The 57,671-nt window shown below is 45.3% G+C and carries 53 protein-coding genes and 1 other RNA gene (1 of these 54 running past the window's edge); 50 read left to right on the top strand and 4 right to left on the bottom strand.

All coding sequences use genetic code 11. The annotated features are described in order from the left end of the window. From yqfD to BN1234_RS21865, 18 genes are all read left to right on the top strand, one after another. On the top strand, positions 1 to 1,148 hold the 3' portion of the coding sequence (gene yqfD, locus BN1234_RS10730; protein WP_054956662.1) for a sporulation protein YqfD. Its footprint begins 46 nt before the window's first position; the window shows 1,148 of its 1,194 coding nt (coding positions 47-1,194); its start codon lies beyond the left edge, outside the window; it ends in the stop codon at positions 1,146 to 1,148. Positions 1,149 to 1,154: 6 nt separating this feature from the next. Further along, positions 1,155 to 2,126 (top strand): PhoH family protein, encoded by a 972-nt coding sequence (locus BN1234_RS10725; protein WP_054956661.1) that lies wholly within the window; start codon positions 1,155 to 1,157, stop codon positions 2,124 to 2,126. Positions 2,127 to 2,140: 14 nt separating this feature from the next. Next, positions 2,141 to 4,441, top strand: coding sequence for an HD family phosphohydrolase (locus tag BN1234_RS10720; RefSeq protein WP_054956660.1), 2,301 nt, complete (start codon positions 2,141 to 2,143; stop codon positions 4,439 to 4,441). Positions 4,442 to 4,444: 3 nt separating this feature from the next. Further along, positions 4,445 to 4,942, top strand: a complete 498-nt coding sequence (gene ybeY, locus BN1234_RS10715) for an rRNA maturation RNase YbeY (RefSeq protein ID WP_054956659.1) — start codon at positions 4,445 to 4,447, stop codon at positions 4,940 to 4,942. Next, positions 4,942 to 5,322 carry a diacylglycerol kinase family protein gene (locus BN1234_RS10710; RefSeq protein WP_054956658.1) on the top strand — a complete coding sequence of 127 codons (381 nt, stop codon included), beginning with the start codon at positions 4,942 to 4,944 and terminating at the stop codon, positions 5,320 to 5,322. Before ybeY ends, BN1234_RS10710 begins: the two co-directional genes overlap by 1 nt. 59 nt (positions 5,323 to 5,381) lie before the next feature. After that, positions 5,382 to 5,789: a cytidine deaminase gene (gene cdd, locus BN1234_RS10705; protein WP_054956657.1), complete on the top strand. Its 408-nt coding sequence runs from the start codon at positions 5,382 to 5,384 to the stop codon at positions 5,787 to 5,789. 20 nt (positions 5,790 to 5,809) lie between these two features. Next, positions 5,810 to 6,712 carry a GTPase Era gene (era, locus tag BN1234_RS10700; protein ID WP_054956656.1) on the top strand — a complete coding sequence of 301 codons (903 nt, stop codon included), beginning with the start codon at positions 5,810 to 5,812 and terminating at the stop codon, positions 6,710 to 6,712. 141 nt (positions 6,713 to 6,853) lie between these two features. After that, the gene (locus BN1234_RS21870) at positions 6,854 to 6,997 is read left to right on the top strand and encodes a YqzL family protein (protein ID WP_082423160.1); all 144 of its coding nucleotides are present in this window, start codon (positions 6,854 to 6,856) and stop codon (positions 6,995 to 6,997) included. Positions 6,998 to 7,036: 39 nt separating this feature from the next. Further along, positions 7,037 to 7,792 (top strand): DNA repair protein RecO, encoded by a 756-nt coding sequence (gene recO, locus BN1234_RS10695; RefSeq protein ID WP_054956655.1) that lies wholly within the window; start codon positions 7,037 to 7,039, stop codon positions 7,790 to 7,792. Positions 7,793 to 8,164: 372 nt separating this feature from the next. Further along, positions 8,165 to 9,052 (top strand): glycine--tRNA ligase subunit alpha, encoded by an 888-nt coding sequence (gene glyQ / locus BN1234_RS10690; RefSeq protein WP_054956654.1) that lies wholly within the window; start codon positions 8,165 to 8,167, stop codon positions 9,050 to 9,052. After that, positions 9,045 to 11,120 carry a glycine--tRNA ligase subunit beta gene (gene glyS, locus BN1234_RS10685; protein ID WP_054956653.1) on the top strand — a complete coding sequence of 692 codons (2,076 nt, stop codon included), beginning with the start codon at positions 9,045 to 9,047 and terminating at the stop codon, positions 11,118 to 11,120. The genes glyQ and glyS overlap by 8 nt, the downstream gene beginning before the upstream one ends. 202 nt (positions 11,121 to 11,322) lie before the next feature. Next, positions 11,323 to 11,793: a YaiI/YqxD family protein gene (locus BN1234_RS10680; RefSeq protein WP_245640146.1), complete on the top strand. Its 471-nt coding sequence runs from the start codon at positions 11,323 to 11,325 to the stop codon at positions 11,791 to 11,793. 40 nt (positions 11,794 to 11,833) lie between these two features. Further along, positions 11,834 to 13,648, top strand: a complete 1,815-nt coding sequence (gene dnaG / locus BN1234_RS10675) for a DNA primase (RefSeq protein WP_054956651.1) — start codon at positions 11,834 to 11,836, stop codon at positions 13,646 to 13,648. 43 nt (positions 13,649 to 13,691) lie between these two features. After that, complete coding sequence (gene rpoD / locus BN1234_RS10670; protein WP_054956650.1) at positions 13,692 to 14,828, top strand: RNA polymerase sigma factor RpoD; 1,137 nt, start codon at positions 13,692 to 13,694, stop codon at positions 14,826 to 14,828. A gap of 366 nt (positions 14,829 to 15,194) precedes the next feature. Next, positions 15,195 to 15,956 carry a tRNA (adenine(22)-N(1))-methyltransferase gene (locus BN1234_RS10665; RefSeq protein ID WP_054956649.1) on the top strand — a complete coding sequence of 254 codons (762 nt, stop codon included), beginning with the start codon at positions 15,195 to 15,197 and terminating at the stop codon, positions 15,954 to 15,956. Continuing rightward, the gene (locus BN1234_RS10660) at positions 15,932 to 17,047 is read left to right on the top strand and encodes a Nif3-like dinuclear metal center hexameric protein (protein WP_054956648.1); all 1,116 of its coding nucleotides are present in this window, start codon (positions 15,932 to 15,934) and stop codon (positions 17,045 to 17,047) included. Before BN1234_RS10665 ends, BN1234_RS10660 begins: the two co-directional genes overlap by 25 nt. A gap of 100 nt (positions 17,048 to 17,147) precedes the next feature. After that, positions 17,148 to 17,549, top strand: an RNA gene (gene rnpB / locus BN1234_RS10915) — RNase P RNA component class A. Positions 17,550 to 17,785: 236 nt separating this feature from the next. Further along, entirely contained in the window at positions 17,786 to 18,049 is a 264-nt protein-coding gene (locus BN1234_RS21865; RefSeq protein WP_082423159.1) for a hypothetical protein, read from the top strand. Positions 18,050 to 18,118: 69 nt separating this feature from the next. Here BN1234_RS21865 and BN1234_RS10655 read toward each other — a convergent pair whose 3' ends face one another. Continuing rightward, positions 18,119 to 20,029: a S8 family peptidase gene (locus BN1234_RS10655; protein ID WP_054956647.1), complete on the bottom strand. Its 1,911-nt coding sequence runs from the start codon at positions 20,027 to 20,029 to the stop codon at positions 18,119 to 18,121. Between the two features lie 244 nt (positions 20,030 to 20,273). Here BN1234_RS10655 and BN1234_RS10650 point away from each other — a divergent pair, with 244 nt between their 5' ends. From BN1234_RS10650 to thiI, 6 genes are all read left to right on the top strand, one after another. Continuing rightward, the gene (locus BN1234_RS10650; protein WP_054956646.1) at positions 20,274 to 20,789 is read left to right on the top strand and encodes a YpuI family protein; all 516 of its coding nucleotides are present in this window, start codon (positions 20,274 to 20,276) and stop codon (positions 20,787 to 20,789) included. A 143-nt stretch (positions 20,790 to 20,932) separates the two neighbouring features. Then, on the top strand, positions 20,933 to 21,157 hold the full coding sequence (locus BN1234_RS10645; protein ID WP_054956645.1) for a DUF1540 domain-containing protein: 225 nt from the start codon (positions 20,933 to 20,935) through the stop codon (positions 21,155 to 21,157). 35 nt (positions 21,158 to 21,192) lie between these two features. Further along, positions 21,193 to 21,579, top strand: coding sequence for a hypothetical protein (locus BN1234_RS10640; protein WP_054956644.1), 387 nt, complete (start codon positions 21,193 to 21,195; stop codon positions 21,577 to 21,579). 130 nt (positions 21,580 to 21,709) lie between these two features. Then, positions 21,710 to 22,441 (top strand): lytic transglycosylase domain-containing protein, encoded by a 732-nt coding sequence (locus tag BN1234_RS10635; RefSeq protein ID WP_054956643.1) that lies wholly within the window; start codon positions 21,710 to 21,712, stop codon positions 22,439 to 22,441. A gap of 119 nt (positions 22,442 to 22,560) precedes the next feature. After that, positions 22,561 to 23,712: a cysteine desulfurase family protein gene (locus BN1234_RS10630; protein ID WP_054956642.1), complete on the top strand. Its 1,152-nt coding sequence runs from the start codon at positions 22,561 to 22,563 to the stop codon at positions 23,710 to 23,712. A gap of 12 nt (positions 23,713 to 23,724) precedes the next feature. After that, positions 23,725 to 24,963, top strand: a complete 1,239-nt coding sequence (gene thiI, locus BN1234_RS10625) for a tRNA uracil 4-sulfurtransferase ThiI (protein ID WP_054956694.1) — start codon at positions 23,725 to 23,727, stop codon at positions 24,961 to 24,963. A gap of 87 nt (positions 24,964 to 25,050) precedes the next feature. On the opposite strand, the gene BN1234_RS10620 is transcribed toward thiI, so the two are convergent. Further along, positions 25,051 to 25,737, bottom strand: a complete 687-nt coding sequence (locus BN1234_RS10620) for a TerC family protein (protein ID WP_054956641.1) — start codon at positions 25,735 to 25,737, stop codon at positions 25,051 to 25,053. A gap of 128 nt (positions 25,738 to 25,865) precedes the next feature. Here BN1234_RS10620 and BN1234_RS10615 point away from each other — a divergent pair, with 128 nt between their 5' ends. The 8 genes from BN1234_RS10615 (at position 25,866) to BN1234_RS10580 (ending at position 34,384) form a co-directional block, all read left to right on the top strand. Next, positions 25,866 to 26,528: a TerC family protein gene (locus BN1234_RS10615; protein WP_054956640.1), complete on the top strand. Its 663-nt coding sequence runs from the start codon at positions 25,866 to 25,868 to the stop codon at positions 26,526 to 26,528. 222 nt (positions 26,529 to 26,750) lie between these two features. Then, positions 26,751 to 27,254: a LiaF transmembrane domain-containing protein gene (locus BN1234_RS10610; RefSeq protein WP_054956639.1), complete on the top strand. Its 504-nt coding sequence runs from the start codon at positions 26,751 to 26,753 to the stop codon at positions 27,252 to 27,254. Between the two features lie 143 nt (positions 27,255 to 27,397). Continuing rightward, positions 27,398 to 29,239 (top strand): translational GTPase TypA, encoded by a 1,842-nt coding sequence (gene typA, locus BN1234_RS10605; RefSeq protein WP_054956638.1) that lies wholly within the window; start codon positions 27,398 to 27,400, stop codon positions 29,237 to 29,239. Between the two features lie 70 nt (positions 29,240 to 29,309). After that, on the top strand, positions 29,310 to 29,606 hold the full coding sequence (locus BN1234_RS10600; protein ID WP_054956637.1) for a YlaH-like family protein: 297 nt from the start codon (positions 29,310 to 29,312) through the stop codon (positions 29,604 to 29,606). A gap of 145 nt (positions 29,607 to 29,751) precedes the next feature. Next, on the top strand, positions 29,752 to 30,831 hold the full coding sequence (locus BN1234_RS10595; protein WP_054956636.1) for an LCP family protein: 1,080 nt from the start codon (positions 29,752 to 29,754) through the stop codon (positions 30,829 to 30,831). 76 nt (positions 30,832 to 30,907) lie between these two features. Further along, positions 30,908 to 31,360, top strand: a complete 453-nt coding sequence (locus BN1234_RS10590; RefSeq protein ID WP_054956635.1) for a pyridoxamine 5'-phosphate oxidase family protein — start codon at positions 30,908 to 30,910, stop codon at positions 31,358 to 31,360. Positions 31,361 to 31,498: 138 nt separating this feature from the next. Beyond that, positions 31,499 to 32,830, top strand: a complete 1,332-nt coding sequence (locus BN1234_RS10585; protein ID WP_054956634.1) for a PhoH family protein — start codon at positions 31,499 to 31,501, stop codon at positions 32,828 to 32,830. A 246-nt stretch (positions 32,831 to 33,076) separates the two neighbouring features. Beyond that, positions 33,077 to 34,384, top strand: a complete 1,308-nt coding sequence (locus BN1234_RS10580) for an extracellular solute-binding protein (protein WP_054956633.1) — start codon at positions 33,077 to 33,079, stop codon at positions 34,382 to 34,384. 33 nt (positions 34,385 to 34,417) lie between these two features. Here BN1234_RS10580 and BN1234_RS10575 read toward each other — a convergent pair whose 3' ends face one another. Beyond that, positions 34,418 to 35,524 carry a hypothetical protein gene (locus tag BN1234_RS10575; RefSeq protein WP_054956632.1) on the bottom strand — a complete coding sequence of 369 codons (1,107 nt, stop codon included), beginning with the start codon at positions 35,522 to 35,524 and terminating at the stop codon, positions 34,418 to 34,420. A gap of 197 nt (positions 35,525 to 35,721) precedes the next feature. Beyond that, on the bottom strand, positions 35,722 to 35,958 hold the full coding sequence (locus BN1234_RS10570) for a DUF2626 domain-containing protein (RefSeq protein WP_054956631.1): 237 nt from the start codon (positions 35,956 to 35,958) through the stop codon (positions 35,722 to 35,724). Between the two features lie 346 nt (positions 35,959 to 36,304). Between BN1234_RS10570 and BN1234_RS10565 the strand changes: the two genes are divergently transcribed. From BN1234_RS10565 to mraY, 18 genes are all read left to right on the top strand, one after another. Beyond that, positions 36,305 to 36,952, top strand: a complete 648-nt coding sequence (locus BN1234_RS10565) for an RsfA family transcriptional regulator (protein WP_054956630.1) — start codon at positions 36,305 to 36,307, stop codon at positions 36,950 to 36,952. 129 nt (positions 36,953 to 37,081) lie between these two features. Beyond that, on the top strand, positions 37,082 to 38,047 hold the full coding sequence (locus BN1234_RS10560) for a ketopantoate reductase family protein (RefSeq protein ID WP_054956629.1): 966 nt from the start codon (positions 37,082 to 37,084) through the stop codon (positions 38,045 to 38,047). 11 nt (positions 38,048 to 38,058) lie between these two features. Further along, positions 38,059 to 38,433 carry a DUF3397 domain-containing protein gene (locus BN1234_RS10555; RefSeq protein ID WP_054956628.1) on the top strand — a complete coding sequence of 125 codons (375 nt, stop codon included), beginning with the start codon at positions 38,059 to 38,061 and terminating at the stop codon, positions 38,431 to 38,433. Between the two features lie 151 nt (positions 38,434 to 38,584). Beyond that, entirely contained in the window at positions 38,585 to 40,249 is a 1,665-nt protein-coding gene (locus BN1234_RS10550) for a peptide ABC transporter substrate-binding protein (RefSeq protein WP_054956627.1), read from the top strand. 151 nt (positions 40,250 to 40,400) lie between these two features. Further along, positions 40,401 to 41,333 (top strand): ABC transporter permease, encoded by a 933-nt coding sequence (locus BN1234_RS10545; RefSeq protein ID WP_054956626.1) that lies wholly within the window; start codon positions 40,401 to 40,403, stop codon positions 41,331 to 41,333. Positions 41,334 to 41,337: 4 nt separating this feature from the next. After that, positions 41,338 to 42,288: an ABC transporter permease gene (locus BN1234_RS10540; RefSeq protein ID WP_054956625.1), complete on the top strand. Its 951-nt coding sequence runs from the start codon at positions 41,338 to 41,340 to the stop codon at positions 42,286 to 42,288. A gap of 13 nt (positions 42,289 to 42,301) precedes the next feature. Beyond that, on the top strand, positions 42,302 to 43,297 hold the full coding sequence (locus BN1234_RS10535; protein ID WP_054956624.1) for an ABC transporter ATP-binding protein: 996 nt from the start codon (positions 42,302 to 42,304) through the stop codon (positions 43,295 to 43,297). Further along, complete coding sequence (locus tag BN1234_RS10530) at positions 43,294 to 44,232, top strand: ABC transporter ATP-binding protein (RefSeq protein ID WP_054956623.1); 939 nt, start codon at positions 43,294 to 43,296, stop codon at positions 44,230 to 44,232. The genes BN1234_RS10535 and BN1234_RS10530 overlap by 4 nt, the downstream gene beginning before the upstream one ends. A 155-nt stretch (positions 44,233 to 44,387) precedes the next feature. Then, positions 44,388 to 46,019 carry a bacillithiol biosynthesis cysteine-adding enzyme BshC gene (bshC, locus tag BN1234_RS10525; protein WP_054956622.1) on the top strand — a complete coding sequence of 544 codons (1,632 nt, stop codon included), beginning with the start codon at positions 44,388 to 44,390 and terminating at the stop codon, positions 46,017 to 46,019. A gap of 85 nt (positions 46,020 to 46,104) precedes the next feature. Further along, positions 46,105 to 47,373 carry an adenosylhomocysteinase gene (locus BN1234_RS10520; protein WP_054956621.1) on the top strand — a complete coding sequence of 423 codons (1,269 nt, stop codon included), beginning with the start codon at positions 46,105 to 46,107 and terminating at the stop codon, positions 47,371 to 47,373. A 219-nt stretch (positions 47,374 to 47,592) separates the two neighbouring features. Continuing rightward, the gene (mraZ, locus tag BN1234_RS10515; RefSeq protein WP_054956620.1) at positions 47,593 to 48,030 is read left to right on the top strand and encodes a division/cell wall cluster transcriptional repressor MraZ; all 438 of its coding nucleotides are present in this window, start codon (positions 47,593 to 47,595) and stop codon (positions 48,028 to 48,030) included. 56 nt (positions 48,031 to 48,086) lie between these two features. Continuing rightward, a complete protein-coding gene (rsmH, locus tag BN1234_RS10510) occupies positions 48,087 to 49,040 on the top strand; it encodes a 16S rRNA (cytosine(1402)-N(4))-methyltransferase RsmH (protein WP_054956619.1) in 954 nt (317 codons plus the stop codon). A gap of 36 nt (positions 49,041 to 49,076) precedes the next feature. Next, a complete protein-coding gene (locus BN1234_RS10505) occupies positions 49,077 to 49,484 on the top strand; it encodes a hypothetical protein (RefSeq protein ID WP_054956618.1) in 408 nt (135 codons plus the stop codon). A 21-nt stretch (positions 49,485 to 49,505) separates the two neighbouring features. Beyond that, entirely contained in the window at positions 49,506 to 51,731 is a 2,226-nt protein-coding gene (locus BN1234_RS10500; RefSeq protein WP_054956617.1) for a penicillin-binding transpeptidase domain-containing protein, read from the top strand. A gap of 85 nt (positions 51,732 to 51,816) precedes the next feature. Beyond that, entirely contained in the window at positions 51,817 to 53,751 is a 1,935-nt protein-coding gene (locus BN1234_RS10495; RefSeq protein WP_054956616.1) for a stage V sporulation protein D, read from the top strand. A gap of 73 nt (positions 53,752 to 53,824) precedes the next feature. Beyond that, entirely contained in the window at positions 53,825 to 55,309 is a 1,485-nt protein-coding gene (locus tag BN1234_RS10490) for a UDP-N-acetylmuramoyl-L-alanyl-D-glutamate--2,6-diaminopimelate ligase (protein ID WP_054956615.1), read from the top strand. Beyond that, positions 55,309 to 56,718, top strand: a complete 1,410-nt coding sequence (locus BN1234_RS10485) for a UDP-N-acetylmuramoyl-tripeptide--D-alanyl-D-alanine ligase (RefSeq protein ID WP_054956614.1) — start codon at positions 55,309 to 55,311, stop codon at positions 56,716 to 56,718. Before BN1234_RS10490 ends, BN1234_RS10485 begins: the two co-directional genes overlap by 1 nt. A gap of 12 nt (positions 56,719 to 56,730) precedes the next feature. Then, the coding region (mraY, locus tag BN1234_RS10480) for a phospho-N-acetylmuramoyl-pentapeptide-transferase (protein ID WP_054956613.1) at positions 56,731 to 57,671 on the top strand (941 nt) is incomplete at its 3' end.

Genomic DNA, 57,671 nt, shown 5'->3' with positions numbered 1-57,671 from the left:
CGGTTCGGGGAGAGCATGTAGAAGCATTCATCAATGCATTGGTCGAAACAGGAATCCCGGTATGGGAGGTAAAACCAACGGGGGCGGACTCGGCAGAGTTCAAGCTGCTGCTAAAGGATTTCAAGGGGCTGCGCCCTTTGTTAAAGCGGACAGGCTGCAGAACCCGTATTCAGGAACGTTATGGATTCCCGTTCCGAGTTTTACGTCTGCTGAAACGGAAAGTGTTCGTGGGTGGGATTGTGATGTTTTTTGCAATATTGCTTGTCTTGTCCTCAATGGTTTGGAATGTAAGTGTAGAAGGGAATGAAAAGCTGGCATCCGAGGATGTGCTTGAAGCGGCGAAACAGGAAGGGATATATCCCTATCAATGGATATTCAGGCTTAAATCACTGGACAAGCTGTCAACGAATCTGTCAGTCCGGCTGCCTGGAACCTCTTGGGTTGGGGTGGAGAGAAACGGTACAAGGATTCGAATTCACATTGTAGAGGCTTCTGTGCCAAAGAAACCGGAACTGCTTAGTCCACGCCATCTGGTCAGCACGAGTGATGCGGTAATCACTCAAATCTATGCCGAGAAAGGCATACCGAAAGTTCAAATTAATAATCGGGTTAAAAAGGGCCAGGTTTTGATTTCAGGAATTTTGGGTGATGAAGAGAACACTAAATCGGTCGTTGCCAAAGGCAAAGTAAAAGGGCTTGTATGGCACGAATATCAGATCGAGGTGCCTTTGGTTAAGACCAGGAAAGTATATACAGGAGGAACTTATGAAAAATCCTATCTGGTCTTCGGGGACCGGGCTGTTCAATTATGGGGATATGGCAAGAGTCCTTTTGAGAAACATGAGATATTGACGCTATATGATCCGTTGACCTGGCGATCACGGGCGCTTCCAATGGGCTGGATGACGGAGAAGGTGATGGAGGTCAATGAAACGAAAGTAACGGTGACAGAGGAGGAAGCCAGGAAAGAGGGTTTAGACCGGGCTTTTCGGGATATATTGGCTAAATATGGCCCGGAAACAAGGCTGGTAAGCCAAAAAATTTTGCATGATAATAAAGAGAATGGTAAAGTTTATATGAAAGTACTTTTTGAGGTGGAAGAGACCATTTCGAAAGAGCTTCCCATAGTATACAATCAAGGAGAATGAGGCTATTTGTCACAACAACCGACCAGCATTAAGATTTATTTGCAAAGCGCGTCTGAAGGACTTTCCTTGTTCGGACCGCAGGATGCCTTTTTAAAAATTATCGAATCCGAAATTCCTGCAAGAATTGATTCAAGAGAAGCAGTGATTAACGTTTCCGGTGAAAAACGGAATGTGGAAAGTTTACAACAACTGTTTGATGTTCTGCTTCAGCTTATTCGTAATGGCTATATCCTGACCGAAAGAGATGTCCTTTATGCGGTAGAGCTGGCAAAAGACCTGCGAGCAGATCAGCTGCTCGATCTCTACAAGGGTGAGATCACAACAACATTTCGGGGGAAACCCATCCGGGTGAAAACCATAGGGCAGAAGCACTACGTTACAACGATTAAGAAAAGAGATATCGTATTCGGAATCGGCCCGGCAGGTACGGGTAAGACGTATCTTGCTGTCGTACTCGCTGTGGCCGCGCTGAAGGAAGGCACAGTCAAGCGGATCATTCTTACTCGTCCGGCAGTCGAAGCAGGGGAAAGTCTAGGCTTCCTTCCGGGTGATCTTCAAGAGAAGGTAGACCCTTATCTGAGACCGCTTTATGACGCGCTTTATGACGTTATGGGGCCGGATCAGGTAGCAAAGGCCCTTGAACGGGGATTGATTGAGATTGCGCCTCTAGCATATATGCGGGGACGTACGCTTGACGATTCATTTATTATTCTGGATGAGGCACAGAACACAACACCCGAACAAATGAAGATGTTTTTGACAAGACTCGGTTTTGGTTCGAAAATGGTCATTACGGGAGATGTAACCCAAATTGACCTGCCGCGAGGTAAGAAGTCAGGATTGGTAGAAGCCAAAACGATCCTACAAAAAATTGAGGATATCGGTTTCGTCTTCTTCGCGGAGCAGGATGTTGTACGGCACTCTTTAGTACAAAAAATTATCGTCGCTTATGATAAAGCTGCAGAAAACCAAGATTAAAGGGGATTGTCGCAATGGCCTTCAAAGAACCATCGACGGACAAGTCCATATCAGTTAAACACTATGGCTGGAAATATAGCGTGGCGACACGCTATATTCTATTTTTATTTCTTGCAATACTGTTTTACACCAGCTTTTCGGTGAAGCTGCTTCCGGAACGTTATGATATTAAGGTGGGTACTCACAGCGAAAAGAGCATCCTGGCTCCGCAGCAAATAGAGGATAGTAAGGCTACCCTAAAAGCTCAAGAAGAGGCTGCTGAACGGGTACAACCAATATATACATATGTTTCGCTACGTAATGACTTGCTCGTAAGCCAAATATTTGAACGCATCGATCGTTTAAACCAGGACGAGGTCTCAGTACAGGACAAGATTGCGATATACAGGGAGGAAATTCCTCAGCGTGCTGAAGATTTTGTGAATAACTTCATATCAACGTATAAAGGAACCGAGACCTATCCTCCCGAGCTGCTTCAAGAAATGAAGAAGGTTATTGAGCAGCAGGCATACCGTATACCTGAGGAGACCTTTATCAAAATTCCGAGACTTGCGCCTGAAGATATTTACCAAATGAAATCAGTGGCCCGGGACATCGTATCCCGGCTGATGAATGAAGTTGTGGATGCACAGACGGCAAGAGCCAAGGTGGCAGAGCTGGTTACTGCCAGTTCACTGAATGACCGGACCTCGAGGGAAGTCGTTCAAGAACTTGTGCGTTTCTCCATTACAGCGAATAAGTTCTATAACGAAGTAGCCACCAAGGAAGCTAAGGTGGAGGCAAGAGAGAATACGCAGCCTGTGTTTATTAAACAGGGAGATGTCCTGGTTGAAAAAGGACAGTTAATAACACCGGAATTGTATGAACTGCTCGGCAAGAATGGCCTTTTGAAGGATGACGTCACTTATTGGCCTCAGCTGGGTCTGTTCTTACTCTCCATACTTCTGTCACTCGGTGTATTAATGTTTATTCGTCAGTCTGATATGAAAATGTTCAAATACAACAATTCTCAGGTTTTTATGCTCGTGCTGATCTATGCCATCACGATGATGTCCATGCATCTGGCTGGTATTCTGCAGAGTGTGGATCGTGTCTATATCGGTTTCTTAGCGCCTGTTGCGATTGGAGTTATTCTGGTCACACTATTGCTTGACGTGCCGTTAGCCTATTTCAGTGCTATCATTTTCAGCATCATGGCTAGTGTCATACTGAACGTAGACAAAGGTGAAATGTTTGATTTTCACTTTGGATTTTTTGCTGCAATCACGTCTTGTGTAGCGATTTTCTCGATTCATCGGGCGAGCCAGCGTTCCACCTTGCTGAAGGGCGGAATTATGGTCTCCATGTTCGGAGCGATAACTGTCCTAATTATGCTGCTTATTAATGATTCTCCTTGGACAAGAGCAGAATCATTATATGCGCTTGCTTTTGCCTTTGCTGGTGGTATCTTGACAGCAGTGCTCGTTATTGGACTGATGCCGTTTTTCGAAGTGACATTCGGCATTCTTTCGGCGCTTAAGCTTGTAGAGTTGTCGAACCCCAACCATCCGCTGCTTCGGAAGCTGCTGACGGAAACTCCGGGAACATATCATCATAGTGTTATGGTTGGAAATCTGGCGGAAGCGGCGGCTGAAGCGATTGGTGCCGATGGCCTGTTATGTCGTGTCGGTTCTTATTATCATGATATTGGAAAGACAAAGCGTCCCATTTATTTTATTGAGAATCAGAACAATATGGAGAATCCACACGATTCGATTGATCCTAAATTAAGCAAATCCATTATTATAGCCCATGCCCGGGATGGGGTGGAAATGCAAAAAGAGTACAAGCTTCCTAAACCAATTCGTGATATTGCTGAACAGCATCATGGAACCACTTTCCTACATTTCTTTTATCATAAGGCACTTCGCCAGGCAGAGGAGCAGGGAATGGAACCGGACTTCACAGAAGATGATTTCCGTTATCCAGGACCGAAGGCCCAATCCAAGGAGGCTGCAGTTGTCGGCATCGCCGATAGCGTAGAGGCGGCAGTTCGATCCTTACGTAAGCCTACGGTTAATCAAGTGGAGTCGATGATTGAGAAGATTATTAAGAGTCGCCTGGACGATCACCAGTTTAACGAATGTGATCTCACGATGAAAGAACTTGATATTATAGCTAGAACTTTGAAGGAAACCGTTATGGGAATATTCCACTCGCGGATTGAGTATCCGGAGGAGGTTAAGAAGATTAAACCGGAGAGTACATTAGAACAACAATCACCGGCAAATCCAGCGGATTCCGAATCTACAGATGATCAAAAAAGGAGCGTTTAGAGGATGAGTCTGCAACTGGTATGGAACAACGAACAAGAGGAATTTGTCATTTCGGATACTCTGATATCGCTTCTCGAACAGATTCTGCAGCGAGCTGGAGAGGTAGAGGGTGTCACGGACGGAGAGGTTGACCTTACTTTTGTTGATGATACTCAAATTCATGAACTGAATAAGGAATACAGAGGGATCGATCGTCCAACTGATGTGCTGTCCTTTGCCATGCATGAGACCACAGATGAAGAGCTTACAATAATATATGAACTTGACTCTGAGGATGAAGAGGAGCATGTTCCTGATGTGCTTGGGGATATTATCATATCTGTTCCACGCGCCAAGCTGCAAAGTGAGGAATACGGCCATTCATTGGAACGTGAGCTTGGATTTCTGTTCGTGCATGGATTCCTTCATCTGCTTGGATATGACCATCAGGATGAGGCGAGCGAGGCTGAAATGATGGGCAAGCAGGAGGCTGTGCTTGCTGAAGTAGGGCTGAATCGGTAGTGAAGCCCGTTAAGCCTTCGTTTCGCTCCGCTTTTACATTTGCGGTTCAAGGCATTATTCACGCTTTTAAAGCCGAGAGGAACATGAAGATTCATACAGCTGCAGCGATTATGGTCATCATTGCGGGCATGCTGTTTGGACTGACCCCTATGCGCTGGATGTTTTTGGCGCTTGCCATAACTTTGGTCATTTCGGCAGAGTTGCTAAATACCGCGGTGGAAGCTGTTGTTGATTTAGTCTCTCCTGACGAACACCCCTTGGCCCGTATTGCCAAGGACACGGCTGCAGGAGCGGTATTGATTACCGCTCTTTTTGCAGTCATTGTCGGAGTTGTGGTGTTTTATGATCCGGTACTGTCTTGGATTTCATCCCGGTTTTAAACAAACTGAATATAAGGGTAATAAGTATGGAATATGACTTTATCTTTGGAGGGATATTCATGAAAGCTGAAAGCTTGATACAGGAAGCGATAAAGGCTCGCTCCCGCGCTTACATCCCCTACTCCCATTTCGGAGTGGGTGCAGCACTGCTGGATGAGTTTGGTGAAGTTCACTATGGCTGTAATGTTGAGAATGCCGCTTATGGACCAACGAACTGCGCCGAGCGAACAGCCCTGTTTCGGGCTATTGCAGACGGTCATAAACCCGGCAGTTTTCAGGCCATAGCGGTCGTTGCGGATACCGAAGAACCATGCGCCCCATGCGGTGTGTGCAGGCAAGTGCTGGTGGAGCTGTGTAAGCCTGATATGAAGGTGATTTTAGGTAACATGAAGGGAAATATTCGAGAAACGACGGTAAAAGATTTGCTTCCAGGAGCTTTTGGTCCGTGGGATTTGCAGAAACAATAGAGAAATAAGCGGAGGAATATATGCAAAAAAATACGTTCAAATCGGGCTTTGTAGCGATCATCGGGCGGCCTAATGTAGGCAAATCAACGCTCATGAATCAGGTGATCGGCCAGAAAATTGCTATTATGTCGGACAAGCCGCAGACAACCCGAAATAAAATACATGGTGTATACACGACAAACGAGTCACAGGTTGTTTTTCTAGATACACCCGGAATCCATAAACGTCAATCCAAGCTCGGAGATTACATGAATCAGACGGCACTAGGAACACTGGGTGAGGTAGAGGCGGTTCTATTCTTAGTAGATGCATCGGAAGGCTTTGGCGGCGGTGACCGTTTTATTGTGGAGCAACTGAAGCAAATCCGGACCCCTGTCATTCTTGTCATGAACAAGATTGATAAAATTGAGCCTCAGGACCTGCTGCCGCTTATTGAGGAATACCGAAAGCTGCATGATTTTGCGGAGATCGTTCCCATTTCCGCACGGAATGGAAACAATGTAAATACCCTTTTGGATCAAATTCAGAAGTATCTGCCTGCAGGTCCGCAGTATTATCCAGAGGATCAGGTGACAGATCACCCAGAACAATTCGTCTGTGCTGAATTGATCCGGGAGAAAATTCTTCATATGACCCGGGAAGAGGTACCTCATTCCATTGCTGTCACGATTGAAGATATGAAGGTGGAAGAGAATGGGACAGTCCATATTTCGGCTGTTATTTTTGTTGAACGTGATTCACAAAAAGGGATTATTATCGGAAAACAGGGCTCCATGCTGAAGGAGGTCGGGCGACAGGCTCGCCAGGACATCCAGCGGCTTCTCGGCTCCAAGATATTTCTTGAACTGTGGGTGAAAGTTAAAAAAGACTGGCGCAATCAAGAGCGCGTTCTCCGGGATCTTGGATTCCATCGTGGACAATAACGATAATCATACACGCTTGCTGCTGTTCATAACGAGGTGGAAGCGGGACCCTGCCAACAATTGCAAATCATAAATCCAGATGCAAAGCACATCCTATCCTTGTAGATGCAGACGTCATTTCCGAAGAAAGGATGAATACGAATGCGAGATTTTTCGTGGAAGTATTTTGCGATGACAGGAGATGTCGATGCGTATTTGCTGTATAAGGACTCCCAGGGCACTGCGGAACTTGTGAGCAATACCTCCGCAGAGGAAGAGGCGGCAGAGTATGAAGAGAACGAATGATGTTTGGTTGCTTCAGGAATGGTTAGGGGATAATAGAGCATGCTACACAGGGCGGAAGGGATCGTCATCCGCAGCATGGACTACGGTGAAGGGAACAAGATCATTACACTTTGCACCGAGAAATCAGGCAAGGTAGGGGTTCTGGTCCGCGGAGCCAAAAAAGTGAAAAGTCGCCATGCTGCCTTAACTCAGCTCTTTACTTACGGTGAATACGTGTTTTTTAGAAATGGAACAGGTCTTGGAACTTTGAATGCCGGCGAAATCATAGAATCCCATCATGGGCTCCGGGAAGATCTTATAAAGGCTGCCTACTCCTCATACGCTTGTGAGCTGCTTGACCGGGTGCTTCAGGATGAGGAGACAGGCGCTTTTTGGTTTCATCAGCTGAAGGCATGTCTCGAAGCTTTACAAGAAGATAAAGACCCGCAGATTATCATTAATCTTTATGAGATGAAGATTTTGCAGGCTGCGGGTTATGGCCCGGAGTTAGATGTCTGTGTCTCTTGCGGAAATGAAAAGACGGATGAGGAGATGCTGGTTAGTCCGAGACTTGGAGGGGTCCTGTGCAGACGCTGTAAGCATTTGGATCCTCCTGCTATGTCAGTTTCCTTAAGAACACTGAAGCTCCTGCGTCTGTTTTCAAGATTGGATCTGAGAAGACTTGGAAATATTGATGTTAAGGAAGCTACAAAAGCAGAGCTTAAAACCGTGATGAGAGCATTGATGGATACTCAATTAGGATTAAGGCTCAAGTCTCAGAGCTTTCTCGACCAAATGGACAAATACGGTATTTGACGATTTTAAAAATATTAGGTATCATATGTTAAGTCTATTTAAGAATATTGACATGCGTTGAACGGAAAAGTAATGGGTGGAGACCGATTATTAGCGAGCCGGTGATGGTGGGAGTCCGGCGGAAGAAACCCATGAACATGGCAACCGGGAGCATGCTGCACGTGATAAAGTGGGTCCATTTATGGACCAAGTAGGGTGGAACCGCGGGAAGCCAGAGCTCTCGTCCCTATGTCTGTACAACAACAGGCGTAGGGAGAGAGCTTTTTGTTGTGCAGAGCAATGGCTGAGGAGTCATTCGTCTAAAAGCATCTGGTTCACTATAAGTTGTACAGTATGCTGAAGTAATAAAAATGGTGTGAAGGAGCTAAAATCATGAATTTTCAACAAATGATTTTGACGCTGCAGCAATTTTGGGCGGAACAGAATTGTATTATTGTACAGCCGTATGACACGGAAAAAGGCGCAGGAACGATGAACCCGATGACATATCTGCGTTCGATTGGACCGGAACCGTGGAACGTAGCTTATGTCGAGCCTTCCCGTCGTCCCGCAGACGGCCGTTATGGCGAGAACCCGAACCGGTTGTATCAGCATCATCAATTCCAGGTTATTATCAAGCCTTCGCCTGATAACATTCAGGAGCTTTATTTAGAAAGCTTAAAGCGCCTTGGAATCGATCCGCTGGACCATGATATCCGTTTCGTAGAGGATAACTGGGAGGCTCCTACGCTTGGTGCCTGGGGACTCGGCTGGGAAGTTTGGCTTGATGGTATGGAAATCACGCAATTTACGTATTTCCAGCAGGTAGGTGGCATTGACGCTAATCCTGTAGCTGTTGAGATAACGTACGGTATGGAGCGCTTAGCTTCTTACATTCAAGATAAAGAGAATGTATTTGATCTGGAATGGGTCGACGGCATTACATACGGAGATGTGTTCCAGCAGCCAGAATATGAGCACTCCAAGTATACCTTTGAGGTATCTGATGTAAAAATGCTGTTCACCTTGTTTAACATGTACGAGGAAGAAGCTAATAAGGCGATGAGTCAGCATCTTGTGTTCCCGGCATACGACTATGTTCTGAAATGTTCTCACACATTCAATCTGCTTGATGCAAGGGGAGCGATTAGTGTTACCGAGAGAACGGGCTACATTATGCGTGTACGGAATCTGGCACGCCAAGTGGCAGCTACCTATTTGGAAGAACGTGAAAAGCTCGGATTCCCGCTGATCAAGAAAGGAGACGCTGACCGTGGCTAAAGATTTATTGTTTGAGATCGGGTTGGAGGAAGTGCCTGCACGCTTTTTGCGTGCAGCAATGGAGCAGCTGGAGGATAAGACCGTTAAATGGCTCGAAAGCTCCCGTATTGCATTTGGAGAAGTGAAGTCCTACGCAACCCCTCGTAGACTCGCTGTGCTCGTGAAGGATGTAGCGGATAAGCAAACCGATGTTAGCGAGGAGGTCAAGGGTCCTTCACGTAAAATTGCTTTGGATGAGAACGGAAACTGGAGTAAGGCTGCACTTGGTTTTGCACGCAGTCAGGGTGTTGAACCGGAGAACTTCACATTTAAAGAGCTTTCAGGAGTAGAGTATATTTATGTGACAAAAAACAGCATTGGTATCGAAACTTCTGAAATTCTGGCTGAAGGTTTGTATGGAGTTCTCACTTCCATGACGTTCCCTAAAAACATGAGATGGGGCTCTTACGAATTTAAATTTGTGCGTCCGATCAAATGGATTGTTGCCATGTTTGGTACGGATGTTATCGATATGGAGATTACAGGGGTCAAATCAGGTAATATAACGACAGGTCACCGATTCCTTGGAAGCACTGCTGTCATTCCTGAAGCTTCAGACTATGTTGAGGTACTTAGAGCACAGCATGTTATCGTGGACGTGAAGGAACGCAAAGATATGATTGTTTCCCAGATTAATTCCTTGGCAGCCGAGAAGGATTGGAATATTGCTGTGAAGGAAGATCTGCTCGAAGAAGTGTTATTCCTCGTTGAAACACCGACCGTATTATATGGTTCTTTCGATCCTTCATTCCTTGAAATACCGCAGGATGTACTGATTACATCCATGCGTGAGCATCAGCGATATTTCCCGGTTCTGAATAAGCAAGGTCAGCTGCTTCCGTTCTTTGTTACGGTTCGAAGCGGTGATAGCCGCTCTTTGGATATCATTGCAAAAGGGAATGAGAAGGTGCTTCGTGCCCGTCTATCAGATGCGAAGTTCTTCTATGAAGAGGATCAAAAGCTGCAGATCAAAGAAGCACTTTCAAAGCTCGAAAGCATCGTATTCCATGATGAGCTTGGAACGATCGGTGATAAAGTCCGCCGGATCCGCCGGATATCTGACAGCTTGGCAGCGAAACTCGGTATTTCGGCAGAGGCAGCAGATTCAGTTAGCCGTGCAGCTGATATTTGTAAATTTGATCTGGTTACACAGATGGTATATGAATTCCCTGAACTGCAGGGTGTTATGGGTGAAGACTATGCTCGCAAGGCCGGAGAGAAAGAAAGCGTAGCAAAAGCGGTATTTGAGCATTACCAACCGCGCTTTGCAGGAGACGCTGTTCCTTCTACGGATGTCGGCTCGATTGTCAGCATCGCTGATAAAATCGATACAATTGTAGGCTGCTTCTCTATTGGCATTATTCCAACAGGATCGCAGGACCCATATGCACTGCGGCGGCAAGCCCAAGGGATTGTCCAAATCATCCTTGAGCACAAGCTCCCGATTGCATTATCCGATGTGTTCGGAATTGCATTATCCATTCATGAAGACATGCGGGTATTGAAGCGTTCAGAGAATGAAATAAACAAAGATTTGCATGAATTTTTCAGCCTGCGTGTGAAAAAGCTTCTGTCTGAAGAGCAAAGATATGATGTAGTCGATGCAGTGATTTCAGCTGGATTTGATCATGTGGTATCTGTCGTGTCCCGCGGGCAGGCACTTATGGCAGCTGTTAACAGTGCTGAGGATTTTAAGACAACGGTTGAGTCTTTTAACCGTGTTAGTAACTTAGCTGCTAAAGCAGGTAAGATTGCAGTTAATCCTGAACTGTTTACAGAAGCTGAGGAGAGCAAGCTTCACGAGGAATGGCTCTCCATTCGTCAGCCATATGAAGCGGCTATGGCCGATTCCGATGGAGAGCGTGCACTGAAGCTTCTCAGTGAATTGAAAGAGCCGATAACAGGCTTCTTTGATTCCGTCATGGTTATGGCTGATGATGAAGCAGTCAAGGCAAACCGTTTAGCATTGCTGTCGGGTATTGATCATGACCTGAAGCAGTTTGCAGATTTTACAAAGCTGGTGTGGTAAATCCGAGAAGCACAACTGAATGAATGATTAGAAGACGAAAGCGGAGCCTTTTCAGAAGAAGGTGGCCGCTTTCGTTATTGCTTGCTGAGATTTGGAAAAAAGAGGATTGACTTTTGAGCGCTGAAGAAGAAGGATTTTAATCCTCCTAAGACGTATATAATATATAGAGTATTTAATAACTCGAAATTCGGTGGTGCCTATGATGTCCATACGTTCCCTGCAGATTGTTGTTGACGGTGATGCATGCCCTGTGAAGAAGGAGATCGCAGAAACAGCGAGGATATTTGGAGTTCCGGTCCTGCTTGTTTCCTCTTATGATCACCTGCTGCGTGAAGAAGAGGGAGTTCGGACGATTCAGGTTGACCGTAGTGATCAGAGTGCAGACTTATACATTGCTAATCATATTGTACGCGGTGATATTGTCGTTACCCAGGATTATGGTTTGGCGGCGCTGGCCCTGTCCAAATTATGCCATGTACTATCCTTTCGGGGCCGCCTCTTTAATGACAGGGATATCGATTTTTTACTGGATTCAAGACATCATCATGCCAAGGCAAGAAGAGCAGGCCATTATGGTAAGGGTCCCAAGAAATTGGTTGAAGAAGACCGAGTCGTGTTTCAACATAATTTGACAAAACTTTTGCAAAAATTGAAGGATAACGTTCGTTCATAGCGAATAATATTTACGTGCTAAAGAGATGAAGGTGGTTTGGATGAGTACCGGACAAGGCAACATACCGGATGATGTCATCGAGGCAGTGCTGGCCCGAAGCGATATTGTTGATACGGTCAGCAAGTACGTGCATCTTACCAAGCAGGGGAAATATATGAAAGGACTTTGTCCTTTTCATTCGGAGAAGACCCCTTCCTTTACGGTTACTCCGGAGCGCCAAATCTTTTACTGTTATGGTTGCGGCAAGGGCGGTAATGCCATTAAATTCAGAATGGAAATCGAAGGATTTTCCTTTCCCGAAGCTGTAAAAATCATGGCAGAAGAGAATGATATTGCCCTACCGGAGGGCCAAGGTTTTTCTGTTATCCCTCGAAATCCGGAAAAGGAACGATTGTATGAGGCACATGAGCTGACAGCCAAATTGTATCACTTTTTGTTGAAGAATACAGAGCATGGCAAAGAAGCTATCGCATACTTACGTGCGCGAGGTATGCATGACAAAATTATAGATCAATTTCAGATTGGGTTCGCACCAGATCGTTGGGATACACTGGTTCAATTTTTGAGCAAGCGTAACTATGATCTGAAAGAGATGGAGAAGGGCGGGCTATTGTCCGCAAGGCATGAAAGTGATGGTTTTATAGATAAATTTAGAGGAAGAATTATGTTCCCGATTCATGATCGGAATGGGAGAGTCATTGCATTTGCCGGTCGGATCTTAGGAGAGGGACAACCTAAATATCTCAATTCCCCTGAAAGTCTGTTATTCAACAAGAGTCGTACATTATACAATTTGCACCAGGCCAAGACTTCCATACGTAAACTGCGTCAAATCATATTATGTGAAGGTTACGGAGATGTTATATCCTCTTGGGAGGCAGGCTTCCACAATGTAGTTGCGACTATGGGCACTTCACTTACTGAACAGCAGGTTGCTATTATGAAGTCTATGGCTGAAGAAGTTGTCATCACTTACGACGGAGATAAGGCGGGATTGGCTGCTGCAATGAAAGTCATCCCTATGCTAGAAGGCGCTGGCCTTAGAGTGAGAATTTCAGTTATGGGTGACGGATTAGATCCTGACGATTATTTTCGTAAATATGGAGCCGATCGGTTTAGACATATTATTGAATCAGCCGTTTCAACCACGAAATTTAAACTTATATATCTGAAAAAACACCATATACTGCTAGAAGAAGGCAAAATATCGTATGCGAAAGAGGCACTTCCGATTATTGCTGTCCTGAATTCCTCTACTGAGCGTGAAGTTTATTTGAGGGAATTATCTTCTGAACTGGGCCTTTCTTATGAAAGTCTGAAGCAGGATTGTAACTTGCTCAGACAGTCTATGCAAAAAAAGATGAGCAGTGGGGATAATAAGGAAAAAAGGTGGAATACTGGTAGGCATAAAAAAGGGCAGATTTCAACTCCAACTCTGCTACCGGCATACCATGCTGCAGAACGACGGCTGCTATCATTAATGCTTCAGGATTCGGAAGCCGCCAGATATGTGAGCGATAAATTGGGAGAAGCATTTAATATTGATGATCATGCGGCGATAGCTGCTTATCTATATGCTTATTACGCGCAGGACAAACCACCGGATATCAGCCGGTTTATATCATCACTTCATGATGATCGGCTGGAGAAAACGGTGAGTTCGATTTCCATGATGGATACTCCTACGGACTGGAATGTTCAAGTACTCGATGATTGTATAAGAGAAGTACTGAAATATCCTCGGCAGAAACAGATTGATCAGAAGAAAGAAGAAATGATGAAGGCGGAACGCTCGGGTGATTTTATGCGCGCCGCACAAATTGCAAGTGAAATTATTGCCCTAGAGAGACAATGACAGCCCAGCTTGAATGTTTCTAAAGGGAGGAGGGAGCCAAAGGATGGCGAATGATCAGCATACTGAACTAGAAACGGAATTTACACTGGATCAAGTAAAAGATCAGTTAATTGAACAGGGTAAAAAGAGATCCGTACTAAGTTATAAAGTTATTATGGAGAAACTTTCACCATTTGATCAGGATCCCGAGCAAATGGAGGAGTTCTACGAACAGCTCGGTGATTTAGGTATTGAGGTTAACAATGAGAGTGACGAGGATAACAGCCACCGTCAATCTGATGATCAGGATGAGAATAACAACGATGACTTTGGCGGCGGATTTGATGACGATTTATCACTGCCTCCAGGTATCAAAATCAATGACCCGGTACGTATGTATTTGAAAGAGATCGGCCGTGTACCCCTATTGTCAGCTGATGATGAAGTAGAACTGGCAAAGCGGATTGAGAACGGGGATGAAGAGGCGAAACGCCGGCTTGCAGAAGCTAACCTTCGTCTCGTTGTAAGTATTGCCAAGCGTTATGTAGGCCGTGGAATGCTGTTCCTCGATCTTATTCAAGAAGGCAATATGGGTCTGATCAAAGCGGTTGAGAAATTCGACCACAAAAAGGGTTACAAATTTAGTACGTATGCGACCTGGTGGATCCGGCAAGCGATTACGCGTGCCATAGCAGACCAGGCACGTACAATCCGGATTCCTGTTCATATGGTTGAAACAATTAACAAGTTGATTCGGGTATCCAGACAATTGCTGCAAGAGCTTGGACGTGAACCGTCCCCTGAGGAAATTGCTGCCGAAATGGAGCTGAGCGTTGAGAAGGTTCGCGAGATCATGAAGATTGCCCAAGAGCCTGTTTCGTTGGAAACACCTATTGGTGAAGAGGATGATTCACACTTGGGAGACTTCATCGAAGATCAGGAAGCACTTGCACCTGCGGATGCGGCAGCCTACGAGCTGCTGAAAGAGCAGCTGGAAGATGTTCTCGATACACTCACAGAACGTGAGGAGAATGTACTCCGTCTTCGTTTTGGACTTGATGATGGACGGACAAGAACGCTTGAAGAAGTAGGTAAGGTATTTGGCGTTACCCGTGAACGGATTCGCCAGATCGAAGCGAAAGCGCTCCGCAAACTTCGCCATCCAAGCCGCAGTAAGCGATTGAAGGACTTTCTGGAATAGGAGTAAGCTATGGACCTACTGCAATCTAATCGCAGCAGGTCCTTTTTTCTTCGTTCATACTTCATATAGAAGCAACCGAAATTGCCTATACTAGAAAGAGAAAACGATCTATCGACAGCAAGTCGGGATGACACAATGCAATTTACTTGGAATGGTTTAATTTCCTTTATTTGTTTTGCTGGTCTTTATTTTAGCTCTTTTCCGTGGTCATTGCAAATTGCTTACAATTACTTTACTGCAATATTTTTAATGCGGTTGAATGTCTGAACAAGGCAATTTCAAGCATGTATTTGCAGTTTTCTATGCGTTTTGATAGGGTATGAATGTTACATATTTCGAAAAATAAAGGATAGCGCGGGTGTCATCATGAAATTATCGAATCGATTACAGTTAATATTAGATCATATTCCTAGTGGAAGCCGACTTGCGGATATTGGCTCTGATCATGCCCTTCTTCCGACAGCAGCAGTAGAGACAGGAACCTGTGTCTCTGCTATAGCAGGAGAGGTTAATTCGGGGCCTTATCAGGCGGCTGTCAAGCAGGTGACCGAGTCGGGGTTGACACATGCCGTAATGGTTCGTCTTGGAGATGGTTTAGATGTTCTTGAGACTGGTGAAGTTGATGTTATAACGATCTCTGGTATGGGCGGGGGGTTAATCGCTTCAATCCTTGATCGGGGCGAGAATAAACTCAGCGGAGTAAGCCGACTAGTGCTTCAGCCTAATGTGGGAGAAGATATATTACGTAAATGGCTTCTTGAACACCACTGGGTGTTAATCAACGAGTATATACTGGTGGAAGACGGCAAGATTTATGAAGTGCTTATAGCCGTGCCTGAAGAGCAGGGTTTAGAAATTAAGAATGAGGAATTATACCAAGAGCGAATCATGGGTGAAGGCACTAAAATATCGACAGATTGGCTGCTCCGAATGGGACCCTGGCTCCTTCAGCGCCCTTCCTCTGTATTTCATGCCAAGTGGAAATCAGAGATCCAGAAGATGAATAGTATTTTACGCTCCTTATCGAAATCTGATCTGGCTTCTGCGGAAGAAAAATCAGCTAACATAAGAGCGGACATCAAGAAAATTGAGGAGGTGCTGGCATGCTTGCCAAAGGACAAACAGTAATACAATATATGGAACAGCTGGCTCCCAAGCATGTGGCTATGCCGGATGACCGGATCGGCCTGCAGCTTGGTACACTGAATAAAGAAATAAAGACGGTACTCATTGCATTGGATGTAAATGAGGAAGTGGTGGAGGAAGCAATCGAGCTTGGTGCGGATCTCATTATTGCCCATCATGCGATAATTTATCGGCCCTTGAAGCAGCTGCAGACCGATTCCCCTATGGGAAAAGTTTATGAAAAGCTTATTAAAAACGATATTGCCGTATACATAAGTCATACCAACCTGGATGTAACTGAAGGCGGGATGAACGACTGGATGGCGGAAGCACTGGGTATTACGAATACATTACCTATTCATGATGTACATACCGAGCAGCTTTCCAAGCTTGTCGTATTTGTACCGAAGAGTCATCACCAGGAAGTACTGGATGCGGTTTTGAATGCCGGGGCAGGGTCGATTGGAAACTACAGCCACTGCAGCTTTAATGTGGAGGGCTTTGGCACCTTTGTTCCTGGAGAAGGGACAGATCCTTTTTTAGGGAAGCAAGGGAAAATGGAACGGGCAGACGAGGTCAGAATCGAAACGGTCGTTCCGCAAAATATTCGCAGCAGAGTAATCCAAGCTATGCTTAAAGCTCACCCTTATGAGGAGGTTGCCTATGATCTTTATCCTATGGATCTTAAAGGACGGTCTCTCGGTTTGGGACGAATCGGCAAATTAAGCGAACCCGTTACGCTCGCTGCACTGGTGGATGTCGTCAAAGAGAAATTAGAGGTTCCACATGTTAGAGTTGTAGGTGATTTGGACCGTATGGTTAAAAAAGCAGCGGTGATTGGCGGATCAGGTGGCAGTTTTATGAATACAGTTCTGTTTAAAGGGGCTGATGTATTGATAACAGGAGATATCGATTACCATACAGCTCAAGACGCATTGGCTGCCGGCCTTGCAATCATTGATCCTGGACATAATGCCGAGAAAATCATGAAGCTGAAAGTGGCTGAATGGATGGAAGGCAAACTGCAGGAGCATCGGTATGATACCCGTGTTATTGCATCAAAAGTCAACACAGAGCCGTTTCGCTTTATATAAGGATAGTTAAAGGAATTACAGGAACTTTCCTCTTGGCCTGCTAATGATTAAGGGGTTGTATATGGCTGCAATAACTTGTATACTATCAATTGTTGTCCGGAAAGTTTAACAGACAATCGCTGGCGGCGAGAGCCGCGAGAGGAAAGTCCGGGCTCCATAGGGCAGGGTGCTGGATAACGTCCAGTCAGCGCGAGTTGAAGGATAGTGCCACAGAAATGGACCGCCGATGGCCGCTTTGCGGCACAGGCAAGGATGGAACCGAGGTGTAAGAGACCCCGAGGAACGCTGGTGACTTCGTTCCTGGTAAACCCCACCTGGAGCAAGACCTAATGGGACGCAGCTTCTTTCGAGGAAGCAGCCTTTGCCCGAGGCGCGTCTAGGTTGGTCGCTGGAGCCGAGCAGTAATGCCCGGCCTAGATAGATGATTGTCGCTTAATGTGGCAGGGTAGTTCCCGTTATGACCACGAACAGCACAGAACCCGGCTTACGGTAAGCTTTCCTAACTGCAACAGCTTTAATGAGTTTCACCCTGGTATATGCATGAAATATAACGCGTGCTTTTCAAACAGACCTGTGTGGTCCAATGAAAAGATACGCGTTTTTTCATATGATTTTACACTTTCTTTAGGCATATGCTTTATTTTTAGGTATGTTAATGTCATTAGCGAACAAACGTCCATACCAATAAGCCCTCTAAATAATAAGCTGTTATCATCAACAGAAAGGAAGTGGCTAGCAATGTCCTGCGAAATAACTTGCCCAAATTTTTGTCCACCGGTGTCTCCAATTGTATGTGAGCCAGTAGTCATTGTGAGAGAGCGCTTTATACCGCAAATTGTACCCGTCATTCATCCGATTAAAGTTGTTGATAAAGTTCACTGCGTACCTGTACATCATCATATTTACAAATGGGAAAATGAAGAAGTGAGGGACGTAGCTGTATCTGGCAAAGCATCCAAGAAACGCACTGTGCGTGTATCACGCGCCCGTAAGAAGAAATAATAGCAAACCAGGTTTATCTACATTCAAAAAAGCAGCTAAATCGCCAAAGGCGAAAGCTGCTTTTTTTCTTTACCGGTTATGGGTTGAGGAGGATATGTTATTCCGCTGAATCTCCTGATAAAGCCGCTGAAGAACACGCTGCGGCCATAACTGCAGCGGCCTGCTCTGATTGCCAGCAGCCTGAAGTGCCCGAAAGACGTCAACCTGACCGCTGCCGTAATATTTGTCCTTGCCTTTGTCACCGAGGTCAACGGCTTGGGAAATCATGAGATCCATTACCTCCCTGTTGCTTAGCTCCGGATTGAGCGAGCGGATAAGCCCGGCCATAGCGGCTGCATGAGGGCTTGCCATGGATGTTCCGGAAAGGGCAGCGTACTGATTTCCTGGATAAGTACTTGCAATATTGGTTCCTGGTGCAGTTACATCGATATAATCTCCGTAATTCGAATAATCGGCGCGGCTCATATCTTGATTGGTAGCCCCGACCGCTAACACTTCTGGATAAGCGGCAGGGTAACCGGGACGCTCTGTATTATCATTTCCCGAAGCTGCAACGAGGATAACGTCACGGTCATAAGCATATCTCACAGCATCGTGTAAAAATTGTGAATCTGCATAGTTACCAAGACTCATGTTAATAACCTTTGCTCCATGATCGGTAGCCCAAATAATCCCTTCTGCCACCGCATACGTTGTACCTGATCCACTTGAATCAAGTGCCTTAACTGGCATGATCTTGTTATACCAGCTAACTCCTGCGACACCCTCACCGTTGTTTACCAAGGCTCCGATAATGCCGGCGACGTGAGTGCCATGCCCGACATCATCATCCGGCTCTTTATCAGGATTTACCACATTATATCCTGGAACGAGCTGACCATTTAGATCTGTGTGATGAAGGTCTACTCCGGTATCCACAACCGCTATAACAACATCTTGACTGCCTCTGGATAAATTCCATCCTTTATTCGTTTCGATCGCCGGAAGATTCCATTGATATTTAGAGAATAGGAGGTCATTTGGGATATTTACGTTATCAGTCACCGGATCACTGCTCTCATTCGTTAAATACATGAAATGAGGTTCTGCATATTTGGTGCTCCATTTCTGACTGAAATAGGTTTGAAGCGATTTATAATCCATTCGGTTCGAGCGGAAGACATACGCGTACCCGAGTTTCCGGGGAGCATCGCACGAGATTTCTTTAGAAATTTGCTTAAGCTCAAGCTCTGTGGGTTCCTTAGTAAACCGCACAACGATTTCATTCTCATAAAAGTGGCTTGCATGCTCGTTGTCATGTCCTGTTTTTACCGTAATGTCACGGAGTGTATCGCTATGAACAGACTCAACCTTAAATTTACCTTCCTTCGGATAGGGGATCATGCGTAAATTCCGCTTTTGATGGTTCGTGACTTCCTTCAGCACCTTCAAATTAATCAAGGCAGCAGCACCATATTTCTGATCCTTTGAAAGCTCAGCTGTAATGAAATAAAGTTGATCGGCTGCTTTAAATTTTGGTGATTCATAAGACTTTCCATGCTTTAGACTTTGCCGGGCAGATTTGAAATACCTGTCAATCTGTTGTTTTTCCTGAACAGTCCAGGCTGCTGTTTTTTTAATATTGACTGCAGACTCCTTATTGTTTCGTAAATCATACCAAATGAACTTCTCAAAATGGTCATGTGTACGCTGATGATCCTTCACCTGCTGATTAACTTGTTCAGGCTGCTGATGCTTGTCATGCTCTAAAATAAGCTGCAAATGCTGCTTGGCATCCATTCGGCTAAAATGGTCGGTGGCATTAAGGTCGCCTGTTAATGTAGTTTGTTTGAAGCGATGCTCTTCTTTTGGAGGTGCCTTTTTTGTCTGTGGCCCTACAGCCTGCTCTGGAAGATTAGGGTCAGGAGTCAATAAAAAGATGACAAATAAGCCTAATACCCCCGCTGTTCCTAATATGGTCCATAAATGACGTGATTTCATATTGATTCTCCTAACAATGAACTTTATTTTCACTTTAGGTTTGGACTTATGAGCTTATTTTATGCGTCTGAAGCCAGAGGATCAGGGAAGTGCCTACACAGTGAATGGTCTAAAAAATTCCTTGAAAGTGTATTCATAATAATGATTTCAGAAATAGGTATTTTATGATAGGATAATACATGATCTTTGACCGCAGGCGAAAAGCTTGAGCCGGTCAGTAACTATTTAAGGGGGAGCAACCGTAATGCAAGCTGACAATCTTCAGAATCTGTGTGCGGAAACAAGGGAAAAGCTGAAGTCCGCAATAAGCATCATGGAAACGTTTTTGAATGAACATGCCTTGCCTTATTTAGCTGCAGAACAGGATGAGGAGACTATTCTTTTCTATAAGGGATTTCTCTCGGACCTTCGCCATTTGTTAACTTTTTCAGAGGTGTCCTTCGAGAAGCTTGGTGTAATTCAGCGTCGCCCGAATTTTGATCAGGAGTCTGCCGAGAAAGAGCTGTATCGTGTATACCACAGCTGTGTTAACAGCTTTTTCTACCCTAAAAATGAGAGTTACTCGGAGGATGGCCGTTATGCCTATACAGGTCAAGACGCCATCAGATTCCGCAAGAAACCGGTTCGCCCGGCCAGAGACGTCATCATGGATATTACGAAAATATACGAAGAGCTGCGAGATGATCTGAGTTACTATGAAAGTGATTATCTTACAGAACGCCGTATGAAGGCGGAGAGAAGACAAACGATTGGATCATAATCGATCTCATCTTATATAGCATGGAACAGTGAAAGAGGTGCTGATCAGCACCTCTTTTTTTTGCGCGTCTTTACACCAACTGACAGTCTTTTGCGTGAATACACCTTGCACTCGGCGGAGAAAATGTAATTGAGGTGATACCAATGGCCAACGAAGCCAAGCCATACGTTAAATGCAGTGTGAGCAACTGCAGTTATTGGGGAGAAGAGAATGTGTGCCGCGCTGACATGATTATGATCGAAATCGACAAGCATTCCAATGTACGTTTAAATGCTGAAATAGCAGATGAGGATTTTGTTAATAATCACCGTGACAGTGCCCATCATTCCTCATCAACATGCTGCCTAACATTTAAACCTAAAGAGTAGTCATTTTAGTTTTTTAACTATAAGGAGGTGACAGCATGGATAAGAACAAAAAGCACCAGAAAAATAATTTTAAGGTTGTTGATAATGATCGCCGTCGTGTGGATTATCCCCGTAAAGATCATCATGAGGAATATGCAGCTGAAGTTGCTCCTCCTTCAAGGACGCAAGCTGGATCGCGGAGACAAGAGAGGCAAGAACAAACGTCCAACGACGATCAGTCGATCAGCCGTATTGCTGGCTATATTGGATTAGGAATAGGAATTGCCTCGCTGTTTATGTGGTCCATCATCCTAGGCCCAGTGGCAGCCGTTATTGGTTATTATGTCTACAGTCAAGGGAACAGGACCATTGGTGCTTGGTCTGCTGGCCTTGGTATTTTAGCTGCTGTTGGTTATTTTGTACTCAATTTAATTGCCCGTTAGGTAAATAATAAGTCGAATAGGCGATTGCCCTTGGAGGGCAAATCGCCTATTTTTTTATTTGATGTATAGCAGATTATCCTAAAAGGATGTAAAATGGAATTTGAAACCTTACAGGAAGAGTGATAATGACATGCAGATAGATCTGGCATCAGCAAGAAACATGGTGGAACAGCAACGTTCCATGACCAGTGATTCATCAGTGCTGACGCAGCGAATCTTGGCAGCGGGGAATGGCGAGTCCTTTGATTCATTACTAACCAGCATGATGAACAGCGGAAGTCCTGTTTCTTCAGGTACTGCTGTGAAATTAGGTCCTGGAGTAACGTTTAAAGACGGGTTGCTGTGGCAGCAGCTTGGGATTCCAGATTCCGAAGGTGAAATAACAGAACAAGTGACAGCTTCTTTTCCGGCATCTGCTGCAGAACATGGTGAAGTGCCTGAAGTTAAATCCACGTTTGAGGAATTAATTACAGCAGCAGGGGAAAAATACGGGATACCAACCTCTTTAATTAAGGCGGTAATCGATACGGAATCCTCTTTTAATCCCAATGCTGTTTCATCAGCTGGAGCCAAAGGCTTGATGCAATTGATGGATGGTACGGCGCGTGGACTCGGTGTCAGCAACTCGTTTGATCCTGTTCAAAATATTGATGGCGGAACCAAATATTTATCATATCAGCTTCAGAAGTTCGGCGGGGAGATCGCCATGGCTTTAGCTGCTTACAATGCAGGACCATCCCGAGTTACACGCCTTGGTGTCTCGAATGATGAAGAGCTGATAGCTCAGGCGCACCGGCTTCCAGCTGAGACGCAAGCTTATATCCGCAAAGTAATGAATGCACGTGCGAAATACGAGGTATAGTCTCTGAATGATATATACTTAAAGTAAAGGGTCAAACGGGGAGCAGGCAGCGGGCTTTAGTATGCTGCAGCGGCAATACCGTTTGATCTTTTTGTGTTGATAGAAAGGGGATTTAATGCATGATATATTGGGACCACGCAGCAACGACACCTCCACATAAGGAGGTTGTAGAGACCATGGCTGAAGTGATGAATCGTCATTACGGAAACCCTTCAGCTCTGCACCGGGCTGGTGAGGATGCGGGCAAGCTGTTAAAGCGGGCGAGAGAGGTCTGTGCGGGAACACTTGAAGTAGAGCCTTCAGAAATTATATTTACCTCAGGGGCTACTGAAGGGAATAATATTGCTATTAAGGGGGCTGCGATGCAGTATCGTACCCGTGGACAGCATCTTATTACAACAACGACTGAGCATCCATCTGTTTACGAATGTTTTAAGCAGCTTGAAACTTTAGGCTGGGAAGTAACATATATACCTGTTAATGAAGATGGTGTGGTCAATGCACAGCAGCTTGCTGAAGCAGTAAGAAAAGATACCGTATTGGTAAGCGTTATGCATGTAAACAATGAGACAGGCGCTGTTATGCCTTTAGCGGAGATTGGAAGTTTGATCAAGACAAAGAATGCTCGAACCCTGTTCCATGTGGATGGAGTTCAAGGATTTGGAAAGCTGCCGGTTCTGTTAAAAGATTGGAAAACGGATTTATATACATTATCAGCTCATAAATTTAAAGGTCCGAAAGGTGCAGGGATATTGTATGTGAGGGAAGGTGTTACACTGTTTCCTTTGCTGGCAGGAGGATCACAGGAGAATGGACATAGACCAGGAACTGAGAATGTCGCATCTGCGGTAGCGGTAGCAAAAGCCATGAGAATGGGGCAGGAGCGGCAGCCGCTTTTTTATGATAAAATAGGCAAGCTCCGTAACTCACTAATGAATGAGATTCGAAGCATACCGGAGTTCGTGCTGAACAGCAGCGAGCAAGGGGCACCGCATATTGTACATTTTTCATATCCTGGGCTGAAGCCTGAAGTTATGGTTCATACGCTTGAAGAGCTGGGTATGCTTGTTTCAACCAAATCCGCATGCTCATCAAGAAACAGTGAACCGAGCCGGGTATTAACAGCAATGGGCAAGAACAAGGAATTGGCTTCAAGCGGGATTCGAATCAGTCTGGGCTGGGAGCATACAGAGGACGATGTAATTCAGTTGGTTAATGCAATTCACCAGGCTGTTGAAAAGCTTCGTCCCTTAACTGTAAAGAGGGGGTAACTTCTTGTGAATATAACTTATGACATGCTGCTTCTCCGTTTTGGAGAAATCACACTGAAAGGGAAGAACCGTAACCGTTTTGAAAAGTCGGTGCTTAACCACGTTAGATCCGTGATCAGACCCTTTCCTAAAGCAAAAATCTTAAAGGAATATGGAAGGATGTATGTGGAGCTGAACGGGGAATCCCCGGAGGCTTTAATCAATACACTTCGAAAAGTATTCGGAATTGTATCCATCAGCCCTGTAAGGGTTAGTCCTTCCGAGCTTGATGCGATCGTTGAAACAGCCCTGGACTTTATAGGGAAATCCGAGCTTTCGGATGGAACGACGTTTAAGGTGAGTACAAGACGTGTATGGAAGAAGTTCCCTCATTCCTCGCATGAGATGAATCACCTTATAGGTTCTCCACTGCTTCGGGCCTATCCTCAGCTTAAAGTGCAGGTGAAGCAGCCGGAAATTGAGCTCAAGGTGGAGATCCGGGAAGATCGCACTTATCTATTCCACAAGGCTGTACCTGCTGTCGGGGGCTACCCGTTAGGTACGAACGGTAAGGCTATGCTGCTGCTTTCCGGGGGAATCGACAGTCCAGTTGCCGCTTGGTCTGCTATGCGCAGAGGTCTTGAGATTGAATGCGTGCATTTCTACAGTTATCCTTACACGAGCCAGCTGGCTAAAGATAAGGTTATTGAGCTTACAAAAATATTGTCCAATTACGCTGGAAGGATTAAGCTGCATCTGGTTCCGTTCACCGATGTGCAGACATCGTTCACTGGACTTGGCCAGGACAAGCTGATGATTACATTGATGCGCCGGGCTATGCTTCGCATCACGACTATGATCGCTGAACGGGACGGAGCAATGGCTATTGTAACAGGTGACAGTCTTGGCCAGGTAGCGAGTCAGACCCTATCCAGCATGAATGTCATTGGAAGGGCTACCGACCTGCCAATTCTGCGTCCGCTTGTTACGACAGATAAGAATGACATTGTAAATCTGGCGAAGGAAATTGGGACATATGAGACCTCAATTCTTCCTTACGAGGATTGCTGCACTTTATTCGTTCCGAAATCGCCAACGACGAATCCGAATCTTAAGATTGTGGAGAGTATAGAGCATTCACTGACAGACTTATCAGAAAAGATCCGTATCGCGGTGGAGAATACAGAGACTGTTATTCTTAAGAACGGAATTCAGATGACCAAGAACGATAATGAGCATCAGGATGAAGTTGTTAAAGAGGAATGGTTTTAAACTTTTATAGATATCGAAGAGGACTTCAACTGCCAAGGATGGCAGTTGAAGTCCTCTTTTTTTTTTTGAATGGCTAAGGTTTACTGTTTATACTTCTTGTTCACGCTGCTTGCGTGCTGCATTTTTTTTGAAATGGCCCGCAGACAGCACTCCAAGAATTATTGCTGTTATAAAGAGCCCGCGTATAACGGGGTGGGTCTCAAAAAATACCTGAAAATGTTTCTCGTCAGTAATCATTGAGGAGGCTGTGAAGCCTAGCACACCCGATCCGAGATATATGACCCAAGGGAAACGATTAATCAGCTTAATAAACAGCGTGCTGCCCCATACGACGATCGGAACACTGATAAGAAGCCCTAAGATTACAAGCAGCGTATTATGATTAGCAGCACCTGCAACTGCTAATACATTATCCAGACCCATCGCAGCATCAGCAACGATAATGGTTCGAACGGCGGCTCCAAGGCTTTTTCCGGCCTTAATGTCTGAATGATCATTCTCATCCGTTAAGAGCTTGTACGATATGGAGATGAGCAAAATACCTCCGATCAGCATCAGCCATGGCAAATTCAGCAGCCATACGACCAGAATCGTAGCAATAATCCGAAGAACTACAGCACCTGCTGTTCCGTATATGATCGCCTTTTTTTGAGTAGCTGGCTGTAGGTTACGGGCTGCCAGCCCGATAACAATGGCATTGTCTCCGGCCAGTATAAGGTCTAAAAACACAATTTTAATCAATGCCAGGAGAAAATCTGTGATTGCAGTATCCAAGTGACGTCACTCCTTTAAAATTACGTTTCCGTAAAACAAAGCGGGTATATTATAGGCTTATTTTTTTGTTCATGCAAGCATAGCCTGGCCATATTCTTCATATACGTAAGTGGGGAGGAGGTTGTTTAGTGGAGACGATATGGCTGTTAGGACAAATATTGATCATTAATCTGGTGCTGAGCGGTGACAACGCCTTGGTTATTGCCATGGCGAGTAAAGATCTTCCAGAACAACAGAGGAAAAAAGCGGTATGGATCGGAACCGTCGGAGCGGTACTTCTTCGCTGTGTCCTTACCTTCATAGCCGTCTTGCTTCTGAAGATTCCTTACCTGCAGGCAGGCGGTGCCCTGTTATTGCTCTGGATTGCATTCAAATTGTTAGCGGATCAGCAAGAAAATCATATTCGCATTTCTGAATCTTTATCCATATGGAGCGCAATCAATACAATTCTCATAGCTGACTTTGTAATGAGTCTCGATAATGTGCTGGCTATTGCAGGGATCGCTGACGGCGATTTAGCATTAATCATGATAGGTATTGTACTTAGCATACCGATTGTTGTGTGGGGCAGCGGCATTATTTCGAAACTACTTCAAAAATTCCCGTTCCTTTTGTATATCGGGTCAGGGATATTAGCTTATACAGCCGGGGAGATGATTCTTCAGGATGCAAAGGCAGGCTTTATTCTCGCCTATTGGATGCCTGAGTATCATTCGCTATTGCCTGTAATACTGGCACTATTGGTAATAGGGCTCGGCGGATTGAAGACTCTTCATATCAGAAGGGCATAGCTGCAAAATAATGTATTTATAAAATTTCCCGGTACCTGACAAGATGATCTTGAACAGGTATTTTTTTGTTGAAAGTCGGTAGCATAATGTTTTTTATGTAGGACAAGCACGTTGTGTAGTTTTTTTTGTCTGTTTCGGATAATATTAATATAATTAACTGAATAACTAAGCATTTCATAAAACAAAAAAACCGACTTTCAACAAATTGAAGAGGGTGATGAGATGTCCTCCAAAAAAGATTTGATGCTTGGTGTCTTTATCGTTGCGGCAGGTGTGGTAATTCTACTCGGTAAGCTGGGAGTGTTCGGATTTTTAGGCCGCACATTATGGCCCCTTCTGCTGCTCATTCCTGGTTTACTTCTGCACGTACTGTATTTTGGCCGGCGGATATCGGCCGCGGTCCTGATTCCAGCCGGAATATTGACGGTTTATGGGATACTGTTTCTTATATGCAGCATTTGGGGATGGGATTTGATGGGCACTATGTGGCCGATCCTTATTCTTGGTATTGCGGTAGGCCTGTATGAGTATTATTTGTATGAAACACCGCGTCCGCAATTCGTTTTGCCTATTGCGCTTGGGCTTGCATTTCTGTCTTTGCTGATCATATTCTTTACTTGGCTGTACACTGGGGCACTGTATATCCTTGCTATTGTTCTCATTGCAGTCGGGGTATGGCTTATTTATGGTCGAAGACGGCCTAAAGGCGGTAAGTGGAACTGGTAATGTTACTGGAAATTTTCTGAAAAGACTTGATTTCTACATCCGTTTACCTATAAAATAGTGGTTATGTTGAAGCGTCGGTTGGCATTAACGCCCTGGCGCTTATTTTGATGGTTATTCGAAGAGAAGGGATTTGAGATATATTTATGCAATCCAGAGATCAGATTCGCAACATTGCAATCATTGCCCACGTTGACCATGGTAAAACGACGCTAGTCGACCAGTTGCTGCAGCAATCCGGTATTTTCCGTGAACATGAGACACTGCAGGAACGTGCGATGGACTCCAATGACTTGGAACGTGAGCGTGGTATCACCATACTGGCTAAGAATACAGCAATTACGTATAAGGATTTCCTTATTAATATTGTAGACACACCTGGACACGCTGACTTCGGCGGCGAAGTTGAACGTATTATGAAGATGGTTGACGGTGTACTGCTTGTCGTTGACGCTTATGAAGGCTGCATGCCTCAAACGAAGTTCGTCCTTGGCAAAGCGCTTGCGCACAACCTGACTCCAATTGTTGTTGTTAATAAAATCGACCGTCCGGCAGCACGTCCGGCAGAGGTAATTGATGAAGTGCTGGATCTGTTCATTGAGCTTGGCGCAAATGACGAACAGCTGGATTTTCCGGTTGTTTACGCATCTGCACTGAACGGTACATCCAGCCTTGACCCTGAGAAGCAGGACGATAACATGCTTGCTCTTTATGAAACAATTGTAGAGCACATTCCTTCTCCAACAGAGAAAGTGGATGAGCCTCTTCAATTCCTTGTAACCTTAATGGACTATAACGAATATTTGGGCCGTATTGCGGTAGGACGTGTGAACCGTGGTGTAATCAAGCAAGGACAACCGGTTACGGTCATGCTTCGTGACGGTTCAAGCAAAAGTGCCCGCATTGAGAAGCTGTTCGGTTTTCAAGGCCTGAAACGGATTGAGATTGCTGAAGCTGGCGCAGGTGATATCGTAGCGATTGCCGGTATTAAAGATATTAACATCGGTGAGACAATTGCTGATCCACAGCATCCTGAAGCACTTCCTGTTCTTAAGATTGATGAGCCTACACTGCAAATGACATTCCTTGTAAATAACAGTCCTTTTGCAGGTCGAGAAGGGAAATGGGTTACTTCCCGTAGACTTCGCGACCGACTCTACAAAGAGCTGGAGACAGATGTCAGCCTTCGTGTAGATGAAACGGCTAGCCCTGATGCTTACATTGTTTCGGGTCGAGGTGAGCTTCACCTGAGTATTCTGATTGAGAACATGCGCCGTGAAGGATACGAGCTGCAGGTTTCCAAGCCTGAAGTTATCGTAAAAGAGATCGACGGCGTCAAAATGGAGCCGATTGAGCGTCTGATGATTGACGTTCCTGAAGACAGCATGGGAGCTGTTATGGAAAGCCTGGGTTCACGTAAAGCTGAGATGGTTAACATGATCAACAACGGTAATGGTCAAGTTCGTCTCGAATTCCTGATTCCGGCTCGCGGCTTGATTGGTTACCGGACTCATTTCCTGACACTGACGCGTGGTTATGGTGTAATGAACCATGCATTTGACAGCTACGGACCGCTTCATGGCGGACAAGTGGGCGGACGTCATCAAGGTGTTCTGGTATCTACTGAGAATGGTACAACTACTTTCTATGGCATGATGTCAGTGGAAGACCGCGGAACCTTGTTCCTGGAACCAGGTACTGAAATCTACGAAGGCATGATCGTTGGCGAGCATACTCGTGATAACGATATTGTCGTTAACATTTGCAAAGAGAAGCAGCTTACTAACGTTCGCTCCGCTACGAAGGATGAAACGGTTAAGATGAAGACTCCGGTCATCTTCTCTTTGGAGCAAGCGCTGGAGTATTTGAATGATGATGAATATTGCGAAATCACGCCGAAGTCTGTTCGCCTTCGCAAGAAGATTTTGAACAAAAGTGAACGTGAGCGCGCAGAAAAACATCGTAAAATGGCAGAAGCGAATCTATAATAGAGAGAGCATTCTTCTCTTCCAGGCGAGGAGAAGAATGGGTTTCCTATCATGAAGGAGTGAACCTATAATGCAAGCATGGTTTGCCGAACACCCTGTCGTTTCCTATATCATCATTTTTGTGCTGATAACGTACGTGTATAACAAGGTATTTCGGGTGAAACAGAAGCTTCCGCTTTTGAAAGAAATTCTCTTGTATATCTTGATGGCACTGGGTTCAGGTATGCTTCTTATCTTCCAGGTTGACAAGCTTCCTATTATCCAATGCCTGCTTGTTGCGGTGGCACTCATGTTGATGGTTCGGATTCGCTATTTTGTAGAGGATCGTCAGAAGAGAAAATCTCAGACGGAACCGAAGACGCCATAATTTTCATCTTGCAGGCTGCTCCGGCAACTTTTTGTCAGTCACCCTCGTTTATAAGAGAGAGCGGTACACATGGTCCGATAAACGTCCTGTTAAAGGAATGTTTATCGGACATTCATCTAAATTGAATGAAAAAGGTGTTTATGATATGAGTTCTAATCATACTAGTCTCCCTCCAAGAGCGAGAAGTGGAGGGCAGAGTAAAAAGAAGCCGCCCCAAAAGAAGAAAAGCGGTGTGAAATCATTTTTTAAATTTATTTTAATTCTGCTGTTGATCGCTATTATTGGTATTGCTGTTTATGTCGGAAGCCTGTATTTCAAGGCGGAGAGTGGAGTGCTGGATACGGGGAATAATACACCGGTACCTCCGGAGAAGGCTGCTACTGTAAAGCCGATCACGATGCTGCTCCTGGGTACAGATTATCGTCCGCAGCACCAAACATATCTGACAGATGTTATGATGGTTGTTTCCATGAATCCTGAGACCAACTCAGCTACCTTGGTTTCCCTGCCGCGTGATACGAGTCTCCAGTTAGAAGGTTATAGATCCGACAGGAAATTAAATTCGTTCTATACCACGTTTAAGACACTGGAGAAGAAGGGCGGAGCACCAGCTGAAGATGAGATGAAGACCATGCTTGGGAAATATCTTGACGTAGATATCGACTATGTTACCGTGCTTGATTTCCAAGGATTCCGTGATGTCGTGGATGCTTTGGGCGGCGTTGATGTAAACGTGAAATACAACATGTGCTACCGGGATTCTCATGATGGAACTGATATTAATCTAACGTCAGGTCCACAAGAACTGGATGGAAAGAAAGCACTGGATTATGTCCGCTATCGGAAATCAAACTGTAGTCCGAAAACGAAGGAGTCCAATGACTTTGACCGGAATGCGCGCCAGAGTGAGGTTCTTCATTCTTTGATCGATCAAATGAAATCTTTCGGAGGAGCTGCCAAGGCATTTAAAGTACTTGATGCGGTGGACGATAATATGAAGACCGATCTTGAAAAAGATCAGGTGAAAAATATGATTAAGGCTTACTACGATATTAACAAAGAAAATGTGAATTTTATGCCGGTTACTGGTGAATGGCGAAGCCCGTTTGTCTACATTAATGACAGCGAGCTGCAGAAAGCTAAGCAGGCACTCAAAGATGAACTGGCTGGCAATCACAAGAGTGAACCGGAAGGGACAACTACGGATACTTCATCGCAGCCGTGACATTTGAAGGCAAGTTTTACGGAGTGATATAATACAATGTAACAGACGAAAGTTCATTGTACAGGAGGCCGGTTTAATGTCCCAACCTACTCATCAATTAACAGAAGCGTTGATGCAAAAGCTGCAGCCAGAAACATTTGTCTTGTTGAACACAGTGGATGCTGAAACCGGTGGTCCGACTTCCAGCGTGGTTTCTTGGATTTATCCTGTTGATGTCTCAACACTCCGGCTGGCCATCGACCATCGTTCAAGGCTTGTCGTGAATCTTAAACGAAATCCGCTGGTAACGATAACGGTCTTTGGGGATGAATACGTGTACGCCATTAATGGTCGTGCCGTAGTCAGGCAAGATCCACTAAATGATGTGCCGTTTGACATGTGCTGTTTCGACATTCAGGTCGAAAATGTTCGAAATGCGCTTTTTCTTGGCATTCAACTAGCTTCATCTCCTGAGTATGTTAAAATTAATGACGAACATGCAGCAGAAGCGCTTGACGGACAAGTATTTGCTGCAATGCGAAAAGCCTAGTGATTTAATCACTGGGCTTTTTTTTATTTGTATTCATATAATTCTTGAAAGGGGGGTGATGGGCGTAGAACCCTAATGAACGTATGTTCTTCGAAACCAAGTGGTGGGTGTGAATGAAGGAGCAGTGGAGGGGATACGATGAAGAAAATATTTGTACTGGATACTAACGTTCTACTGCACGATCCCAATGCGATTTTTGCATTTGAGGAACATGAAGTGGTCATACCTGCGGTTGTACTTGAAGAAATCGACTCCAAGAAGCGTAATGCGGATGAACTTGGGAGGAATGCTCGTTTCGTATCGCGTCTGCTTGATGGCCTTAGGGAAAAAGGGCAGCTGCATGATGGTGTTCCTTTGGAACATGGAGGCAGAATTAAGGTGGAACTTAACCACCGCAGTTTTGTTAAAGTACAAGAAATGTTTGGCGAAGCCTCGAACGATAATCGGATTTTGGCGGTCGCTTTGAATTATAAATTGGAGGAAGACCAGAAGGAACGTCCCCGATCCGTATTCTTGGTCAGTAAAGATGTGCTCGTCAGAATCAAGGCAGATGTTCTCGGAGTTACCGCACAAGACTATTTATCCGACAGGACAGCTGATCCAAGTGAATTGTACAGCGGTAACACCACCCTGAAAGTACATCCTTCTATCATCGATGAATTTTACAGTTACCGCTTTTTGCCTATAAAACTGCTGCAGTTATCATTTAAGCTTTATCCGAATGAATTTGTTATTTTGAAAGACGAGATGGGAACAGGCAAATCGGCATTGCTTCGTGTCAGCTCGGATGGCACAAGACTTGAACCTCTCTATCTAAGCAATGATCCCGTATGGGGAATAGCCGCACGGAATGCCCAGCAGAGAATGGCTTTGGAACTGCTGCTAAATGATGATATACCGCTCGTGACGATAACAGGGAAGGCAGGTACAGGTAAGACGCTGCTCGCATTAGCAGCTGGACTGTGCAAGGTTGAGGATGATCATAAATATAAGAAGCTGCTGATTGCCCGGCCTGTTGTACCTATGGGAAAAGATATCGGATATTTGCCAGGTGAAAAGGACGAGAAGCTGAGGCCATGGATGCAACCGATCTATGACAATCTGGAATACTTGTTTGATACGAAAAAATCCGGTGATATTGATAAGATCCTTATGGGATTGGGCAGCATCCAGGTGGAGGCATTGACTTATATTCGCGGACGCTCGATACCAGGACAATTCATTATTGTGGATGAGGCACAGAATTTATCAAGGCATGAAGTAAAAACGATCGTCTCACGTGCCGGGGAAGGCAGCAAGGTAATACTAATGGGTGATCCGGAGCAGATCGATCATCCTTACCTGGATGCTGTAAGCAATGGTTTAACCTACGTTGTGGAGCGTTTTAAACAGGAAGGGCTAAGCGGGCATATCACATTGACAAAGGGCGAGCGGTCCAAGCTGGCCCAGATGGCTGCAGATTTATTGTGAATTGTGGATATTCATTTTCCGGGAAATGATCATTATGATTATAGTCTGCTGGGTGAAAGGCTCTGGCGGGCTTTTTTTCTGCATTTGTAAGGATAGTTAGTGCGCTATGAATACTTAATTCTGTTAAATAAGGCGGATCGAAGCTTGACTTAGAAAATAATGGACTGATTTATCTATAAAAAAAAGTAGGACAAGAGCACTATGGGTCTGGTAAAATAAGGGCAAAGCTCAAGGGGAGTGTGAAGGATGAGACGGAAAAATTATTGGTTTCTATTTGCCATATTACTTCTTTCTTTAATAAGTCTCTCTCCGAGCTTTGAATTTTCTAAAAACGTAGATAACCATTCTCCCGGCAAGGACCCGCTGCCACCTTCTCAAACACTGGATACACCTGAGAGTGATTTAGGGCCCATTCAAGTTGCTGTGCAATTGAACAATGATGAATTAGAGATATTGAAGAAGATGAATGATGAGTTTATGAAGCAGACGGGCGCTGTCGTTGAGATTATTCCGCTGGAATCCACCCGGCTGAATGAGGAAGAATTTATTCAGACGATGAACCTCGGAGAAGGTCCGGATATTTTGCTCGTTGATAGCCAGTGGATCAAGTCTCTTGCGGTTAAGGGACTGCTGCTGCCGATAGACGCTTCACAGGCTGTTGTCCCGGATTCCAGGTTACTCGGAGGACTTCTGCCCCCTGTCCAGTGGAATGGTTATCAGTGGGGAATTCCTTTTGATATGGACCCTTATGTGCTCGTCTGGAATATGGATGATAAACAAACGAAACCGCCAACAAGCCGAAAGGCTTGGATAGAATACAAGAATAAAGTGAATAGGCCTTTGTTTGCACTGGATCCCGAAGATCCATATGCTTTTGCTGCTGCAATCCGCACATTAGGCGGTGATCCTGAGTATCCGGATAAGGAGGTCTTATCCTTGCTTGCCCCTCCTGCCGGGGATACATGGCTTGATCTTTCAAATGCTGAGGCAGTGAGTACAGGACTTGCGAAGGAAGAGGAGGAAAACAAGGAAGGCGAAGAGGATAGAAGTGGTGGAGAAGAAGAGGAAGATAAAGAGGAAGATAAAGAGGAAGGTGCCCTAGCAGTTATTGGTGCTTATTCTGCATTTGGCAGGGAATTGTCTGATGATACTCAGTTAGTGCTTGCGGGCTTTCAATCGGAAAAAGAAAAGCCTGTAGTTAAATCAAGAAGTTATGCTGTGACGGCCCAGAGTGAATCAACATCTTTAGCCATGAACTGGATCACGAAGATGACCTCGAGCGATGCAGAAGGCGTATGGAGCAGTACAACCGGCAAAGTATCCGCCTTGCACAGCAGTATTGACAGCGCTATCAACAGTGAACAGAAGAATGATGAAGTATCAGAGAAAACATCATTAATATTGGAGCATAAAGAAGCGGCAAGATTGAATTTCGGACGGGATGATGGCTTTATGCCTTATTCCAGTTCGGTAAGTGATCTTTTGCATGGCCGAATGACTGTTAAAGAATTCCGGGCACAGTACAAGGATGAGAATTCCCCCGCTATAAATTAAAGAAAAGGCTGCCGAGTTCCGGCAGCCTTTTCTTTACATATCAAGTTCCAGTTTAACAAATAAAATATTATCTTCGGTGCTAACCTCGGTGGCTTTAAGGAAGGATACGAGCTGTTTGGGATAAAAGTTCATATCAAACTCATTTTGAAGTGCTTGCCGTGTCGTGTCAGGCAATTCCAGTCGATTGAATACAAGCTTCTCCATTTGGAATAAAATCGCATTCTCAGGTTCATTAGTAATGGTATATTTCCCTTCAATAAGCAGTGTGAGATTTCCGCTCTTGCCTTCAGCAGATATTTGTCCATTGTCAAAATGAAAAGCGAAACTGTTAAAGATTTCATTTTGTGATCTTAAGAATTCATTAAGATCGTCTTCATGAATGGTTATCGAATATTCTTTCCCGTTTGTTTTTAGCATGTTTTTACTGTTTTGAATAAAGGTCGGAAGATTATTCATAGCATTGGCCAAAGCGCGGAAATGGCGTTTAAGCTCGTACATCCCCACATTTTCCCAGTATAAAGTGAATTCTTCGATCAACTGGGTCATCGCTTCGGGATTACTGCTGGAAGCAATAGCTCCGTCTACTTGGTCCTTTAGCGCAATCACACGAGCTCGCTGCTGAATAAGACTGTCCTTAACTTCAACCAATTGAGAGGCATTTCGCGCAGCTTCATTTTGTGCAGAGACAAGCTGCTTGTGCTCCTGATCATATGCTTTTAATACATTTTGATCGTTCTGAATAATCAGATCATAAAAATCCAGTATTCTAAAAAATTCAGGCAGGCTTTTTGCGGATAACAGCAGGCTCAGCAAGCTTTCACGCTCTCCCATGTAATAAGCTCTAAGGATGATTCCAGCCTGTTCACGGCGTGTGCCGATATGCTCCTCAATTTCCGTAATTTTGCTCTGCAGAGAAATCTGCATTTGCTCCAGTTCCTTCTGTATGATCCCGATCCGTTCGATCTCATGATCAATTTCTACAATGGACAGACTATTCTCCAGCAGCTTTCTAGCTTCTTCAGAATGAATATCTGTCGTATCAGAAACAGCAAAGACGAATTTGGGATATAATACAGAACCTGTAATAAGTATCAAACAAAGAATAATTGGTATGTATAATCGCTGCTTGGGCGCAATCAAACAGGTATCCCCCTTGATTAATTGTTTGCTAAGAAAAGGGCAATCCCTTTGTTTTAACCAATATATGATGAGTAAGACTCAAATATCAACCCTTGGATTATAAAATGATTTGTGATGAGGATTGTAAGCGCATTAAAAAAGCGACCGGCAAAGGTTCGCCTGATCGCTTTCTTAACTTGTTATTCGTAACTGGGATGTTAGACCGGTAAGCCCATTTGAAAGATCGTCCAATAACTAAATCCGGTAAAGGTCACGATCATATAAGCCCAGAAGAGAAGAATATAAGTTCTCTCCGTGAAGTTCAGATATCCCAAGATCACGAAAAACGCTGTCTGCAGGAAGAAAAGCAAAGCCATTTCAACCATGTCCCCGGCAAACGCCATCAAACCGATGGTTAGGGTAAAGAAACCGAGTACTCGAAACATGCGTGCCACGATCATATCCTCCTCTCATATGTACGGACAAAGCTCATTACTATGTACATTATAACGTCCTGGTAAAATCGTGTAAACGCCTAACTGCCGAATATTCACGGAAAATTTACAGATTTGTGATAAAAGTTCTTGAAAAATACGATCGTTATGTGATTTCGTCATAAATCCCCTAAAAAGCGTATGTTCTTTAGTCAAAATGGAAATACATTTTAGTATCAAATAGATTCTATGAACTCTATGAGAAGCATAGAAATGAATTAAGCAGCTTTTATACCTTATTCAGCAGCCGATTAACACGGTATTTGAAGACGGTTATTTTAGGATGTCGTTAGGAGGGTTATATGGAATGTCAGCAGTGAGACAGGATGCATGGAGCGCAGAGGACGATCTGATTTTAGCGGAGGTGACCCTTCGTCATATCCGGGAAGGCAGTACGCAATTATCAGCGTTTGAAGAAGTTGGTGAACGGATCGGCCGAACATCAGCAGCTTGTGGTTTCAGGTGGAACAGTTGTGTGCGCAAGAAGTATGAAGAAGCCATTAGCCTGGCGAAGTCCCAGCGTCAAAAACGAAGCTATTACAAAAAACAATCCTTAGCCGGTCCTCAGGTGGCGGGCTTAGTTCAAGCAGAACTCGATCATGATAGCTACAGGGGCGATGGAGCCAGCGAAGAAACTCTTTCCATCGATGCGGTCATCCGGTTCTTAAAGCAATGGAAAGGCGGTTTACAGGAAAGTGGGCGCCAGTACAAGTTGCTAGAGAGAAACCTGCGTGAAAAGGAAGAAGAATTGGCTAGACTTCGTGGAGAGAATGCTCGCTTATTGAAAGAAGTAAGTGAAGTGAAAACGGATTATCATGTCGTCAACGATGATTACAAGGCATTGATTCAAATAATGGATCGGGCTAGAAGACTCGCTTTCTTAAATGAAGAAGAAGAGGAATTGAAGACCCGTTTCAAAATGGACGCAAATGGTAATCTGGAAAGAATTGAATAGCCTGTTATGAGGTACTGGCTGATAACCCGTCTTAGCGCATAAGAATGCGCCATAACGGGTTATTTGTATGGCGTTAATATTTCTGATATATACTAGAAGCTGATGAATTATATGAACGGGGGATTATGGATGACTATTCATATTATCGGTGCCGGTTCACTCGGGCTTCTGTACGGGGGTAAATTGGCTGCCAGCGGAGCGAAGGTAAAGATATGGTGCCGCAGCGAGGAGCAAGCCGAGCAGCTGCATGTGAAAGGAATCTCAGTGGAGAGTGATGGAAAAATAACTCATATATCAAGTGAGTGTTTCCAATCCGAACCCGTCTCCAGGTTTCATGAGCTTGGTGGACCGGAAGAAGAGGATTTTATATTTTTGATGGTTAAGCAAGCAGGAGTAGTCGAGGCCGTTGAAGGTCTGCTTTCACCTTACTCGGATATACAGCCTAGCCTCATTTGCTTTCAGAACGGTACAGGTCATATAGAGCAGGTCGAGCGAATTCTTCCGGGCTGGAGAATATATGCAGCTGTAACGACCGAGGGGGCTAAACGGAGCGGAGCAGCGGAAGTGATTCATGCCGGCAAGGGATCAACCTGGATTGGACAAGCTGGAAAGATGATCTCAGAGGGCAAAACTGCACAAGCCTCCAGAGTGAAACACTCTGAAAAAGCGCTGGTTACTCAGATGGAAAGAGCAGGATTTGAGGTTTTTTTGTCGAATGAGTTGGATGGTATGATTTTTCGGAAATTGTTAATAAATGCCGTGATTAATCCGTTGACTGCTCTTTGGCGTATACCGAATGGCGCACTCCTTGAATCCGAAAAGCGAATTTCCCTTATGAAGGAGTTGTATGAGGAGGGGGTTGCTGTCTTTACAGCTAGTGGAATACCATGGGAGGAAAATCTCTGGGACCAGATCCTGCAGGTATGCAGGGCAACTTCAGGTAACACGTCTTCCATGTTAAAAGATGTGCTGGAAGAGCGAACAACAGAAGTTTCATGGATCAATGGAAGTATTGTTCGCATGGGCGAATCCGCAGGAGTGCCTACACCTGTTCACCGTTTATTATGGAAATTGATAGAAGGTATTCATGTTTAGGGGGCGTGAGAATGGATCTTCTCATTTGGATGAGTGTTTTACCTGTAATACCTTTTTTTCTTGTGTACTACCTGATCTATTTTCGAAAAAAAGACAGGAAGCAAGCATTTGGGCTTGCCATGGATGTGACCACTATATTTTTGGTTATTTCGGTGTCAGCATTGTTTAACATCATTTTCCATACAGGATTCGGATTTTATTTGATTTTATTATTGCTATTGATAACAGCAGGGTTGATCGGCGGGGCTCAGAACCGCTGGAAAGGCCGGGTTGACGGGAGGAAATTATTGCGTGCAGTCTGGCGTCTGGCATTTATAACAATGAGTTTAGGTTATTTAGTTTTTGCATTTTTTGGAATTATCCAATACATATTTAATGTCTTGTAATGATGACATAATGATCAAGATATTCATAGCTACGGCTCATAAAAACCCCACAGGGAGATATTGTCTGGGGGGTTTTTTATAGATTTTTTTGACCACTGGTTGTATAATCGTTTAGCATATACCAAAAATTCTATGAGGGGGAAACTGCAAGATGAAGAAACACAGAAGTCTTTTACTACTATTAACGCTGATTCTTGCCATCGGTACTGTGTTGGCCGGATGCGGAACGGACAACAAGAACGATGACCAGAGCGCCAACGGGGGCAACGGAAAACCAAAAGAACAAATTTTCCGTATGAACCTCGCATCCGAGCCTCCTACATTGGATCCAGGACAGTCTCAAGACAATAACTCGAACACGATCATCAATGCAGTATTTGAAGGTCTTACTCGCAAAGGGACCGATGGCGAGCAAGCACCGGGTGTAGCTGAGAAATGGGACATTTCAGAAGACGGCCTGAAGTATGTATTTACGCTTCGTAAAGATGCGAAGTGGAGCAACGGTGATCCGGTAACGGCAAAGGACTTCGAATTCGCTTGGAAGCGTGTATTGGATCCTGAGTTTATGCCAGCGCCACCGTATGCATATCAGCTTTACTACATTAAAAATGCAGAGGCTTACAACATGGGCGAGATTAAGAATGCTGATGAAGTAGGCGTTAAAGCGACAGACGATTACACACTTGAAGTTACACTTGAGAACCCTACACCGTATTTCTTGAGTCTGACATCTTTCCAAACATACTATCCAGTTCATCAATCCGTGAAGGATAATGATAAATGGGCGACAAAAGCGGATACGATTATCGGAAACGGACCTTTTAAAATTGCATCCATGACAAAGGGTCAGAAGATCGAATTAGCTAAAAACGACCAATACTGGGACAACAAATCCATAAAGCTTGAAAAAGTCGTGATGAGTATCGTAAACAGTTCAGCTACAGAGCTTGCAAGTTACCGTAACAATGAACTTGACTACGCTGGACATCCAGTAGGAAATATTCCGACAGACCAACTGCAAGCTGTTAAAAAAGAACTGAAAGATGAGCTCAACGTTAAAGGTATTGCATCAACTTACTATTATAACTTTAATACAACGAAAGAACCGTTTGATAATGTTAACATCCGTAAAGCCTTCTCTATGGCGATTGATCGTCAAGCGATCGTAGATCGGATTACACAAGGCGGACAAATACCTGCCTTCGGCTTTGTACCTCCGGGTATTAAAGGTGAAAAAGATGAGTACCGCAAAGAGGTGCAAGATACTTATTTCAAAGAGGATCTTGAAGAAGCGAAGAAATTGCTTGAACAAGGCATGAAGGAAAAAGGCTATACGACTTTGCCGGAAATTACGCTGATCCATAATTCCGACGATAACCACAAGAAGATCGCTTTGGCGATTGCTGATATGTGGAAGAAAAATCTAGGTGTTAACGTAAAAGTTCAGAACCAAGAGTGGGGCGTGTTCCTGAAAAACCGTACGAACTTGGATTATCAAGTAGCGCGGGCTGGTTGGGCTGCAGACTATAACGATCCTATGACTTTTATCGATATGTGGACATCAGGCAGCGGAAACAATGACACAGGATTTAAAAATGAGGAGTATGACAAGCTTGTAAAAGATGCATACGCTACTAGCGACAATGCTAAACGTATGGAGCTCATGGCCAAGGCTGAAAAAATCCTGGTTGAGGATAATCAAGTTGTTATGCCAATCTATTATTATTCAAGCGTGTCATTGATCAAACCTTGGATGAAGAATATTAATATCGACTACAAAGGAGATCTTGATTTTACACGCGCATATGTTGAGTAATCTTTAGTTAAGAGGTTGCGTTTCGGGATATATATGTGGGGATTCCTTCATGTATATCCCGATTTTTTGTATTATATTAATATTTCCATTTATTGTATTAAATGGTTCCGATAGACTTGGCATAGAACAATTACATCAAGGGGGAAGCGGGATGCTGAGGTATGTAGCAAGTAAGTTCTTTTACATGCTTGTATCGTTGTTCATATTGATCTCAGCCACTTTTTTTCTCATGAAGGCCATTCCGGGCGATCCGTTCATGGGAGAAAAGAAGCCGTCGCCTGAAATCTTAGCGCGGCTGATGGAGCAATATGATTTGGATAAACCGATTTTTCAGCAGTACACGAAATATTTAGGGAATATTTTGCATGGTGATTTTGGATTGTCAATGAAGCACCAAGGTCAAAGTGTAACGGATATTATCACAGAAACATTTGCCCCATCTCTGAAATTAGGTTTGATTGCCATTGTTGTTTCTGTGATTGTCGGTGTACTGCTTGGTATGCTGGCAGCACTATATCACCGCAAATTAATAGATAGTGTTGCTATGATTGTTTCGGTATTGGGTATTGCAGTTCCGAGCTTTGTACTCGCATCGCTGCTTCAGTACGTGCTTGCTGAAAAGGCGGGCCTGTTTAACGTCATGGGCTTTGACGGTCCACTGGATTATGTGCTTCCGGTTATGGCGCTTTCTGCCCAGCCGATTGCGTTTATCGCGCGTTTGACTCGTTCCAGCATGCTTGAAGTGCTGCATGCGGATTATATTAAAACCGCAAAAGCTAAAGGGCTGAACTGGATTGCGATTATGTTCCGTCACGTAATTCGAAACGGTATTCTGCCTGTCGTAACCTATGTAGGTCCAATGACAGCCAACATTATTACCGGTTCCGTAGTTATTGAACAAATCTTTGGAATCGGCGGCATTGGCAAGCAGTTCGTTGATAGTATTACGAACCGTGACTATACCGTGATCATGGGGATTACGATTTTTTATGGAATTCTGCTGATGCTTGCTCGCTTCTTAACGGATATTGCTTATGTATTGGTAGATCCGCGTATTAAACTTAGCGGCCGGAAGGAGGGCTAACATCATGGCGACAGAACAGACTATACCGAATCCCGCGGCACAAAACCTGACACCTGAAGATTTCCAGAAAATAGGAGTCGATGAGAAACAATCCGAAGTCATTCAGCGTGAGAGCTTATCCTCTTGGCGCGATTCTTGGGAAAGACTTCGTAAGAACAAACTCGCCATGACCGGCCTGATTGTCCTTATTCTAATTATATTTATGGCCATTTTTGGACCGATGATGTCGGAATATGACTATGAAACGAATGATCTCATGAACACGAACATGCCTCCTTCTTCGGAGCATTGGTTCGGCACCGACGATCTGGGGCGTGATGTGTTTGTCCGTACATGGATGGGCGCTAGAATTTCCTTGGTTGTCGGCCTTGCGGCGGCGGCAATTGACCTTATGATTGGTGTCATTTACGGCGGCGTGATGGGCTACTTTGGCGGTCGCGTCGATGAATTTATGAACAAGTTTGCAGAAATTTTGTATTCTATTCCTTATCTGCTGGTTACAATTTTGCTGCTGGTCGTATTTGAACCAAGTTTAGGTACGATCATACTGGCTTTGACGATTACCGGCTGGATTAATATGTCATGGATTGTCCGGGGCGAGATTATGCAGCTGAAGAACAGGGAATTTGTACTGGCTTCCCGTTCGATGGGGGCAAGTGCTCCAAGATTGTTGTTCCGTCACCTGATTCCGAATGCACTTGGACCAATCATCGTTACACTAACCTTGTCCGTGCCAAATGCAATCTTCGCTGAGTCATTCCTCAGCTTCCTGGGTCTTGGTGTTCAAGCACCGGTTGCTTCTTGGGGTTCCATGATCAACGATGCATTATCCGGCTGGATGTACTATCCTTGGCGGATGCTGTTCCCGGCTCTCTTTATCAGCTTGACTATGCTCGCATTTAATATTTTCGGTGATGGTTTGCGTGATGCTCTGGATCCGAAACTGAAGAAATAGGAGGTGGGTAGGTATGGAACCGATTTTGCAAGTTAAAGATCTCAATGTTTCGTTCCGTGTACGCGGCGGAGAAGTAAAAGCTGTACGCGGTGTGAATTTTGAAGTCGGCAAAGGGGAGACCGTTGCTATTGTCGGTGAATCCGGCAGTGGTAAAAGTGTCACCGCACAGACCATTATGCGTCTGATTCCGTCCCCGCCGTCAGAGATTAAAAAAGGTGAGATTATTTTCAGAGGACAAGATCTTCTGAAGAAAACGAATAAGCAGATGGAAGCGATTCGCGGTAAAGACATCGGCATGATCTTTCAGGATCCGATGACTTCCTTGAATCCGACCATTAGAATAGGCAAGCAGATTACAGAAGTGCTCATAAAGCATCAAGGCATGTCTTCCGGTGAAGCGAAGAAGCGGGCAATAGAAATGCTTAAGCTGGTCGGAATCAAGAATGCCGAGGAACGCTTCAACCAGTATCCTCATGAATTTTCCGGTGGTATGCGTCAGCGTGCGATGATTGCCATTGCACTTGCGTGTAATCCGTCGCTGCTTATTGCGGATGAGCCGACGACCGCGCTTGACGTTACCATACAGGCTCAGATTATGGATGTTATGAAGGATATGCAGGAACGACTTGGTACTTCCATTATATTGATTACGCATGATCTCGGTGTGGTAGCCGGCATGTGTGACCGTGTGATCGTAATGTACGCGGGTGAAGTTGTAGAGACGGGTACGAAATGGGAAATTTTCAAAAACCCGCAGCATCCTTATACAAAAGGTCTTCTCCGTTCCATGCCGCGCCTGGATCAGAAGAAGAATGAGCCGCTTATTCCGATTATCGGTACGCCGCCTGACCTGATTAAGCCGCCTGTGGGCTGCCCGTTCTGCGCCCGCTGTGATGAGGCGATGAGAATTTGTGAACGAATCGATCCGGGTGCAACGGAATTCAGCGACACGCATATGGCCCGTTGCTGGAACCATCATCCCATGGCACGGGAGGCTGAGTCATCATGAAAAGCAACAATCTAATTGAAGTTAAAGGCCTGAAAAAATATTTCAATGTCGGAAAAGGCCAGATTCTAAAAGCAGTAGACGATTTGAACTTCAATATACGTGAAGGCGAAACGCTCGGTATGGTTGGTGAGTCTGGTTGTGGTAAATCTACAGCTGGACGAACCATTCTCCGTCTGTATGAACCAACTGCCGGAAGCGTGATGTTTAATGGTACAGACATTTACAAGCTGTCTCCCAAGAAAATGAAGGCAATGCGTCGTGATATGCAGATGATCTTCCAGGATCCGTATGCATCACTTAATCCACGATTCACTGTTACGGACATCATCGGCGAGGCACTGGATATTCACGGGATGGCCGGCAGCCGGGCTGAACGTAAAAAACGGGTGGAGGAGCTGCTGGATATGGTCGGCTTGAACAGTGACCATGCTACGCGCTATCCGCACGAGTTCTCCGGTGGTCAGCGTCAGCGGATCGGTATTGCCCGCGCACTTGCTGTGAATCCGAAATTTATTATTTGTGACGAGCCGATTTCAGCACTCGACGTTTCGATTCAGGCGCAGGTGGTCAACCTGTTGAAGGATTTGCAAGATCGTCTTGGATTGACCTACCTGTTTATTGCCCATGACTTGTCCATGGTTAAGCATATCAGCGACCGTGTAGCGGTTATGTATCTTGGAAAAATGGTAGAGCTTGCTGACAGTGAGGAACTGTACGCGAATCCGATCCATCCTTATACGAAAACACTGCTGTCCGCGATTCCGATTCCTGATCCGGAGATTGAAGCGAACAAAAAACGTCTCATGCTGGAAAATGATATGCAGGGACCTATCTCTGCAGCTAAAGGTGAAGACGGCACTGTGGTTCTTGAGGAGAAAGACACTGAATTAGTGGAAGTCTCTAAGGGTCATTGGGTTGCCAAGGCTTACGCTTAAACACAAAAATTATCTATAGTTTTGCACCGTCAGCTTCAGAGCTGACGGTTTTTCTTTTTCCTTTGACGGAGAACATCATCATTCGGTACAATCAATAAAGGGCTTTACTAAAGTAAGTTAACCTGTTAGGTAAAAGCAGAATGGAGGCATACCTCATGAATATAGTTCCAGAGCCGCTTTCGGGCGCTTCACGTCTGGCACAGGATTACATGGACCGTTTCGATTTAGTGAGCGGGTTTTACGGTGGTAACTATCGTGACGGACACAGCTGGGTACAGCGTTTGGACTGGCTTGATCGAACTGAGGAGAACCGCATAAGCCGCAAGGCATTAGCAGCTTGTCTTCGATCATATAATGAAAGATTTAATCCACATGAAGCGGTACATAAATCTCTTGATTTATTGGAGCAGGAAGGTACCTTGGTAATTACCGGGGGACAACAGAGCGGTTTATTTACGGGACCGATGCTTGTTGTTCATAAAGCGGTCACGATTATTCAGGCAGCTAGAGAGGCTGAGAAGAAGCTGGGAAGACCGGTGGTTCCTTTGTTTTGGATTGCAGGGGAAGACCATGACTGGGATGAAGTGAATCATACCTATGTTATGTCGGACGAACTTGAGGTAAGCAAGATAAGAATGCACCATAAAGAAAGCTCACGAACTTCCGTTAGCTTTACAGCGGTTAAAGAAGAACAGTGGAAGCGTGTGCTGGATGAAATGCAGCAGCTGCTGCAAGACAGCGAACACAAGTCTACGGTCATGGATTTGCTTCGCAAAGCCGTAATGAGTTCGGCAGGCCTCAGTGATGCATTTGCTAAACTGATGGGTGAAATGTTCGGTAAATATGGTCTTGTTCTGCTAGATTCAGCAGATCCAAACCTGAGAGCATTGGAAATACCAATATTCGAAAAAATAATCCGAAAGAACGACTCTTTAGGCCAATCCTATCAGTTAGCAGCAAGGGATATGATGGGTCTCGGGTATGATCTTCAAGCCGATGTAGCCGAGAATGGCGCAAACTTGTTTTACCTTAAAGGGGATAAACGAATTCTGCTGTTCAAGAACAACGGGGAATTTACAGATCGAAAAGGCCTCGTTTCCTTCTCTGAAACCGAGCTTCTTGCCGAGCTTATAGAGCATCCGGAACGGTTCAGTAATAATGTATTAACCCGACCTATTATGCAGGATTCCTTGCTCCCGGTGCTGGGTACTGTACTGGGCCAAGGCGAAATATCTTACTGGGCAATTACGCGGTATGCTTTTGAAGAGATGGGGCTTCAAATGCCCTTGATCTTGCCCCGGATGTCTTTTACAATCGTGGATAGTTCCTCGCAAAAATATATGGAAAAATATAATCTGACATTCCAGGAAATTCATGCAAGCTTCGAGGTGAAAAGGAAGGAATGGCTTTCAGGCATATATGGTCTCGATTTGGACCAACGCTTTGAAGAGACGAAGGAGTCGTTTAATCGGCTTTATGAGCCTCTGCTGAAAGAGCTGTCGGATCTGCAGCCTGGGCTGATGAAGCTGGGACAAAGTAATCAAGCGAAAATTCTGGCCCAAATGGATTTTCTGCTGAACAAAACGAAATCATCCCTGGAACAGCAGCAGGACGCTTTATTGCGGCAATGGGAACTGATTCGTCAATCGATCGCTCCTCTTGGCCGGCCCCAGGAAAGAGTGTATAACATTTACTACTATCTTAATCGGTATGGACTTTCATTAGTGGATGAGCTTATGAGCATTCCTTATGACGATTCGGGTATTCACCGGGCTGTATATCTCTGATTTTTATTGCTCAGACAGGTTTTAAGCATAGCGTTTGAATATATTATAGTCGTACTGCAAATTTCATGTTTAGGGAGGCTGTCTTATGAGCTCGATGTCAATTCAGAATAGCGTTATCAAGGATTTGAAGCTTGCACCGGAAGGACATTTGAAAATTGATTGGGTGGAGGCGCATATGCCTGTCCTCAATCGGGTGCGAAAGCAGTTCGAGGAGGAACAGCCGTTCAAGGGACTGAAAGTAGCAATCTCCCTCCATCTTGAAGCGAAGACAGCTTATCTGGCCAAGGTTGTACAGGCTGGAGGCGCCGAGGTTACAATTACGGGAAGCAACCCGTTATCTACACAAGATGATGTATGTGCGGCTTTGGTAGAGGATGGAATTACAGTCTTCGCCAAATATAATCCTGAGCCTGAAGAGTATAAAGAACTCCTTATACGAGCTCTGGAGACCAAGCCTGATCTCTTAATTGATGACGGTGGCGACCTCGTCACGATTCTCCACGCGGAGCGCCCTGATCTGCTTGATGGAATTAGAGGCGGAGCCGAAGAGACGACAACCGGTATTCTACGTTTGAAGTCACTGGAAAAGGAAGGCGCGCTGACCTTCCCGATGGTTGCTGTGAATGATGCATACTGCAAATATCTGTTCGATAACCGTTATGGTACCGGACAATCGGTATGGGATGGAATCAACCGGACGACGAATTTGGTTGTAGCAGGCAAGACTGTCGTCGTAGTTGGATACGGTTGGTGTGGAAAAGGAGTAGCTATGCGGGCTAAGGGACTCGGCGCGAATGTCATTGTTACCGAAGTCGATGCCATTAAAGCAGTTGAAGCATATATGGACGGCTTCCGTGTGATGCCGATGGGTGAAGCAGCCAAGCTTGGTGACTTTTTCGTAACAGTTACTGGTAACCGGGATGTCATTAGTGGAGAACATTATGATGTCATGAAGGATGGAGCGATTCTGTCCAATGCAGGACACTTTGATGTTGAAGTAAACAAGCCGGATTTGGCTTCCCGTTCGACATTGGTACGAACTGTACGTCGTAATATTGAAGAATACCAATTGCATGATGGCCGTAAAATCTACCTTCTTGCAGAAGGGCGCCTCGTAAACTTGGCTGCAGGTGACGGCCATCCGGCGGAGATTATGGATATGACCTTTGCGCTGCAAGCTCTCTCCCTGAAATATGTGAATGATAATTATAACAAGATTAGCAGCCGGGTCGTGAACGTTCCTTATGAACTGGATGAACAGGTGGCGCGTTATAAGCTAGAAAGTGTTGGAATCCATATTGATAAGCTTAGTGAAACGCAAACCGCTTATTTGAATAGCTGGGCACAGCACTAATCCTTGCGGGGCAAGGTTTTAAGCTGTCTTGTTGAAACCCTTATCGAATTCAGTATTGAATTCTGATAAGGGTTTTTTTGAGGTGTGAAGCGAGCAGACCGAAGAAAAAAACTATGAGCTGCTTGAAGGAATTTGATTCTTAATGCCGAATCTATTATCCTAAAGTGGTGGAAAGTGGTGCAAAGTGGGGATTCGGGGTTAAGGGAGTGAGTGGGCCTGATGTTTATGGGGGAATTTCAGCATAGCATCGATGACAAGGGGAGAATCATCATCCCTGCAAAGTTCAGGGATCTTCTTGGCAGCTCTTTTATTGTAACCCGTGGATTAGACCAGTGCCTCTTTGTATATCCCACTGAGGAATGGGCTATTATGGAACAAAAGCTTAAATCCCTCCCCCTCATGAAGTCTGACGCACGTGCGTTCACCCGCTTTTTTTTCTCAGGGGCGACGGAATGTGAATGGGATAAACAGGGAAGGGTAAATCTGCCAGGCAATTTGCGGGAATTCGCGAAACTCGATAAGGAATGCGTTGTAATCGGCGTTTCAAACCGAGTGGAGATTTGGAGCAAAGAGCAGTGGCAGAAGTACTACGAGCAATCAGAAGAAGCATTTAATGACATCGCTGAGAAACTGGTCGATTTTGATTTTGACCTATAACCAATCCGCATCATCATTACATGCGGAATGAGTAGACAATTATGGAGGGCTGCAGCTTGTTTCATCACATCACGGTGCTTAAAGAAGAAGCAACAGAAGGGCTGCGCATCAAACCAGACGGTATATATGTTGACTGTACACTGGGAGGAGCGGGTCACAGCTCGCTGATTGCTTCCAAACTGGGCCAAGAAGGACGCTTGATTGCACTAGATCAAGATGACTGGGCACTTGATAACGCGAAAGAGGTTTTGAAACCCTATGGGGACAGGGTTACTCTGGTCAAGACGAATTTCCGCGATTTGGAGGAGGTACTCAGCAGCGAAGTCGGTCGTGACGAGGATAACCCACCGCTGGTCGACGGTATTTTGTTTGATTTGGGCGTATCATCCCCGCAATTTGACGAGGGAGAGAGAGGGTTCAGCTATAATCACGATGCACCGCTCGATATGCGGATGGATCAGTCTGCAGAGCTTACGGCAGCAGACATCGTGAATGAATGGTCAGAACAGGAAATCGCCAAGATTTTGTTCGAGTATGGTGAAGAGAAATTTTCAAGGCGGATCGCCAAGGTTATTTGTGAAAGGCGGGCCATTAGCCCCATTCAAACCACAGGGCAATTGGTCGATATGATTAAAGAAGGTATTCCGGCTGCGGCACGCAGAACGGGAGGCCATCCGGCAAAACGCAGCTTTCAGGCATTACGTATTGCAGTGAATGATGAACTGGGCGCATTTAAGGATGCATTACATCAAGCCGTACGCTGTTTAGCACCGGGAGGACGGGTTTCCGTCATTACTTTCCACTCTCTGGAGGACCGGATTTGCAAGCAGATATTTAACAGTTATATTCCGAAGTGTACTTGTCCGCCCGACTTTCCGATGTGTGTATGCGGAGGCGGCCAGGGTACCTTGAAACTTGTGAATCGGAAACCGATCGTACCTAGCGAAGCAGAGTTAGCGCTTAATCCCCGCGCTCGTTCGGCCAAGCTGCGTATCGCAGAAAAGTTATAGCATGCTTAGAAATACAAAATGAAGGAGAAATCAGCCATGGCCTATACCCGCGGCAATTTGGCCGTACAGGAAAGACAGAAGGAACAGCAATTACAATATGTGGAGAAGACGACTGTCATTAAGCGTCGGTCTCAGCTGCCGAAGAGAGAAAAGCTTCTCTACATCATGTCTGTGTTATTTGTTGTTGTAGTGATGTGCTTGATTGGAATGAGCCATGTGAGAATTTACGATATGAATCGTCAGATTCAAAAAGCCGACTCTCAAATCGACACGCTGAACAAGGGCATCGACACACTTCAGGTGAAGAAGCAAAATTTGGAGATGGGGATTGTCCAGAAGGCAAAAGAGCTCGGCTATGTACAGGCTGAGCAAGGAGATGCAATTCATGTACCCGCAGCAACAGGGACAACAGATACACCTAATGTACCGTCGGGACAAAACTAGAATAACAGTGAGGTTGGACCGATGATAAAAAAAATTAAAATGCGTACATTGCTAATAGGGGGAGTAATTACCCTCTTTTTTGCTTTATTGATTGGACGTGTTTTCTATCTGCAGGTCATTGATAATGAATTTTGGCAGGAAAGAGCGATGGCAAACTGGAACCGAAAGGAGACATTAATCGCTTCCCGGGGGACGATTACGGATCGGGATGGAGACATTCTGGCGATGGATGCACCGACTTATACGGTTACTCTGAATCCAAAGGTAATTCATGAAAATGATCTTGTAGATGATGTCGTTGATGGCCTTAAACGAGCATTAGGCAAAAGTGATTCTGAAATCAGAAAGCTTGCAACTGCCAAAGCTGATGGAGAATACCGGGTCTACCGTGAAATTCGAAATAACGATGAGGAGCAGAAAGACCAGGTCCTTGCCCTTAAGGAGAAGCTGGAAATGCAGCTGAAGAAAGCGGGTAAGATTGCAGATTCAGGCATTTCAGTGGTTACCGAGAAGAAACGGTATTACCCGAGAATGACATTAGCCGCTCATTTGTTAGGCTTTACAGACCGGCAGCAAGGGGCTGCAGTGGCAGGGTTTGAGAAGTATTTTGATGATCAGCTGAAGGGTGTTAACGGCTTTGCGAAATACCAGAGTGACAAAAAAGGGGTTAAGGTTCCTTCTGCTGACGAGGTTTACCAGCCTCCCAAAAATGGAAAGAATTTTAAGCTGACGATCGATGATACAATCCAGTATTATATCGAAGACGCGATGCGTGAGGCATATGAGCAATATAATCCCGTCAGTATGACGGTTATTGCAGCTGATCCCAACACAATGGAGATTTTGGGAATGGCGAATATGCCAACTTTTGACCCAAATACATATTGGGAATACGATGTAGAGAGTTATAGAAATCACGCAGTCAGTTCAACATATGAACCTGGTTCAACATTTAAGATTGTCACGCTTGCGAGTGCCATTCAAGAGAAATTGTTTAATCCGGATGCTACTTATAAATCCGGCTCAATCAAAGCTGGAGGAAGAACACACCGTGACATTGAGGCTGGCGGATGGGGAGAAATCACTTTCCTGGAAGGTGTAAAGCGATCCAGTAACGTCGCCTTTGTAAAACTGGGTTACGAAATGCTCGGTAAAGAGCGATTGAAGAATTATATTAATGCTTTTGGTTTTAGTGAAAGAACGGGGATCGATCTGCCGGGTGAAGGTCTTGGTCGTATGAATATGGAAAAAGATATTGATATATCAACCGTTCCCTACGGCTATGCAGTGTCAGTTACTCCAATCCAGCAGCTCGCTGCAATATCCGCTGTGGCAAATGGCGGTAAACTGATGAAACCTCAAATTGTGAAAGAAATTGAGGATCCGAATACCGGTGAAAAAACAATTATTGAACCTGAGCTTATTCGTCAGGTGATCAGCCCTGAGACTTCCAGAAAAACAAGCGAGTATCTGGAGCAGGTCGTAGCTGACCAAGAAAAGGGTACTGGTCATTTTGCCTATATTGAAGGCTATCGTGTAGCGGGTAAAACGGGTACAGCCGTTAAAGGGGATTATAGTGATAATTCCAAAGCCGTTGTATCTTTTATCGGGTATGCTCCTGTTGATGATCCGAAAATTGCCGTGCTTGTCATCATTGACGAGCCGAACGAGAAGGTCGGCGGCGGAAGAGCAGCAGCACCGGTATTTCAAAAAATTGTATCCCAGACCCTGAAGCATTGGGGAGTTCCTAAGTCTCAATCACAAGACAAGCAGGACAAACAGGATAACAAGAAAAAGACTAATGCTTCAAACCTCCCTAAAGTTGCAGATTTGGCAGATATGAAAGTGAGTGAGGTTAAAGCCAAGCTTCTCGCTGAAGGAATTGCATTTGAAACGTTAGGACAAGGAAGTACTGTTAAGAAGCAGTATCCGCCGCCTGGAGCATCCATGACAGCCGGGCAGAAAATCTACCTTTTGACAGAGGAAGGAACTGCAATGAAGATCCCGAATCTTAAGGGTGAATCGCTAAGAGATGCGATGGAGGTTCTCACCTTAATGAAGGTGCGGGTTCAAGTGCAGGGAGAAGGTTATGTTTCCGAGCAAAAAGAAATAACTGAAAAGGGTCAGCGTGTCGTCTACCTTACGCTTCAATCCGCTGCAGATACCGTCAAGGAAGCTGCCTCAGCCGAGACCGGTGAAGAGACGGATGGTGCCGGTCAGGATAAGACTGAAGCAGAACACGAATAGCTTGTTCTAACCCCTGGTTGTCCCGAATACTCATGTGATAAACGCATTTCATGAGCTAATGGGTTCGATTGGGGGGGGGAGCAAGTTGAAAGTATCTAAGGTATCTCAAAGACGGAGACTGCTTTGGGCTCTGCTGCTGCTGATTCTGTTGTTCGCTGCGCTTGTTGTCCGGCTTGCATATGTTCAGATTGGTAAAGGAGCGGAGCTCTCAGCAAAGGCAGAGGAGTCTTGGAGGCGCAACATCCCGTTCACAGCGGAGCGGGGAGAAATATTGGACCGTAATGGAGAGGCGCTTGTTACGAATATCAGTACGCCAACGATTATGGCCATCCCGGTTCAGATCAAAGAGCCGGATCATACCGCTAGAACACTTGCTTCATTGCTTGATATGAACGAAGCTGATGTAAAAAAGATTATTACGAAGCGAGGCTCCATGGTAGAGCGGCTTAAACCCGGCGGACGGAAAATTACGATGGAGCTCGCTCAGAAGATTCGTGATTTAAAGCTGCCGGGTATCGTTGTTGCTGAGGATAATATGCGTTACTATCCTTTCGGTGGTCTGGCTGCTCATATTCTAGGCTTTACCGGGATTGATAATCAGGGTTTAACAGGAACGGAAAAGATGTTTGATGACAAGCTGAGAGGGCTCAATGGCAGCATATCCTATCTGTCTGATGCGGGCGGACGCTTAATGCCAGGTTCTTCGGAGAAATACATGAAGCCGAGAGATGGATTAAATCTGGAACTTACTATTGATAAATCCATACAGTCCATTATGGAACGTGAATTGGATCAAGCGATGGTTAAATACCAAGCGAATGCAAGCTGGGCCATTGCCATGAATCCGAAGAACGGTGAAATTCTGGCTATGGCAAGCCGACCGGGTTATTCCCCGGGAAAGTATAAGGAATTTGCTCCCGAGATCTACAACCGGAATCTTCCGATCTGGATGACCTACGAGCCAGGCTCGACATTCAAGATCATCACACTTGCAGCTGCGCTCGAAGAGGGAAAGGTTAACCTGAAGAATGAGCATTTCTTCGATCCCGGCGCTGTGGAGGTAAGTGGAGCAAGACTTCGCTGCTGGAAAAAGGGAGGACACGGAAGCCAAACGTTTATGGAGGTTGTTCAGAACTCCTGTAACCCAGGCTTTGTGGCACTCGGCCAGAGGCTTGGAAAAGAGACATTATTCCAATATATCCGCGACTTCGGATTTGGAACGAAGACAGGTGTGGACCTGATCGGCGAGGGAAATGGTATCTTGTTTAAGCTGTCCAACGTTGGTCCGGTAGAATTGGCTACCACCGCATTTGGACAGGGGGTTTCCGTGACACCGATTCAACAGGTAGCTGCCGTTTCTGCTGCTATCAACGGCGGGAAATTGTATCAGCCTCATATCGCCAAAGCTTGGGTACACCCGGAGACCGGCGAGGTAATTGAAGAGATAAAGCCTGAACCCGTGAGGCAGGTTGTTTCAGAGAACACCTCCATGCAAGTGAGAGAAGCGCTGGAGAGTGTCGTTGCAAAAGGCACCGGGCGTCCGGCCTTTATTGACGGCTACCGGGTTGGCGGCAAAACAGGAACAGCTCAGAAGGTAATTAACGGTCGGTATTCTTCAACAGAGCATATCGTCTCCTTCATCGGTTTTGCACCGGCAGATGATCCGCAAATCGTTGTATATACGGCAGTAGACAATCCGAAAGGCATTCAGTTCGGAGGCGTTGTAGCGGCACCGATCGTACAGAATATTCTAGAGGATGCACTGCATTATATGCAGGTTCCACAACGTAAAGATCAGCTTCCAAGAGTGTACAAATACGGAGAGACACCGACGGTAACGGTACCGAACCTCATTGGTGCCACCGTACAGGACCTTTATGAAGATTTGAACATGAATTTTATGCTTGCCAAATCAGGCACCGGAGATACGGTAATCAATCAAGCTCCCAAGCCGGGCAGCCGTGTGGAACGCGGTTCAACGATCCGGATCTATATGGGGAAAGGTTCGTCTGAAGATTAGCATGCTCACCAGCTGTCATATCTGCTGTAAATAGAGATATGAATAGTAAGTGTGCACATATGGAGGGATGACGATGAAATTAAATGAATTGACATCCGTTTTAGCCTCTGCTGTGTTAATAGGCAATGGCGAGGTTAACTGCTCAAGACTTCAGGCGGACTCAAGAAAGGTGATTCCCGGTGATTTATTCATCTGCCTCCCGGGCCATACCGTTGACGGACATGATTATGCAAGTGAAGCTGAACGAAAGGGAGCGGCCGCTCTTGTTGTAAACCGGCGGTTGGATACAGCTTTGCCTCAGGTTTTGGTTAAGGATTGCCGATTTGCGATGGCTGCTCTTGCAGATGCGTTTTATGGGCATCCAAGCCAGCGCATGACAATCATAGGTGTGACCGGTACGAACGGAAAGACAACAACAACCTATCTTATTGATAAAATTATGAGTGATTTTGGGCTTAAGACCGGCCTGATCGGTACGATTCATATGAAGTATGACGGAAAAAAGATTCCAATGCCCGGAACAACCCCGGAGGCGCTGGAACTGCAAAAAAGTCTTAGTGACATGGTAGAGGCAGGTACGGAGTTCTGTGCAATGGAGGTATCTTCCCATGCGCTTGAGCAGGGCAGAGTGAAGGGAACAGATTTTCGAACGGCTGTATTTACGAATTTGACACAGGACCATCTGGACTATCATAATTCGGTGGAAGAATACAAGAATGCGAAAGGACTGTTTTTTTCAAGACTGGGCAATGCTTTTGCCAAGGATCCGAAGCATCGGAAGTATGCAGTTCTTAATGCAGATGATAAAGCTTCCGCAACATTTGCGAAATTGACAGCCGCCGAGGTCATCACATATGGTCTGAATGATACGGCGGATGTTCGCGCTGCTAACATTGCCATTACTGCGCAGGGGACTTCATTTCATGTGGATACCTTTCGGGGGAGCGCAGATATATCGCTGAAGATGATAGGCAAGTTCAATGTGTATAACACACTGGCTGCGATCACCGCAGCACTGCTTGAAGAAGTGCCGCTTCAGACCATTAAGAAAAGCCTCGAATCAGTTTCCGGGGTAGAGGGCAGAGTCGAGGTTGTTGATGAAGGGCAGCCATACGCGGTTATTGTGGATTACGCTCATACACCGGATGGGCTGGATAATGTGCTCCGTACAGTGAAAGAATTTGCTCAAGGACGCATTTTAACGGTATTTGGCTGCGGAGGCGACCGGGATCGAACAAAGCGTCCATTGATGGGGAAAATTGCAGCCAGGCTAAGTGATATGGTATTTATTACGTCTGATAATCCACGAACTGAGAATCCCGAGTTCATTCTGAAGGATATTGAAGCAGGCCTGCTGGAGGACCGTGTATCAGAAGAGCGATACCAGCTTATTGTAGACCGCAGGCAAGCAATTAAAAAGGCTATTGAAATGGCAAGCCCGGGAGATGTAGTATTGATTGCGGGGAAAGGCCATGAGACCTACCAACTGATTGCGGGAAAAGTGTTTGATTTTGATGACCGCATCGTTGCAAAAGAAGTGATAAGGGGCAGAAAATAGTGATTCATAAACCATTAAGAAGCATCGCCGCTATGTGCGGCGGTGCGCTTACGCGTAAACAAGCTGAAGAAGTTATGATTCAAGGTGTAAGTACAGACTCCAGAAAAATAAATAAGGGCTGTCTCTATGTACCATTGGCAGGTGAACGATTTGACGGTCACGACTATGCAGATCAGGCACTCGCTTCTGGAGCTGGGGCTATTTTGTGGCAGGAGGATCATGGTACTCCGCCCGAGGGTCCGGTGATTCTGGTACAGGACACACTGGTTGCCCTGCAGTCATTGGCATCTTCTTATCTGAAGGAGAGTGAAGCCAAGGTTGTTGGGATTACCGGCAGCAACGGTAAAACAACAGTGAAAGATATGGTCACAGCGCTGCTTGAGACAAAGTTCAAGGTCCACAAAACACAAGGCAATTTCAATAATCAGATTGGACTTCCGCTTACTGTACTAGATATGCCGGAAGATACAGAGATTGTTGTACTCGAAATGGGAATGAGCGGACGCCACGAAATAGAGCTGCTGTCCTCGATAGCACAGCCAGACACGGCGATCATTACCAATATAGGAGAATCTCATTTGCTTCAACTGGGCTCCCGTGAGGAAATTGCCAGAGCGAAGGTAGAGATTATTAGCGGAATGAAGCCAGGTGGATTGTTGATTTATCACGGGGATGAGCCGCTTATCCCGATGGTGCTGGCTGAGCCGGAAACCAAGAAACCTGATTCTTTCAACACCTTTACCTTTGGTACGGAGCAGGACAATGATGACTATCCAACTGGCATCATGTTTCATGGCAGGGGAATTATTTTCACTTCCCATCGACATAGCGGAGAAGGCTTCAGCCTGCCGCTCTTGGGGCGTCATAATGTGATCAATGCACTGGCAGCATTGGCTGCAGCAGAGCACTACGGTGTCAGTGATGAGCAAATCCGAGAGGGATTCTCAGGACTGCGCCTGACAAGCATGAGAATTGAGTGCATAGAGACAGAGCATGGGGTAACCGTGCTGAATGATGCATACAATGCGAGCCCTGTGTCTGTGAAGGCTGCTTTGGACGTATTAGCTGATATGAAAGGCTACCGCCGCCGGATTGCTGTGCTCGGGGACATGCTTGAGCTTGGGGACAATGAACAGGAATACCATGCCGAAATAGGACGTTATCTATCACCGGACATGGTTGACATGGTATATACTTATGGTCCGCTTTCAGTTCACACGGCAGAGGCGGCAAGCCCGCATTTACCTGAAGGACAGGTAATAGCGTTTTCGGATAAGCAGGCTTTAATCGATGCTTTAGTTCAAGAAGTGTCCAATAAAGACATCGTCTTGGTTAAGGCTTCCCGGGGCATGAAATTAGAAGAAGTTGTGGATGCACTTAAGAGCTTGCACAACGGAACAGCATTGTAAGGGGGTGATTTCATGGACTTTCAACTGTTATTGCTGACGATCGGCGTATCGTTCGTACTTGCTGTCATATCCGCACCGCTGCTTATTCCATTGCTTCGCCGGATGAAATTTGGTCAGCAGGTTCGGGACGATGGTCCGCAAAGTCACCTGAAAAAAGCCGGAACGCCTACGATGGGCGGCGTTATTATTCTACTTGCCTTTACACTGACTTTTTTAAAGTTTTCACCGGTGGATACCAACTTTTATGTTCTGCTGGTAGGTACGCTTGGATTTGGCTTGATCGGATTCCTGGATGATTACGTGAAGATTGTCTTCCGCCGCTCTCTGGGGCTGACGGCAATTCAAAAACTGCTTGGGCAGCTTTTATTTGCTGGTATCATGTGCTGGCTTCTTATTTCAAACGGCCACAGCACTGCGATCGGGGTTCCCGGCACAGACTGGTCTTTTGACTGGGGCGGCTGGTTCTACTATCCTTTTATCGTGATTATGATGCTGGCGATAAGCAACGCTGTTAACTTTACGGACGGACTGGACGGATTGCTATCCGGTGTCAGCGCGATTGCTTTCGGAGCTTATGCGCTTGTTGCAATTCAGTCAACATCGTTTGCTGCTGCCTTTTGTGCTGCTGCAATGATCGGAGCCGTTCTCGGGTTTCTGGTATTTAATGCACATCCGGCTAAAGTATTCATGGGAGATACAGGTTCTCTCGGAATTGGGGGTGCCATCGGCGCCATCGCGATCGTAACCAAGAGCGAATTACTCTTTTTGGTGATCGGTGGGGTGTTTGTAGTGGAGATGTTATCGGTTGTTCTGCAAGTGGTTTCGTTCAAAACGAGAGGGAAACGCATCTTCAAAATGAGTCCGATTCATCATCACTTCGAGCTGTCCGGCTGGTCGGAGTGGCGAGTGGTTATTACGTTTTGGGTTGTAGGAATTATATTGGCGGGACTAGG

Origin of the sequence: Paenibacillus dakarensis, from assembly GCF_001373415.1 — a bacterium.
Lineage (GTDB): Bacteria > Bacillota > Bacilli > Paenibacillales > Paenibacillaceae > Paenibacillus_AQ > Paenibacillus_AQ dakarensis.
The sequence above is the reverse complement of the archived record's forward strand: the minus strand, read 5'-3'. Positions and strand labels throughout refer to the sequence as shown.

Bases quoted from the DNA above. Each gene is read 5' to 3' on its own strand.
- BN1234_RS10720 (WP_054956660.1), top strand. From the start codon at position 2,141: ATGGCCTTCAAAGAACCATCGACGGACAAGTCCATATCAGTTAAACAC.
- ybeY (WP_054956659.1), top strand. From the start codon at position 4,445: ATGAGTCTGCAACTGGTATGGAACAACGAACAAGAGGAATTTGTCATT.
- cdd (WP_054956657.1), top strand. From the start codon at position 5,382: ATGAAAGCTGAAAGCTTGATACAGGAAGCGATAAAGGCTCGCTCCCGC.
- era (WP_054956656.1), top strand. From the start codon at position 5,810: ATGCAAAAAAATACGTTCAAATCGGGCTTTGTAGCGATCATCGGGCGG.
- BN1234_RS21870 (WP_082423160.1), top strand. From the start codon at position 6,854: ATGCGAGATTTTTCGTGGAAGTATTTTGCGATGACAGGAGATGTCGAT.
- recO (WP_054956655.1), top strand. From the start codon at position 7,037: ATGCTACACAGGGCGGAAGGGATCGTCATCCGCAGCATGGACTACGGT.
- glyQ (WP_054956654.1), top strand. From the start codon at position 8,165: ATGAATTTTCAACAAATGATTTTGACGCTGCAGCAATTTTGGGCGGAA.
- BN1234_RS10680 (WP_245640146.1), top strand. From the start codon at position 11,323: ATGTCCATACGTTCCCTGCAGATTGTTGTTGACGGTGATGCATGCCCT.
- dnaG (WP_054956651.1), top strand. From the start codon at position 11,834: ATGAGTACCGGACAAGGCAACATACCGGATGATGTCATCGAGGCAGTG.
- rpoD (WP_054956650.1), top strand. From the start codon at position 13,692: ATGGCGAATGATCAGCATACTGAACTAGAAACGGAATTTACACTGGAT.
- BN1234_RS10665 (WP_054956649.1), top strand. From the start codon at position 15,195: ATGAAATTATCGAATCGATTACAGTTAATATTAGATCATATTCCTAGT.
- BN1234_RS10660 (WP_054956648.1), top strand. From the start codon at position 15,932: ATGCTTGCCAAAGGACAAACAGTAATACAATATATGGAACAGCTGGCT.
- BN1234_RS21865 (WP_082423159.1), top strand. From the start codon at position 17,786: ATGTCCTGCGAAATAACTTGCCCAAATTTTTGTCCACCGGTGTCTCCA.
- BN1234_RS10655 (WP_054956647.1), bottom strand. From the start codon at position 20,029: ATGAAATCACGTCATTTATGGACCATATTAGGAACAGCGGGGGTATTA.
- BN1234_RS10650 (WP_054956646.1), top strand. From the start codon at position 20,274: ATGCAAGCTGACAATCTTCAGAATCTGTGTGCGGAAACAAGGGAAAAG.
- BN1234_RS10645 (WP_054956645.1), top strand. From the start codon at position 20,933: ATGGCCAACGAAGCCAAGCCATACGTTAAATGCAGTGTGAGCAACTGC.
- BN1234_RS10640 (WP_054956644.1), top strand. From the start codon at position 21,193: ATGGATAAGAACAAAAAGCACCAGAAAAATAATTTTAAGGTTGTTGAT.
- BN1234_RS10635 (WP_054956643.1), top strand. From the start codon at position 21,710: ATGCAGATAGATCTGGCATCAGCAAGAAACATGGTGGAACAGCAACGT.
- BN1234_RS10630 (WP_054956642.1), top strand. From the start codon at position 22,561: ATGATATATTGGGACCACGCAGCAACGACACCTCCACATAAGGAGGTT.
- BN1234_RS10610 (WP_054956639.1), top strand. From the start codon at position 26,751: ATGTCCTCCAAAAAAGATTTGATGCTTGGTGTCTTTATCGTTGCGGCA.
- typA (WP_054956638.1), top strand. From the start codon at position 27,398: ATGCAATCCAGAGATCAGATTCGCAACATTGCAATCATTGCCCACGTT.
- BN1234_RS10600 (WP_054956637.1), top strand. From the start codon at position 29,310: ATGCAAGCATGGTTTGCCGAACACCCTGTCGTTTCCTATATCATCATT.
- BN1234_RS10595 (WP_054956636.1), top strand. From the start codon at position 29,752: ATGAGTTCTAATCATACTAGTCTCCCTCCAAGAGCGAGAAGTGGAGGG.
- BN1234_RS10590 (WP_054956635.1), top strand. From the start codon at position 30,908: ATGTCCCAACCTACTCATCAATTAACAGAAGCGTTGATGCAAAAGCTG.
- BN1234_RS10585 (WP_054956634.1), top strand. From the start codon at position 31,499: ATGAAGAAAATATTTGTACTGGATACTAACGTTCTACTGCACGATCCC.
- BN1234_RS10580 (WP_054956633.1), top strand. From the start codon at position 33,077: ATGAGACGGAAAAATTATTGGTTTCTATTTGCCATATTACTTCTTTCT.
- BN1234_RS10565 (WP_054956630.1), top strand. From the start codon at position 36,305: ATGTCAGCAGTGAGACAGGATGCATGGAGCGCAGAGGACGATCTGATT.
- BN1234_RS10560 (WP_054956629.1), top strand. From the start codon at position 37,082: ATGACTATTCATATTATCGGTGCCGGTTCACTCGGGCTTCTGTACGGG.
- BN1234_RS10555 (WP_054956628.1), top strand. From the start codon at position 38,059: ATGGATCTTCTCATTTGGATGAGTGTTTTACCTGTAATACCTTTTTTT.
- BN1234_RS10550 (WP_054956627.1), top strand. From the start codon at position 38,585: ATGAAGAAACACAGAAGTCTTTTACTACTATTAACGCTGATTCTTGCC.
- BN1234_RS10545 (WP_054956626.1), top strand. From the start codon at position 40,401: ATGCTGAGGTATGTAGCAAGTAAGTTCTTTTACATGCTTGTATCGTTG.
- BN1234_RS10540 (WP_054956625.1), top strand. From the start codon at position 41,338: ATGGCGACAGAACAGACTATACCGAATCCCGCGGCACAAAACCTGACA.
- BN1234_RS10535 (WP_054956624.1), top strand. From the start codon at position 42,302: ATGGAACCGATTTTGCAAGTTAAAGATCTCAATGTTTCGTTCCGTGTA.
- BN1234_RS10530 (WP_054956623.1), top strand. From the start codon at position 43,294: ATGAAAAGCAACAATCTAATTGAAGTTAAAGGCCTGAAAAAATATTTC.
- bshC (WP_054956622.1), top strand. From the start codon at position 44,388: ATGAATATAGTTCCAGAGCCGCTTTCGGGCGCTTCACGTCTGGCACAG.
- BN1234_RS10520 (WP_054956621.1), top strand. From the start codon at position 46,105: ATGAGCTCGATGTCAATTCAGAATAGCGTTATCAAGGATTTGAAGCTT.
- mraZ (WP_054956620.1), top strand. From the start codon at position 47,593: ATGTTTATGGGGGAATTTCAGCATAGCATCGATGACAAGGGGAGAATC.
- BN1234_RS10505 (WP_054956618.1), top strand. From the start codon at position 49,077: ATGGCCTATACCCGCGGCAATTTGGCCGTACAGGAAAGACAGAAGGAA.
- BN1234_RS10500 (WP_054956617.1), top strand. From the start codon at position 49,506: ATGATAAAAAAAATTAAAATGCGTACATTGCTAATAGGGGGAGTAATT.
- BN1234_RS10490 (WP_054956615.1), top strand. From the start codon at position 53,825: ATGAAATTAAATGAATTGACATCCGTTTTAGCCTCTGCTGTGTTAATA.